This is a genomic window from Streptomyces sp. NPDC048197 (genome assembly GCF_043202395.1).
In the GTDB taxonomy this organism is placed as follows: Bacteria; Actinomycetota; Actinomycetes; order Streptomycetales; family Streptomycetaceae; genus Streptomyces; species Streptomyces siderophoricus.
In genome coordinates this window covers 1-56,740 of record NZ_JBIDAJ010000024.1, presented here as the reverse complement: position 1 = coordinate 56,740, position 56,740 = coordinate 1, and the positions used below count along the sequence as shown (strand labels likewise).

The following is a 56,740-nucleotide window of genomic DNA, read 5'->3' as shown; positions in this document are numbered from 1 at the left end:
ACCTGGATCGCCGTCTATCCCACGATCACGGTCGTCCTCGGTCTGCTCGGCCCGGTCACCGCCCCGCTGCCGCTGGTGCTGCGGACGCTGATACTCACCGCGATCGTCGTCCCCGTCGCCGCCTACGTCCTCATCCCCTTGCTGATGAAGGCCAACGCCGCGCTCACCCGCCGCTGACCCGCCCCACCCCACGGACCGTCACAACATGACGTGCTTGACCTGGGTGTAGTCGAGCAGGCCGGTGAGCGAGAGGTCGCTGCCGTGACCGGAGTGGCGTACGCCGCCGTGCGGCATCTCCGAGACCGTCGTGCCGTGGGTGTTGATCCAGACGATGCCGGTGTGCAGTGCGCGGGTCGCGCGCATGGCACGGTCGTGGTCGCGGGTCCAGACGCTCGCGGCGAGTCCCTGGCGTACGTCGTTCGCCAGGCGGATGGCCTCGGACTCGTCGGTGAAGGGCTGCACGGTGACGACCGGGCCGAACACCTCGCTCTGGACGATCTCGTCCCCTTGCCGGGCGCCCGTGACCACCGTGGGCCGGTGGAAGTAGCCGGGGCGGGGGAGGTTCGCACCGCCGGTGACGACCTCCGTGTGGCGCGGGAGGCGCCGCAACAGACCCTGGACAGAAGCGAGTTGGGCGGCGTTGGCGAGTGGTCCGAAGTCGGCGCGGTCGTCGTCGGGTGGTCCGGGACGCAGCCGTGCGACCCGGTCGGCGAAGGCGGACACGAAGGCGTCGTGGACCCGCTGGTGGACCAGGACCCTGGTGGCGGCCGTGCAGTCCTGCCCCGCGTTGTAGAAGGACAGCGACGACAACTGCCCGACCGCCTCGTCGAGATCGGCGTCGTCGTACACCACCACCGGTGCGTTTCCGCCCAGTTCCAGGTGGAGCCGCTTGAGGTCGGCGGCCGCCGCGGCGGCGATCTCCTGCCCCGCTCGGACGCTGCCGGTGACGGCCACCAGCCGGACCTGCGGGTGGACGACGAGGGAGCGCCCGGTGTCGCGGTCGCCGCACACGACGTTGAGGACGCCGGGCGGGAGGTGTTCGGCGGCCAGCCGGGCGAGGAGGGCGGCCGAGGCCGGCGTGGTGTCGGACGGTTTGAGGACCACGGTATTGCCGGCGGCCAGCGCGGGCGCGATCTTCCACGCGGCCATCATCAGGGGGTAGTTCCACGGTGTGATCTGGGCGCAGACGCCGACCGGTTCGCGGCGCAGGACGGAGGTGCGGCCCGGGGTGTACTCGGCGGCCGCCGCGCCCGGGAGGTTCCGGGCGGCTCCCGCGAAGTAGCGGAACACGTCCACAACCGCGGGAAGTTCGTCCGCCAGGAAGAGGCGGCGCGGCTTGCCCGTGTCGGTCACCTCGGCGCTCGCCAGCGCCTCCGCCTCCCGTTCCAGGGCGTCGGCGATGCGGAGCAGCGCGGTCTGCCGGTGCGCGGGAGTCGTCATCGACCAGCCGCGGAGCGCCTGCTCGGCGGCCCGGCAGGCCGCGTCGACGTCCTCGGGTCCGGAGCGCGCGGCGGTGCCGTGCTTCCGGCCCGTGGCCGGGTCGACCAGCGACAGCGTGGCACCCGAGACGGCCGGCACCTCCTGACCGTCGATGTGGTTGAGGACGGTCGTGCGGCGGTCGGTGTCAGCCACGGCGCAGTGCCTCCTCGGCGGCGGCGCGGCCGGTGCGGACGGCGCCCTCCATGTATCCGGCGACCCACTGGTCCGAGCCACAGACGTAGAACGGCGGTTCATGGGTGCCGTGCAACGGGCCGACCGCCATGACCTCACCGGGCGACCACTGGGTGACATACCCCTGGGTCCACGGATCGCTGCCCCACAGCCGCAGGTGGCAGGCGGTCGGCCGGTGGGCCTGGTCGCCGAACATCGCGGCCATCTCGGCGAGCAGTTCGGGCGCCCGGAGGTGGGGTGGGGTGCCGAGCAGGACGCCGTAGCGCTCGGGCGGTACGAGCGCCGAGAGGATGCCTTCGTTCTGCGGCCAGGTGCTGCCCAGCACCCCCTCGGACTCGGACAGGCCGTTCAGATCGTCGGCGCGCCAGAAGGGGCGGTCGTAGACGGCGGCGAACTTGGCGGCGGTGGCGTGGCGTTGGCGGTGCAGGGAGGCGAGCCGGGCCGCGCTCACACCGGTGACGGCGACGGAACGGAGCGGGCCCACGGGCAGGGCGCTCACCACGGCCCCGGCGGTGAGGACTTCGCCGGTGGCCAGGCGTACGGTGCACCGGCCGGGGAGGACATCGACCGCGGCGACCGGCGAGCCCAGCCGAACGCGCGCCCCCAGCTCGCGGCCCATGACCTCGGCCAGCGTCGCCGAACCCGCCGCCAGCCGCAGTCCCTCCCACTCCGCGTAGTCGTAGTCGCCGGTGCCGGAAGCCGGGATCGCGGCGCTCTTGCGGAGCGCGGCCAGCAGCGAGATCCGCTCGTACGAGCCGCCGGCCAGGGCGAGTTGGCCGATGTCCCACAGGCGGACCACGGCCGGGGTGGCGTGCCGGGAGCGCAGCCAGGCGGCCACGGAGAGCCGGTCCAGGGCCGTGGCGTCCGGATGCGACCAGGGGTCGTCGGGGTCGACGGTGGCGGCCAGGGCGGTGAATTCCGCGCCGAGCCGCTCATGCAGCAGTGCGTCGCCGGGGCCGAACCAGTGCGGTGGGTCGCCGGCCGAGCGGCCCTCCGGTGTGGCCCGGGTGATACGGCCGGGCTCGGCGACATAGCTGGGGACCAGTGCGAGGCCGAGTTCCCCGGCGAGTCGGAGGTAGGCGGTGTGCCCCTGGCCGACCACCTCGCCGCCCAGCTGGACGGTGCGGCCGTCGGGCGTACGGGTCTGCTCGACCCGGCCGCCGACGCGGTCCCGGGCCTCCAGGACGAGTACGTCGGTGCCGGCAGCCGTCAGGTCCCGGGCGGCGGCGAGCCCGGCCAGACCGGCGCCGAGCACGATCACGTCGTGATGCATCGTGGTCACTTTTCTGTGAGCGGGGCTCAGGCCAGGACCAGGCAGTGCTCGGGCCGCCAGCCGAACTCCACCGTCTCGCCGCCGCCCCAGCGGTCCTCCATGCGCGCGCGGTCCGTGTTCTGCTCCAGAACGGACAGCGTGACGCCCGGGGCGAGTTCGATGAGGTAGGTGGTGGTCGGGCCGCTGTAGACGGTCTCGCGGATCACCCCGCGCAGCACCGGCATGTCCGGCTCGAAGTCCGACAGCCAGATCTTCTCGGGGCGCACGGACACACTGACCGCCGTGCCGTCCGCGATACCGGTCCGGGCGCCGACGGGCAGCGCGGGCCCCTGTTCCAGGGCGACCTCGCCACCCCGGTACGTGCCGGTCATCAGGTTGGAGGTGCCCATGAAGGAGGCGACGAAGCGGGTGGCGGGGTGCTCGTAGATGTCCTCGGGCGTGCCGCACTGCTCGATGCGTCCCTGGTTCAGCACGGCGATCCGGTCGGACATGGTCAGTGCCTCGTCCTGGTCGTGGGTGACGAAGACGAAGGTGATGCCGACCTCGCGCTGGATCTGCTTCAGCTCCACCTGCATCTGCCGGCGCAGCTTGAGGTCGAGGGCGGCCAGCGGCTCGTCGAGGAGCAGGACGGCGGGACGGTTGACCAGTGCGCGGGCGAGGGCGATCCGCTGGCGCTGGCCGCCGGAGAGGGTCCGGGGGGTGCGGTCGGCGAGGCCGTCGAGCTGGACCAGCTCCAGCATCTCGCCGACGCGCTGCCGGATCTCGGCCTTGCCGACGCCCTTGCGCTTGAGGCCGAAGGCGACGTTGTCGGCGACGCTGAGGTGGTCGAAGAGCGCATAACTCTGGAAGACGGTGTTGACGTTGCGCTTGTTCGGCGGCAGTGCGGTCACGTCCTCGCCCGCGAGCAGCACCGAGCCCTCGGTGGGGTCGCTGAAGCCGCCGATCATCCGCAGGGTGGTCGTCTTGCCGCAGCCGGAGGGCCCGAGCAGCGAGAAGAAGTGGCCGGCTGCGATGTCGAGGTCGAGGTGGTGCACGGCGTAGGAGTCGGCGAACTGCTTGGAGACGCCGTCGAGCCGGACGGCGGGGGTCGCGTCCATGGAGTCACTCTCCGGAGAGGATGTCGAGGCCGCCGCGGCGGCCGAAGAGGCGCGGGATGAACAGCGCCAGGGCGATCAGGCAGATGGAGCCGACGAGCATCAGGGTGCCGACGGCGTTGATGGTGGGCCGCACGCCGAAGCGGATCGCCGAGTAGATCCGTACCGACAGCGGCTGCGGGTCGACGCCGGTGGTGAAGTAGGCGAGGACGAAGTCGTCGAAGACCAGCGCGAAGATCAGTACGGCGGAGGCGAGCACGGCCGGCAGCAGGGCGGGCAGGGTCACCAGGCGGACCGCCTGCCAGCGGGTGGCGCCGAGGTCCATCGCGGCCTCCTCGACCTCCGGGTTCAGCGCGGCGACCCGGGAGCGCAGGATGACCGTGACGTAGGAGATCGAGAAGGTGATCTCGGCGAGCATCACCGTGCCGGTGGAGAGGGCCACGCCCAGGCCCTTGAACAGCAGCATCGACGCGACGCCGGTGACGATCTCCGGCGTGATCAGCGGCACCAGCATGACCAGGCCGGCCAGCGAGCCGAGCCGGGTCCGGCAGCGCACCAGGCCGAGCGCGAGCGCGACGCCGAGGACGACCGAACCGGCCATCGCCACCAGGGAGATCCGCAGGCTGGTGCCGAGCGACGAGAGGAGGACGTCGTCGTGGACGAACGCGTGGTACCAGCGCAGGCTGAACCCGCCGAAGACGGTCAGGGACTTCTTGGCGTTGAAGGAGAAGAGCGCCACGACGGCGATGGGCAGATAGAGCAGCGCGAAGAACAGCCCGGTGACGGCGAGGAGGATCCGGGGCCTGCGCTCGGTGCGGCCGCGCCGGGCCCGGGCCCGGGCGGCCGGGCGGGCCGGGGTGGTGGCGGAGGGTGCACGCAGCAGGGTCATCGGCGGGCCTCCGCCTCGTCCTTGCGGGTGCGGCGCAGATAGCCGAACATCCCGATCAGCAGGACCAGCATCAGCAGCACGGTGAGCGCGGAGCCCAGCGGCCAGTTCTGGCCCTGGAAGAACTTGTCCTGGATGAGGTTGCCGATCATGATCTGGTCCGGGCCTCCCATGAGCTGTGCGCTGACGAAGTCGCCCATGGCGGGCAGGAAGACCAGCACCAGGCCGGCCGCCGCGCCCTGCCGGGTGGCGGGCAGGGTGACGAAGAAGAACGTGCGGACCGGGCCGCCGTACAGGTCGCGGCCGGCCTCGATGAGCGAGACGTCGAGGCGCTCCAGGGCCGCGTAGAGCGGGATGATCATGAAGACGACGAAGCCGTAGACCAGTCCCGCGACCACGCCGACGCCGGAGTTGAGGATCTTCGTGCTCCCGTCGGCCAGTCCCACCGCGCGCAGGGCGCGCAGTACGGGCCCGTCGTCGGAGAGCACCACCGACCAGCCGTACATCCGCACCAGGTAGTTGGCGAAGAACGGCACCACGATCGCGGCGATCAGCGCGTTCTTGTACCGGCCGCCGTACCGGGCGAGGGTGTACGCCACCGGGTAGGCGATCAGCAGGCAGATGACGCAGGTCAGCAGGGCGTAGCCGAGGGAGCGGGCCAGCACCTCGGTGTAGGCGGGGTCGGCGAGGGCGCGGACGCCGGCGAGGTCGAAGCCGAAGCGCGGGTTGCCGAGTTCGTCGGTGGTGCCGACCGCGAGGACGGCGACGAGCACCAGGGAGGCGATCAGGAATCCGGTCATCCAGAGGGTGCCGGGCAGCATGAACCAGACCCACATCCGGTTCCCGCCGGTGTCCCGGCGGCTGCGCGAGGACTGTCGGAGCAGTGCCATGGATCAGCCCGCCTTCACATGGGTCCAGGCGGTGTCGCGGGCGTCCTCCGCCGCACGGCTGCCGTTGCGGAAGAAGAGGTCCGCCTTCAGGTCGTCCTCGGTGACCAGACACTCGGGGAAGGGTTTGACGAGGTCGGCGTAGGTCTTCTCGGAGCCGGCCACCGGCATCGGATAGCCGATGTACTCGATGTTCTTCTGCACGTTCTCCGGCCGCAGCATGTAGTCGATGAAGAGCATCGCGGTGCCGGGGTGCGGGGCGTTCCAGGGGATGGCGTAGCAGTCGGAGTTGATCGGCGTGCCCTCTTTGGGGGCCTGGAAGCCGAAGACGGACGGGTCCTTGGCCTGCTGGAGCATGGCGGCCATGTCCCCGCTCCATGCCTGGGTCATCAGCGCGTTGCCGTTGAGGAGGTTGTTGTAGCTGTCGCTGGAGAAGCCGCGCAGGCGCGGGCGCAGGGTGCCCAGCAGGGAGGTGATGCGGTCGAGGTCGCCGGTCTCGCCGGTGCTGACACCCAGGCCGAGTTCGAGGGCGCCCATCCCGAGCACCTCGTCACGGTCGTCGAGCAGGAAGACCTTGCCGCGGACCTGGTCGCTCCACAGGTCCTTCCAGGAGCCGCTCAGTTCGCCGATCTTGTCGCGGCGCCAGCCGATGCCGGTCTTGTACGCCGTGAACGGGACGGTGTGCGCGGAACCCGGGTCGTACCAGGGGTCGGCGAAATAGCCGTGCGTCCCGAACACGGCGTCGGCGCGGTCGAGTCGGGAGTGGTCGATGCGGCGCAGCCGGCCGCCGCGGACCAGGCGCTGGGCCCATTTGGCGGTGGGGAAGATGATGTCGTAGCGGTTGCCGGCGTTGAGCTTGGCGACCATGCCTTCCATCGAGTCGAAGTTCGACTGGACGACCTTGACGCCGTACTCCTTCTCGAAGCCCTTGAACACGGACGGGTCGACGAAGTCGGCCCAGTTGAAGTAGACGAGATCGCCGTCGACGCGCGGCCGGACCGGGGCGAGGGCCTTGGCGTCGGGGGTTTTCGCGGGCATGAACCCACAGCCGCCGGCCGCGGCGCCCAGCAGGCCGCAGGCGGCTGCCCGCAGCACGGTGCGTCGGGACGGCGGAGGTACCTCGGGGGACATGGAGCGTCCTCTCGGTCGAGGAACGGCACAAGTCCAGGGCGGGACCGGCTGGTCGGCTCACTTCAGGCCCTGATTCCGCAGTGAAGACCGGTCTGGGGAGGGTGCGCGCGTGCGTGGGTCAGCGGGGAAGGGATAAGCCCGGCGGGAGGAACACCGGCTGTGGTCCGGCCGGCGTCACCGCGCGTCCGCTTCCAGGTCGTCCCGGACCCGGCGGGCGAACCAGCCGACGGCGGCCTCCCGGCCGGAGAGCGGCCCCGGCTCGAAACCGGGCGTGCTCAGACCGGCCTGCACCCGCTCCACGAGCTCGGCGTCCTCGTCGTTGGTGACCCAGCCGATGTGGATGTTCAGCCGCCGGGCCAGCCGGGTGCGCAGGCTCTCGCCGTGCCGGGTGTAGAAGGCGCCGGGGATCGCCGCCCGGTCCTGGGCGGTGGGCAGGGCGGTCCACGCGAGCACGTGGTCAGGGTAGAAGTCGATGAGCGTGTTGGGATAGATCACGGCGTACCGCCACACCCGCTGGTCGTCCTCGGTCAGCCCCGGCATCGGGGTCGCCAGCCGCTGGTAGAGCCGCTCGGTCCAGTTCGAGGAGGGCTTGTCGCGCAGCGGTGACTCGAACAGGACGTAGTTCTCCTGCACGTCCACGGTGTACGCCTGGTAGTCCAGCAGCCGCATCAGCGCCGGGTGGGCCACGGGGACGTGGTAGCCCTCCAGATAGTTGTCGACGATCACCTTCCAGTTGGCGTTCTGCTCCTCGCCGCCCGCCAGGTCGTGGATGCGGTGCTTGCCGACGGGCACGAGTCCGGGCCCGGCGTAGCGGCCGACGGCCTCGGCGAGCCCGGCGCAGCTCTCGGCGAGCGTGACGGCGCCGAGGTCGAGGTTGACGAAGACGAAGCCGAGGAACGACTCCACCTTGACCGGGTGCAGCCCGAGCCGGGACTTGTCCAGGCAGGGGATCCGGCGCGCCTCGGGGGCACCGACGAGCCGCCCGTCCAGCTTGTAGGTCCAGCCGTGGTAGGGGCAGCGGATCGCCTTGCCCGCCGGCTCGGGGGCGCTGACCAGGCGGGTTCCGCGGTGCCGGCAGACGTTGAGGTGGGCCGCGAGCCCGCCGTCCTCGGTACGGACGACCAGTACCTCCCGGCCGGCGGCGGTGGCGGTCAGGCGGGCGCCGGGGCCGGGGAGGTCGGATTCATGGCAGACGAGCTGCCAGGACCTGGCGAAGATGCGCTCGGTCTCGGCCTCGGCGACGGCCGGATCGGTGTAGTAGCGCGCGGACAGTGCCTCCCCGGGGTGCTCGGTCTCGGCGGGCGGTACCGGCGGGGCAGGGGAGTGGGTGGCTGCCCAGGTGGTCGGGGTGTGCGTCGGGGTGTGCATGGGGTCCTCCTCCGCGCCGCGCGGGGGCGGCGATGGGCGGTGAGGCGGCGTGCGGAACGCGTGGCAGACCGCGGCTTCGGTGGCCATCGGGCCGCCGACCTGCTGGAATCCGACTGACTGATTGGTTAGTCAGACTGCGACTGCCGGGGCGGCACGTCAAGTCTTGTGGACTGACTAATTAGTTAGTTAGTCTCGAACCAGGCGGATGGCCCGGGACCGTACGTGGTCGCCCGGGCGCATTCCGTAAAGCCGCCCGCGGACCACTGTCCGCGCCTCGGGCGTCCGGATCCGGACGCCCCCGGTCCGGCAGGCGGAGGGCCGGGTCCGGACCCTCCGCACCGATCCGGACACCTTCCGTCCCCGCCCTTGCCGCGCCACCCCGTCTGCGGACACCCGCAGGCCGTGCGCCCTCGGAGGCACGCATGAGCGCTCGCCGAAATCTGGTCTGGCTCGGCCTGACGCCCGAGCCCGAACGGGAACTGCCCACCGCGGTGGCCGCCCTGCGGGCCACGGCGGGCGGCCGCCCGCCGTCGGCCCTCGTGGCCGCCGAACGGCACCGCGTCGAGCGGCTGGTGCTGCGCGGCACCCAACGCGGCTGGCTGCGCTACCTCGGCGAAGTCACCGCCCTCGTCGTCGAGGCCGCCGCGGGAGCCGCACCCGCCGACCCGCGGCCGGCCCTGGTGGCCGGCGAGGTCGTCCTCGACCACCACCGCATGCTGATCGGCCTGCCCGGGGCCGGCTACGCACGCACGGCGGCCCAACGGCGGGCACTGGAACGGGCCTTGGCGCGACTGAGGTCCCGCCACGGGCCCGCACCCGTCGGCCACTTCGAACCGAGGAGCACCGTATGACCGGCGTGTTCTCCCTCTTGCCTGATGGGCGGCACGGCCTCCTCGGCCCGCCGTTCGGTGGCGGTGCGGACCTCTCCCGCCACCTCGCCGCGGGCGGCTACGCGCCGTTGCCCGCGCCCGGCCGGCTGCTCGACCGGATCGCCGCCGTGGGACTCCGCGGCCGCGGCGGTGCCGGATTCCCCGCCGCGGTCAAGCTGCGCACCGTCCGTGACGCGGCCGGCCCGCCCGTCGTCGTCGCCAACGGAGAGGAGGGGGAGCCGGGTTCCGTGAAGGACCGCTGGCTGCTGCGGCACCGGCCGCACCTGGTCCTCGACGGGCTGCGGCTGGCCGCGGCCCTCACCGGCGCCGGGCGCGGCCATGTGTACCTCTCCGACGCCCCGGCCGCGCAGGCCGTCCGGCAGGCGCTCGCCGAGCGGCCACCGGACCTGCCCGTCGACGTCGTACGGGCGGAGCACTCCTACGTGGCGGGGGAGGAAACCGCGGTCGTACGGCGGATCGACGGCGGGCCGGCGCTGCCCACGGCGAAACCGCCGCGACCGTACGAAAGCGGTGTCGGTGGCGCGCCCACCCTGGTCGCCAACGTGGAGACACTGGCCCGGATCGCCGTACTGCACGCACGCCCGGACGACGCGGCCCTGGTCGCCGGCACCCATCTGGTGACGCTCTCGGGTGCCGGTGGTGCGGCCGTGCTGGTCGAGGTGACCGCCGGTACGCACCTGACGGTCCTCGCCGACCTGACCGGGCACGGCCGGGCCGGGGCGGTCCTGCTGGGCGGACTGTTCGGCGGGCTCCACGGCGCGGGCTGGCGGGACCTGCCGCTCGATCACGACGGCCTGAGCGCGGCCGGCGGAGCGCTCGGCTGCGGGGCGTTGCACTTCCTGCGCCCGGAGGACTGCCCGGTCGCCGTGGCCGCCGAGGCCACCGCATACCTCGCGGCCCAGAGCGCCCGGCAGTGCGGGGTGTGCGTCTCGGGCACCGGGGCACTGGCCACAACCCTCGGTGCCGTCGCACGCGGGGAAGCCGGCGACGACACGGCCGAGACGCTGCGCCGCTGGTCGCGGCAGCTCCCCGGCCGCGGGGCCTGCGGGCTGCTCGATGCCGCCGCCCACCTCGCCGCCACCCTCCTCGCCCACTTCCCCGACCGGGTCGACGCCCACCGCGGTTCCGCCTGCCCGGCGTGCGGGGACCCCGTACCCGGCGACGGACGCCGCTTCACGGTGCCGGTGCCCTGAGCCCCCGCCGCACCTCACCGCACCCCACCGACCGAACCGCCGCACGGAAAGGACCGCCATGAAACTCCTGCTGGACTCCACCCGCTGCCAGGGCTACGGCCTCTGCCAGGAACCCGCGCCCGAACTGATCGACCTCGACGACTGGGGCTATGCACAGCTGCGTGCCGCCGACGTGCCGGCCGACGGCGAGGAAGCCGCCGCTGCCGCCGTCGCCGCCTGCCCCAACTCCGCGCTGCGGCTGGGGAAATGAGATGGGACGCGACCTGTCGGCACTCTTCGACCCCGTCTCCGTCGCCGTCGTCGGAGCCAGCGACGACCCGGCCAAGTACGGCCACGCCATCGCCGCGCAGGCCGTCCGCGCGAACGGCCGCCGCCCCGTCCACCTGGTCAACCGCCGCGGCGGCACGGTGCTGGGCCGTCCCGCCGCCCCCAGCCTGAGCGCGATCGGCGAGTCCGTCGACCTGGCCGTGGTCGCCGTGCCCGCCGCCGGCTTCGAGGAAGCCGTCGACGAGGCCCTGCGGTGCGGGGCCCGGGCGATCGTCGCGATCACCGCCGGCTTCGCGGAGACCGGTGATGCGGGACGGGCCCGCCAGCAGGCCGTCGCCGAACGCGTACGCGCCGCGGGTGCCGTGATGGTCGGGCCCAACTGCCTGGGGATCGCCGACAACACCACCGACCTCTTCCTGGCCTCCGGCACCTTCACCCCCGGCGGCGTGGCGCTCCTCAGCCAGAGCGGCAATCTCGCCCTGGAACTCCAGCTCCGCCTCGCCCCGCACGGCCTCGGCTTCTCCCGCTTCGTCTCACTCGGCAACCAGGCCGACGTCACCCTCGTCGACCTGCTCGCCGACTGCGCCCGCCACGAGGGGACCCGGGCCATCGCGGTCTACGCCGAGGACTTCGGCGACGGACGTGCCTTCGCCGAGGCGGCCGCCGACGCCGGGAAGCCCGTGGTGCTGCTCACCGCCGGCCGCGGCGACGCCGCCGCGCGCAGCGCCCAGTCACACACCGGCGCGCTGACCACCTCGGCCGACGTGGTGACCGCGGCATGCCGCGACGCCGGTGTGGAGCTGGTCGCCACCCCCCGCGAACTCGCCGTCGTACTGGCCGGGTTGAGCGGTGCACGGCGATCGGCCGGCCGCCGGGTCGCGGTGCTCACGGACGGCGGCGGGCACGGCGTCATCGCCGCCGACGCCGTCGAAGCGGCCGGGCTGACCGTGCCCGAACTGGCGGAGCCGACGCGGCAACGGCTGCGGGAGGTCCTGTGGGAACAGTCGGCCGTCGCCAACCCGGTGGACCTCGCCGGAATGGGCGAACAGGACCCCGGCTCGTACGCGGCGACCGTCGCCGCGCTGCTGGCGGCCGAGGAGGTCGACGCCGTCCTGATGACCGGCTACTTCGGCGGCTACGCGGACGCCGGCGGCGGGCTCGGCGGAGGCGGGACGGTCCTCGCGGACGGGGAACAGGAGGCCGCCCGCCTCATCGCCGCCCGCCACCGCGCCACCGCCAAACCCCTCGTCGTACAGTCGATGTACCCCGAGTCCCCCAGCTGCCGCACCCTCGCCGCGGCCGGCATCCCGGTCTTCGCCGCCACCGAGGACGCCGCCCGCGCCCTTGCCACCACGACACCCCGCGCCCTGCGCACCGGTGTCACGCCCCTCCCGCCGCCCGCGTCGCCCCTGCGCGAGAGCGGCTACCTGGAGACCCGCAGGGCCCTCGAAGCGGCCGGACTCGCCTTCCCCGCCGCCCGGGAGATCCACGAAGAGGCCGAACTACGCGCCGTCACCGACGAGTTCGCCGGACCATACGTCCTCAAGGCCCTCCACCTGCTGCACAAGTCCGACGCGGGCGGGGTGGCACTAGGCCTGGCCGGGCCCGGGGAACTGCTCGCCGCCTTCCGCGAGATGCACGCCCGGCTCGGCGCGCCCGCCTACTCCGTCGAGGCGATGGCGGATCTCACCGACGGCATCGAGCTGATCGTCGGCGTCAACCGGGACCCGCGTTTCGGTCCGGTCGCCATGGTGGGCCTCGGCGGAGTACTGGCCGAGGCACTGCACGACGTCGCCTTCACCCTGGCCCCCGTACCCGCCGACCGGGCCCTGGACCTGCTGCGCGGACTGCGCACCGCCGCGCTGCTCGACGGCGTGCGCGGCCGCCCGCCCGTCGATGTCGCCGCCGCCGCGGCAGCCATCGGGACGATCACCGCGTTCGCCGCCGCCCACCCCGAAATCGCCGAGATCGAGGTCAACCCCCTCCTCGTACGCCCCGACGGAGTCCTCGCCCTCGACTCCCGCGCCGTACTCGCCTGACCCCACTGGAAGAGGCCCCCATGGACATGCGCTACACCCCCGAACAGGCCGACCTGAAGCGCCGCGCCGCCGAGTACGCCCGCCTGCTGATGCGGTACGAGGACCAGTCCGAGCAGGCCGGCGGCCCCCTGCCGCAGCAGCTCGTCACCGAACTGAGCCGGGCGGCCATGGACACCGGCGTCTACGCCATCAACATGCCCGCCGAGTGGGGCGGCGCCGGCCTCAGCCTGCTCGACCAGGTCATCGTGGAGGAGGAGTTCGGCAAGGTCACCAACTGCCTGTGGGACATCCCCTGGCGGCCGGCCAATGTCCTGGCCCAGGGGGATGAGCGGCAGCGCGAGAAGTACCTGCTGCCCGTCATCCGCGCGGAGAAGTTCGACGCGTTCGCCGTCACCGAGCCGGGCGCGGGCTCGGATCCGTCCTCCGGCACCTCCACCGCGACGCGTACCGAGGGCGGCTGGCTGCTCAACGGCGAGAAGTGGTTCGTCACCTGCGGCGACATCGCCGACTTCCTGCTGGTGCAGGCGGACGCCGGCGCCGAGCGGCTGCCCACGCTGTTCTTCGTGGACAAGGCCGCGCCCGGGGTCGAGATGACCCGGGTGCCCCGCTTCATGCACTCCGCGGTCAACGGGCACCCCGAATTCACCTTCACCGAGGTCTTCGTGGCCGACGAGGACGTGCTCGGCGGCGTCGGCAACGGCTACGAACTGACCAAGGAATGGTTCACCGACGAACGCCTGATGATCGCGGCCCGTACGGTCGGCGCGGCCGAACGCTGTCTGCAACTCGCCAGGGACTGGGCGGTGGAGCGGGAGCAGTTCGGCGCCCCGATCGCCTCGTACCAGCTGATCCAGGGCATGTTGGCCGACTGTGCGGTGGACATCGCCGTCAACCGTGCCTACACCCACCAGGTCGCCTGGGAGGCCGACCAGCCGCATACCGACCGCAAGACGCTGCACGCCAAGGCCGCCACCGCCAAGCTCGCCGCCAGCGAGGCCGCCGGCCGGGTCGCCGACCGCTGTCTGCAGATCTTCGGCGGCCGCGGCTACGACCGCAGCTACCCCGTCGAGCGCATGTACCGCGAGTTGCGCGTGGACCGGATCTGGGAGGGCACTTCCGAGATCCAGCGGCTGATCATCGCCAATGAGCTGATCAAGCGCGGCACCCGCGCCCTGGCCCTGCCCACCCACTGACCCTCCCTCCGACACCGCACAGCGAGGACTTCCATGGACTTCCGCCTCACCCCGCGCCAGGCACAGCTCAAGGCCGCCGCGCACGACCTCACCGACTTCATCGCCACCTACGAGCTGCAGTGCGAGGAGAACAACGGCCTGCCGGCAAGCGCCCACGCCATGATCCGCGACGCGGTGCTCGACGCCGGACTCCAGGCCGTCAACATGCCGGCCGAATGGGGCGGCGCCGGCCTCACCATCGCCGAACAGGTCACCGTTCAGGAGGAGTTGGGACGCCTCACCGGCGCCCTGTGGGACATGGTGTGGCGCCCCGCCAACGCCCTCCGCTTCTGCACCCCCGAGCAGCGCGAGCGCTTCCTCATCCCGGTCATCAAGGGCGAGCGGCGCGACTGCTACGCCGTCACCGAGCCCGGCGCGGGCTCCGACCCGCAGAACCTCGCCACCACGGCCACGAAGAACGACCACGGCTGGGTGCTCAACGGCGAGAAGTGGTTCGTGACGGTCGGCGACCACGCCGACTTCATGATCGTGCTGGCCGCGGCCGGACCGGACCGGGCCCCGACGCTGTTCCTCGTCGACAAGGACACCCCCGGCATCGAGATGACACGCGTCCCGCGCTTCATGCACACCTTCGTCTACGAGCACCCCGAATTCACCTTCACCGACGTCCAGGTCGGCGCGGACGCCGTGCTCGGCGGCATCGGGGAGGGCTACGACATCACCCGCTCCTGGTTCACGGAGGAGCGGCTGATGATCGCCGCCCGTACGACCGGCGCGGCGGAACGGGCCCTTGAGCTGTCCCGCGACTGGGCCGTGGAACGCGAGCAGTTCGGCGCCCCCATCTCCTCGTACCAGCTGATCCAGGGCATGTTGGCCGACTGCGCCGTGGACATCGCCGTCAACCGCGCCTACACCCACCAGGTCGCCTGGGAGATCGACCAGGCCCCGGCCGAGGACCGCAAGACCCTGCACGCCAAGGCGGCCATCGCCAAGCTCTCGGCGAGCGAGGCCTCGGGCCGGGTGATCGACCGGTGCCTGCAGATCCACGGCGGCCGTGGCTACGACCGGGCGTACGCCGTCGAGCGGCTCTACCGCGAGCTGCGCGTGGACCGGATCTGGGAGGGCACCTCCGAGATCCAGCGGCTGATCATCGCCAACGAGCTCATCCGGCGCGGCTCGGGGGTCCTGGACCTGCCCGTCGCATGACACCCGGCGACACCCGGCGGCCGGGGTCACCACGCGCCCCGGCCGGCCGTAGCCGGCACCGCCCGGAACCGGACGGTTCGCTCCGGATCGGACAGGAAGGAAGACGGATGACCGACATCAAGCGGATAGGGGTCGTCGGCTGCGGCCTGATGGGCGCCGGGATCGCCGAGGTCTGCGCACGCGCCGGCGTGCCGGTGACGGTGGTGGAACGCGACGCGGCGGCGGCCCGCGCGGGCCTGCTCCGCCTCACCCGCTCGCTCGACCGCGCCGCCGCCCACGGCAAACTCAGCGCCGAGCGGCGTGCGGCCGCCGCGGCCCTGATCACCGTGTCCGACCAGCTGGAGGCCCTGCACGACCACGACCTGGTGATCGAGGCGGTGGCGGAGGACCAGCGCCTGAAGACCGAGGTGTTCACCCGCCTCGACGCGCTGATCACCCAGGACCACACCCTCCTCGCCACCAACACCTCGGCCATCCCGGTCATCCGGCTCGCCGCCGCCACCGGCCGCCCCGACCGCGTCATCGGCATGCACTTCTTCAACCCCGTACCGGTCCTGCGGCTCGTCGAACTCGTCCCGTCGCTGCTCACCTCGCCCAGCACCGCGGCACGGGCCGAGGACTTCGTGACCGGGACCCTCGGCAAGGAGGTCGTCCGCACCCGGGACAAGGCCGGGTTCGTCGTCAACGCACTGCTCGTCCCGTACCTGCTGGCCGCCATCCGCATGGTGGAGACGGGCAGCGCGACCGTCGAGGACGTCGACCGCGGCATGGTCCTCGGCTGTGCGCACCCGCTCGGTCCGCTGGCCCTGGCGGACCTGATCGGCCTGGACACCACACGGGCCATCGCCGAGTCGCTGTACGCGGAGTTCCGCGAGCCCCAGTACTCGCCGCCGCCCCTGTTGTCCCGGATGGTGGAGGCCGGCCTGCTGGGGCGGAAGTCCGGGCAGGGCTTCCACACGTACGACAGCCAACCGGAGCGCGAGGGGGCGGCACCGGCGGGTCAGCGGTGAGGGAGACGCGGGAGCGCATCCTGACCGCGGCGTGCGAGGTCATCGCCGACATCGGCTCCGAGAAGATCCGGATGCGGATGGTCGCCGAGCGGGCCGGGGTGTCGACGGCGCTGCTGCACTACCACTTCGACACCCGCGAAAAGCTCTTCACCGAGGCGATGACCCACTCCTTCGCCACCACCGCCGTCGACGTCGAACGCGATGCGGGGACGGCTCCGGCGGCGGTCGTCCTCGCCCGCATCCTGCGCAACCTCCTGCCGACCGACCCACAACTCCACCAGGACTGGCGGCTGTGGCAGGAACTGTGGGTGCGCGCCCTGCGCGACGAGACCACCCGCACCTTCGCCGTGGACCTGTACGCACAAACGCACACCTGGGTCGCCGACGCGATCCGCCGCGGCATCGCCTCCGAGGAGTTCACCCCGACCGACGTGGACGCCCTCAGCACGCTCGTCCTCTCCCTGAGCGACGGCTACGGCATCCGCCTCATGCTGCGCGACCCGACGGTCACCCTGGACACGGCACTCACGTCCATCTGGCGCCAGGTCTCCAAGGCGCTCGGCCTGCCGGACAGTATGCCGACGGACTGAGCAACCGGGCGCGCAGACCGCCCGCGCAAGGGGGAGGAAGCGCTCAACTTCTACAGGGACAACTCCTCGTGCCATGCCCCAGTTCCCGGATGAGCTGTGACATTCCTCCGCCGCGCCGCGCCTTCCCGGCACCCCCGCCACCGGCACATACTCCAGGACCGCCTCGCCCTCAACTGACAGGAGGGTATGGGCGATTGAGCGAAGCGGATGGAGCGGATGGGAAAGATGACGACGGACACGGTCTCCGCGGCGGCCGCCGGCACCTGGCTGCTCGGTGATCGTGAGATCAACCGGCTCGGCCTGGGCGCCATGCGTCTGACCGGCAGCGCCGCCTTCCACGAGGGCGTACCCAGCGACCGAGCCCAGGCGACCGCGGTACTGCGGCGCGCGGTCGAGCTCGGCGTGAACCACATCGACACCGCGGCGTTCTACTTCTCCCGGCTGCGCTCCGCCAACGAACTGATCAACTCGACGTTGGCGCCGTACCCGGAGGACCTCGTCATCGCCACCAAGGTCGGCCCGGCCAGGGACGCTTCCGGTGAGTGGACCGCACCCGCGCGGCCCGACCAGCTGCGCGGCCAGGTCGAGGAGAACCTGCGCCAGCTCGGCCGCGACCACCTCGACGTGGTCAATCTGCGCCTCATGGGCCAGGACTCCCTCAGCGAGCACTTCGGTGCCCTCGCCGAGCTGCGGGCCGCCGGCCTCATCCGCCACCTCGGCATCTCCAACGCCCGCCCGGAGCACCTCGCCGAAGCCCTGACGATCGCCCCGGTGGTGTGCGTCCAGAACCGCTTCGGCCTCGACGCGCCCGATGGCACACGGATGCTGCAGGAATGCGCCGCACGCGGCATCGCGTTCGTGCCCTTCTTCTCCCTCGCCGGGGAGGGACGCGAGGCGGGAGCCGTGCGTGCCGAGCACGACGAGGTCCGCGCCGTCGCCCGCACACACGGTGCCTCACCGGCGCAGGTACGGCTGGCCTGGACCCTGAAGCAGGGCACCCATGTGCTGGCCATCCCCGGGACGGGAAACCCGGATCACCTGGTCGACAATGTCGCGGCGGGCGCACTGCGGCTGACGGAGGAAGACTGCGGGCTCCTCGATGCGATCGGGCGTGCCGCACCCTGAGGCCGGCCGCGGCCACCGTGCCGAACGCCATGGGCGTTCCGCTTCCACCCGGAATGCCGTACTCGTCGTCGTCCGCGCCCCCGTGAACGCCGGGTGAGGTACGCGCCGGTAGCCGAGTCCGGTCTTCAACTGTTCGGTTCCGCTTCACCTTTGAAGTTCTGACAACTTCACGACGGCCCTCCTACCGTTGCCTCGCTTCACACGAGAAACGCCACTCCCCGCACCGTGCACGGCTCTTTCTCGGAGGTCCGCTGTGTCCCTGTCCCTGCTCTCCCGCATCCGACGACCCCGCCGGTACGTCTCGATCTTCGGTGCCACCGGCCTCGTGGCCGCCTCGCTCGGGCTGTGGGGCAGCGCCCCCGGTGTCGCGCAGGCCGCGGCGCTGCCGACGCCCGACCACGTCGTGGTCGTGGTGTTCGAGAACCACGCCTACGAGCAGGTCATCGGCAGTTCGAGCGCTCCGTATCTGAACAACACGCTCAAGGCCGGTGGCGCCAACCTCACCAACTCCTTCGCACTGACCCACCCCAGCCAGCCCAACTACCTGGACCTGTTCTCGGGCGCCACGCAGGGCGTCACCGACGACAGCTGCTACACCCCGCAGTTCTCCGGCGCCGCCAACCTCGGCTCGGAGCTGATGGCTGCCGGCAAGTCCTGGGGCAGCTACAACGAGGGCCTGCCCTCCGAGGGCTCCACCACGTGCACCAACAGCGCCACCAAATACGCCCGCAAGCACAACCCGTGGTTCGCGTTCAGCAACGTGCCGCTGAACACCGCCCACACCTTCAGCCAGTTCCCGACGAACTACAGCACGCTGCCGAAGGTCTCGTACGTCGTGCCGAACCTGTGCAACGACATGCACGACTGCTCGATCACCACCGGCGACAACTGGCTGAAGAACAACCTCGACGCCTACGCCCAGTGGGCCAAGAACAACAACAGCCTGCTCCTGGTCACCTTCGACGAGGACGACCGGGCCCACAACAACCACGTCGCCACGGTGCTGTACGGAGCGCACGTCACCCCGGGCAGCTCGTCCTCCGCGACGTACAACCACTACAACGTCCTGCGGACCGTCGAGGACCTGGCCGGTCTGACCACGCACGCCGGTAACGCCGCCTCCGCCTCCGACATCACCGGCATCTGGAACTGACCACCGTGTACGTAGCAGACAGCCGCACCACCCCTGCTCCGGCCGACCCGGGTACCCGCCCGGGCGGCCGGGGCAGGGCCCTGCCGCACGCCAAGGCCGTGACCGCACTGCGGGCCGTGCCCCGGACCGTGTTCGTGCTCGGCACGGTCAGCCTCATCACCGACGTCTCCTCCGAGATGGTCACCGCCGTCCTCCCGCTGTACCTGGTCACCGCACTGGGCCTGTCCCCGCTGGGCTTCGGCCTGCTGGACGGGGTCTACAACGGCGTCAGTGCCCTGGTCCGGCTGGTCGGCGGCCATCTCGCCGACCGCGGTGGGCGGCACAAGGCCGCTGCCGCCGTCGGGTACGGGCTCTCCGCGCTGTGCAAACCGCTGCTGCTGCTCGCCCACAGCGTGCCGCTGATCAGCCTGGTGCTCGCCGCCGACCGCACGGGCAAGGGGCTGCGTACGGCACCGCGCGACGCGATGATCTCGTTGGCCTCCTCGCCCCGGACACAGGGGCGTTCGTTCGGTGTGCACCGTGCGATGGACACCGCCGGAGCCCTGCTGGGGCCGGTCACCGCCTTCGCCATCCTGCGGGTGGCGGCCGGGGGCTACGACGCCGTGTTCACCGTGAGCTTCTGCGTCGCCGTGACGGGTGTGCTGGTCCTGCTGCTCTTCGTGCCGGGCCGCACCCCGACGGCCGGCACCGCGGCGCCGGCCGCACGGGTCTCCCTGGCCGCGGCGGTCGGCCTGCTGCGCCGGGCCGAGCTGCGACGGCTGACCCTGTGCGCGCTGCTGCTGGGGCTGGCCACGGTCTCCGACTCCTTCCTCTACCTGCTGCTGCAGCGGCGCCTGGACCTGCCCCAGGAGTATTTCCCGCTGCTGCCGATCGTCACGGCCGGCTCCTTCCTGCTGCTGGCCGTCCCCCTGGGGAAGGCCGCCGACCGCTGGGGCCGCCGGCGGACCTTCCTGGCCGGTCACCTGGGCCTCCTCGTCGCGTACGGACTGGTGCTGGCGCCGTTCCACGCACCGGCGTTGCCCCTGGTGGCCGCGGTGCTCGTGCTGCACGGCGGGTTCTACGCCGCGACCGACGGGGTGCTGATGGCGGCGGCGGCCGGCGTGACGCCGCCGGAGCTGCGTTCCAGCGGACTGGCCCTCGTCCAGACCGGACAGGCCGGGGCCCGCTTCGCCTGCTCCGTACTCTTCGGCGCTGTCTGGACGGCCTGGGGCGACCGGACCGCGCTGTCCGCCGCCGCGGTGGCGCTGGCGGCGGGCGCGGCGGTCTGCGCCCTGCTCCAGCCGCTGCGTACGACGCCGGAGGAGGCAGCGACGGAGACGGGGGCGACGGAGACGGCGGCGACGGAGGAAGCCTCTCCGGAACCGTTCACCGCACCCAAGTCCGACGCCGCGCCCACCAAGACCGACCCCGCGCCCACGACGGAGGCCGCCGGATGAACGCCCGTACCCGCATCGTCGTCCTGCTCGTCGCCGTCCTCGTACTCGGCGGCGTCGCCGTGGGCGCCGTGCTGCGGGCCGCCGGCCAGGCGCATCGCAAGGACCAGCAGCAGACCACCGGCCCGCAGGTGACCGCAGGACGGGTGGCACTGGCGGGAGCGGCATCCGCGCGGCAGCCCCGGCTGGTCTTCCGCAGCACGCTGTGGGGGCCGCACCGCGACGAGCTGGTGTCCGTACCGGCCTCCGACCCCGCCGGCCCACGCACCGCATCCGGCCTCCGCTGCCTGCGCTTCTCCACCGCGGCCGGCACCGGCAGTTGTCTGCGTGCGGTGCCCGGCGCGATGGCCGGCCACTACGAAGCCGTGGTGCTGGACTCCCGGCTGCGGGTCCGCAGACACGTCCCCCTGGTCGGGAGCCCCACCCGGACCCGGGTCTCGCCCAGCGGGCAGATGGTGGCGTGGACCGTGTTCGTCAGCGGAGAGTCGTACACCGGGCTCAACTTCTCCACCCGCACCTCGATCCTCGACACCGGCACCGGAACGTTCCAGTCCAACCTGGAGTCCTATCGCGTCATCAAAAACGGGCAGCCCTACCGGAGTCCGGACATCAACTTCTGGGGAGTGACGTTCGCCGACGACGGGCACTTCTACGCCACCATGGCCACGCGGGGGACCGCCTATCTGGTGCGCGGCGACATTGCCCGGCGGACGGTGACCACCCTCCGCGGCAACGTGGAATGCCCGTCGCTGTCGCCGGACGGGACCCGACTGGCGTTCAAGAAGCGGGTGCCGGGCCTTCCGGCGGACGCGCCCTGGCGCCTGTACGTGCTGGACCTGCACAGCATGCACGAGCACCCGCTGGCCGAGCGGCGCAGCGCCGACGACCAGGCCGTCTGGCTGGACGACCACACCGTCGCCTACGCCCTGCCCGGCGACTTCGAGACCGACGCCTGGTCCGTCCCCTCCGACGGCACCGGCCACCCCCATCGCCTGATGCCTGCGGCCCAGGCCCCGTCCGCGGTCCGCTGACCTGCCGTCGCGGCATGGCCAGGCGCTCAACCGGCCTCGACTGGACGGCGGTTGGTCGCCCGGCTAAGGTTTTGGCCATGCGGTCAGAAAATAATTCGGGCGGCCAGACGGGCTCCGTCTCCGTCCCGGCGGGTGGGGGCGGCGACCCGACGTCTCAGGAGCCCGAGCGCTCCTTCATCGAGAGGGCGCGTCGCGCCCAGATCATGGATGCGGCCGTCGAGACCATCGCGGCACGGGGGTTCGCGAAGGCCTCGCTGGCGCAGATCGCCGAGCGGGCGGGAATCAGCAAAGGGGTGATCTCGTATCACTTCGCCGGCAAGGCCGAGTTGATCGAGCGGCTCGTCGAGCAGATCTACGCGGGAATCGGCGCGTTCGTCGAGGCCCGGCTGGAGAAGGAGGCCGGGGCAACGGCCTGGCTGCGGGTCTATGTGGAGTCGGTGGCCGCATACATGCAGGACCACCGGTCCCAACTCACCGCGCTCGGCGAGATCTTCGGCAACTTCCGCACCGAGGACGGGGCCCTGCGCTACGGCGTCGCCTCCAGCGAGCCGCTGTACGCCGGGCTGGAGGGGGTCCTCCTGGAGGGGCAGCGCAGTGGCGAGCTCCGCGACTTCGACGTGCGCGTCATGGCCGTCAGCCTCCAGGCCGGGATCGACCACATGTTCGCGTACTGGAGCGCCCATCCCGAGCACGACCTGGCGGCCCATGCCCGCCAACTCGCCGACCTCTTCGAGCATGCCACCCGGGCGGAAGCGCCAGGGGACACGACCGGCAGCGGCACCGAACCGCACTGAACGACACACCAACAGCGCTGCACCACACACCCACACCACTGCACAGCCATGAACTGCGCAGCCATGAAACTGCACAGCCATGAACTGCATTGCAGGGGAAGGACTTTCATGACGGACGATCTGGCCCGCCCGGCCCTGGCGGTGGGGCCCGAGCCGGCCACCGGGCGGCCGAAGGCTGCCGCCCGGCTGCTTTACATCGACAATCTGCGCATCGTGCTGACGGCACTGGTGGTGCTGCACCACACCGCCGTCACCTACGGCAACATTCCCGCCTGGTACTACACCGAGCCCGCCAAGGACGGCTCCGGGCTGCTCCTGGATGTGTTCGTCATGTTCAACCAGGCGTTCTTCATGGGGTTCTTCTTCATGATCGCCGGTTTCTTCACGCCGGCCTCCTACGAGCGCAAGGGCACCCGGCCGTTCCTCCGGGACCGCCTCAAGCGGCTGGGCATTCCGCTCCTCGCTTTCCTCCTGCTGATACGTCCGCTGGTGGGCTTCGGCGGGTTCGCCGATCTGCGGGCGGAATTCGCCGAGCAGGGCAAGGACCTTCCCTACTGGCTCTACTACGTGCTGAGTTGGGACGCGGGGCCGATGTGGTTCGTCGAGGTGCTGCTGGCGTTCTCGCTGGTCTACGCCCTCGTACGGCACCGGCGGGCGCGCCGCCTCACTGGCGTCGACGGGGAGCTCGGCACGGCCGGGCGCGCGCCCGAGCGGGACCCGCGGCCGCTGCGGCCGCTCGCCATCGTCGTCTTCACCCTCGGGCTGGCCCTCGCGACGTACCTGTGGCGGATCGTCGTTCCGAACGGCAGCTACCTGCCCGTCCTCGGCCTGCCCACCCCCAGCTTCATGCCGCAGTACGCGAGCTTCTTCGTCATCGGCGTGCTGGCCCACCGCCGTGGCTGGCCGCAGACCCTCTCCCGGGTCGCGGGGCGGGTGGGGTTCGTCGTCGCCACCGTGGCCACGCTCGCGTATCTGCCCGTCGTCCTCACCGCCGGGGACGGCGCGCTCGACGGACACGGCAGCTGGCAGTCGCTGGCCGGGGCCGCGTGGGAGTCGACGTTCGCGGTCGGCGTTGTCCTGGGACTGACCGTCCTGTTCCGGGAGCGTTTCCAGCGGCAGGGCCCGTTCGCCACGTTCCTCTCCCGCCATGCCTTCGCCGTCTACCTCACCCATGCGGCCGTGCTGGTCGGCCTCGGCTATGCCTTCCGCTGGCTGCACGCCCCGGCGGCCGTGAAGTTCGCCCTGGTCGCCGCCCTGGCCCTGCCGCTGTGCTGGGCCGTGGCCTACGCCGTTCGCCGCCTGCCCCGCGCGGACCGGGTGCTGTGACGCCGTACCCCACTTCGGTGGCGGAGGTCCCTGTTCCTGGCCCGGGTCAGGAGCGGGGGCCCTTTCGGGTCGACCGCCGCGCTCACCCCAGCGGCTTGTCCAGAACTGCCTTGGTGTGGCTGAACGTCTCCAGTGAGTACTCGCCGTGGTACCGCCCCATGCCGCTCTCGCCGACGCCGCCGAACGGCAGGCCGGGCGCGGTGAGATGGGCGACCGGCAGCCCGAAGGTGAGCGCGCCGGAGGAGGTCTCGGTCAGGAGGCGGTGCTTGGTGGTGTCGGAGTCGGTGAACGCGTACAGCGCCAGCGGCTTGTCGCGGTGGTTGATGAAGGCGATCGCCGCGTCCAGGTCGGGCACCGGCACGATCGGCAGGATCGGGCCGAAGATCTCCTCCTGCATCACCGGGGTGTCGGGGGAGACGTCGGCGAGGACGGTGGGCGCCAGGTAGCGGTCGGTGCGGTCGTGGGTGCCGCCGATGACCGTGCGGCCGCTGCCGAGGAGGGCGGTCAGGCGGTCGAAGTGGCGCTCGTTGACGATCCGTCCGTACTCGGGAGCGGTGGCCGGGTCGGCTCCGTAGATCTCGCGCACGGCTTCGGCGAGGTGCGGTTCGATGTCCCGGGCGGTGTCGCCGATGGCCAGGACGTAGTCCGGGGCGACGCAGGTCTGGCCGGCGTTGAGGAACTTGCCGGTGACCAGCCGCCGGGCCGCCGCGGCCAGATCCGTACCGGGGTCGAGGACGACGGGGCTCTTGCCGCCCAGTTCCAGCGTGACCGGTGTCAGGTGCCGGGCGGCGGCGGTCATCACGATCCGGCCGACGGTGCCGTTGCCGGTGTAGAAGATGTGGTCGAAGCGCTGGGCCAGCAGAGCGGTGGTCTCCGGGACGGCGCCCTCGACGACGGCCACCGCGTCGGCGTCCAGGTGGCGCGGCAGCAGCCGGGCGAGCGCGGCCGAGGTCGCGGGGGCGAGCTCACTGGGCTTGACGACGGCGCAGTTGCCCGCGGCGAGGGCGCCGACGAGCGGGGCGAGCGCGAGCTGCAGCGGGTAGTTCCAGGGCGCGATCACCAGGACGACGCCGAGCGGTTCGCGGACGACCTGCGCGGTCGCCGGGAGCAGCCGGTCGGGCAGGTCGGCGGGCCGGGGCGCCAGCCAGTCGTCGAGCCGGTCGAGGGTGTGATCGATCTCGTGGAGGGTGAAGCCGATCTCGGTGCGGTACGCCTCCTCGGGGCCCTTGCCGAGGTCGGCGGCGAGCGCGGCGAGGAGCTCGTCGCGGTGGTCGGTGAGCAGCGTGCGCAGGGCCGTGAGCTGGCCGCGCCGCCAGTCGGTGGCTGCGGTGCGGCGGGTGGCGAAGGTGGTGCGGAGCCGGTCGACGACGGCGGCCGCGTCGAGGGCGCCCGTGTGCAGGTCAGGGGTGGCGGTGTGGGCTGTCATGGCGCCGAGGCTACAGGAAACGAAAACTTTTCGTTTCGTAATGGTGGGTCGGTAGACTCCCGGTGTGGGCGAACCTACCGAGAGCAACCAGACCGCGGCGGCCGGGCGTGGACCCGCCCGTGGCCGCCCGCGGGACACCGCGCGCGACCGGGCCCTCCTGGAGGCCACCGTCCAGGTCCTCCAGGAGAGCGGCTACGGCGGGCTGACCACGGCCGCCGTGGCCAAACGGGCCGGGGTCTCCACCGCGACCCTCTACCGTCGCTGGCGTTCCAAGGAAGACCTGGTCGTCGGCACGGCCGTGCGCTGGGCGAGCGACCTCGGCCCGCAGCCGGACACCGGCAGCCTCGAAGGCGACCTGACCGCCCTGCTCCGGGACAAGGCCGAGACGCTGGAGGGCCCCGGCGGCCGGCTGCTGCACGTCCTGATCGGCGAGTCCGCCCACAACGAGGCGCTGGCCCGGGTGCTGGACACCGCGATCATCGAGCCGGTCCGCGACCGGGCCGCCACCGTCGTCCGCCGTGCCGTCGACCGCGGCGACATCCCGCCCCTGGAGAACGCCCACGTACTGGCCGATCTGGTCGTCGGCTCGATGGTCAGCCGCCTCTTCCTCACCCCCGACGCGGCGCACCGGGCCACCACGGACGGCCCGTCGTCCGGTGAGGCCGTGATCGCCGAGCTCCTCCCGTTCCTGCTGCGCGCCCTCGGCGCACGGACGGATTTGCCTTCGAGTGGACTCCAACCTCCACACTGACCACGACGGCATCCCGTGCCGTGGACGGAAAGGCGGCAGCTGATGGAGACGACGAACGGGACGGGGCACCCCCTGCCCTACGACACCTACCGGCAGGCGATCGAGCGGGAGACCCTGCGCTTTGCCGAGGTGGTCCACGGCGCAGACCCGGCGACCCCCGTGCCCTCCTGTCCCGACTGGACGCTGGCCGAGCTCGCCCGGCACGTGGGATCGCTGCAGCGCTGGTTCTGCGCGCTGCTGACCCAGCTGGTGCAAGAGCCGCCGCGCAGCCGGGACGTGGAACTGGGGCTGCCGGACCGCGCGGAGGAGTACGCCGGCTGGGTGGCCGCCGGGGCGCCCACCGTGGCTGCCGTACTTCGGGACACCGACCCCGAAGCGGCCATGTGGGCCTGGGGAGAGGACCAACACGCGCGGTTCTGGGCCCGCCGGATGCTCTTCGAAACGCTGGTGCACCGGGTGGACGCGGAGCGTGCCGTCGGCCACGGGCCGGACCTCGACCCCGCACTGGCCGCGGACGGGGTGGACGAATTCCTCGTCAATCTGCCGTACGCGGGCCTCTTCGCCCCGGAGGTGGCGAAGTTGCGGGGCGACGGCGAGGTCATCGCTTTCCGGTGCGCGGAGCCTGCCGATGCAGGCGGCGAGGAGTGGCGGGTGCGGCTGGACCCGGACGGCTTCCGCCTGCTGCCCCGGGCCGGAGCCGACGCCGACCCGCATGACATCGCGTCATCCGCACCGCGGGCGACGGTACGAGGACAGGCGGCGGACCTCCTGCTGCTGCTCTACGGGCGGCGTACGTACCAGGACCCCGCCTTCGACGTCTCGGGCGAGGCCACGGTACTCGACCGCTGGTTCGCCCACACGGCCTTCTGAAACGGCCTTCTGAACCGCCCTGCCTCGCCCCGGACGGGAGGACGGAGGGCGCCTGATGGCCGCAGGCGCCCTCCGTTCCTCCCGGACCCTCGCTCGGCACTCATTCGAGAAAGTCCTCGGTCCTCCACTTCGTGCCGGTGAACGGGGGAGCGGTGCTGGGCGCGAGGCCCACGGTGCCGTCGCCGGTCCGGCCGTCGAGGAAGCGGTTGCCTTCGATGGTGCCGAGGCACTTGTAGAACTTCACACCGCCGTCGAGCCGGGGGGCGAGCCATCTGGTGCCGGTGAACGGAGGATTGGTGTGGGGCGCCAGGCCCACGGTGCCGTCGGCGGTGCGGCCGTCGAGGAAGCGGTTGCCGGGTACCTCCCCGAGGCACTCGAAGACGACCACATCAGGATCGTGAGAGAGGGTCCTGACGTTCCAATGCGTGCCCGAGAGCGGTGGACCGATACGGGGCGCCAGGCCCACGGTACCGTCGCCGATGCGGCCGACCAGGAAGCGGTTGCCCGGTATGTCTCCCAGGCATCTGAGGAAGGTCATCATGGGCCCCCTGGAGCTGGGTTCCCCTTTCCACCATGCGCCCACCCCGGCAAGGCCTGCAACCGGGCGGCGGTCGATCAACTCTGCCCGTGGGGAGCCGACTTCCTTCCCGGCCGCCCGCCGTTCAGGACCGGGCACGGAAGGCGCGCAGCCGCAGTGAGTTGCCCACCACGAAGACCGACGAGAAGGCCATTGCCGCGCCCGCGATCATCGGGTTGAGCAGACCGGCCGCCGCGAGCGGCAGGGCAGCCACGTTGTAGGCGAAGGCCCAGAAGAGGTTGGTACGGATCGTGCCGAGCGTCTTGCGGGCGAGCCGGATCGCATCCGCCGCGGCCCGCAGGTCTCCTCGTACGAGGGTGAGGTCACCGGCTTCGATCGCCGCATCCGTGCCCGTCCCCATGGCCAGTCCCAGATCGGCCTGGGCGAGCGCGGCGGCGTCGTTGATCCCGTCACCCACCATGGCGACGCTGCGGCCCTCCGCCTGGAGGCGCTTGACCACGTTCACCTTGTCCTCGGGCAGTACCTCGGCGATCACCTCGTCGATGCCGACCTCCGCGGCGACCGACCCGGCCACCGCCCGGTTGTCGCCGGTGAGCAGAATCGGGGTCAGGCCGAGTGCCCGCAGTCGGCGGATGGCCTCCGGGCTGCTTTCCTTGACGGCGTCCGCCACTTCCAGGACGGCCCGCGCCGCACCGTCCCAGGCGACCGCGACCGCCGTACGACCCGCCGCCTCCGCCCCGGCCTTGGCACGCTCCAGCGCGGCCGGCAGGTGGATCGCCCACTCGGCGAGCAGCTTCGGCCGGCCGACGAGGACCGCGTGCCCCTCGACGACGCCCTGGACGCCGAGCCCGGCGACATTGCCGAAGCTCTCCGGCGCGGGCAGGACGCCGACCTTCTCCTGGGCCCCCTCGGCCACCGCGCGGGCGATCGGATGCTCGGACGCGTGCTCCAACGCCCCCGCGAGGCGGAGGACTTCACCCTCGTCCTCGCCGGTGTGGACGCCGATGAGGGTCATCCGTCCCGTCGTCACCGTGCCGGTCTTGTCCAGCACGACGGTGTCGACCTTGCGGGTGGTCTCCAGCACCTCGGGCCCCTTGATCAGGATGCCCAGCTGGGCACCGCGCCCGGTCCCGACCATGAGGGCGGTCGGAGTGGCCAGGCCGAGGGCGCACGGGCAGGCGATGATCAGGACGGCGACGGCAGCGGTGAACGCGGCCGTCAGGCCCGCCCCGTTGCCGAGCCAGAAGCCGAAGGTGGCGAGCGCCAGCCCGATCACGATAGGTACGAAGACCGCAGAGATCTTGTCCGCCAGCCGCTGGGCGGCGGCCTTCCCGTTCTGCGCGTCTTCCACGAGCCTGGCCATACGGGCGAGTTGGGTGTCGGCGCCGACCCGGGTGGCCTCGACCACCAGCCGTCCGCCGGCGTTCAGCGTGGCACCGGTGACCGCATCACCGACAACGACCTCGACCGGGACCGACTCGCCGGTGAGCATCGAGGCGTCCACCGCCGCCGAGCCCTCGACCACCGTCCCGTCCGTGGCGATCTTCTCCCCGGGGCGGACCAGGAAACGGTCACCGACCTGCAATGCGGCGGTGGGCAGGGTGACTTCGCGTCCGTCCCGGAGAACGGTGACCTCCTTGGCCCCCAGCTCCAGGAGCGCCTTGAGCGCCGCACCCGCCTTCCGCTTGGAACGGGCCTCGAAGTAGCGCCCGGCCAGAATGAAGGCGGTGACGCCGGCCGCGGCTTCGAGGTAGATGTTGCCCGCGCCGTCGCTGCGGGCGATGGTCAGCTCGAAGGTGTGCGTCATACCGGGTGTGCCGGCAGTCCCGAAGAACAGCGCCCACAGCGACCACAGGAAAGCCGCCGACGTGCCGACCGATATCAAGGTGTCCATGGTTGCCGCGCCGTGTCTGGCGTTCGTCCAGGCGGCGCGGTGGAAGGGCCATGCGGCGTAGGTGACGACGGGCGCGGCGAGGGTGAGCGAGAGCCACTGCCAGTACTCGATCTGCAGTGCCGGGACCATCGCCATCACGACCACCGGCACCGCGAGGACCACGGCGGTGATCAGCCGCTGCCGGAGCGGCCGGAGCTCATCGGGCGCCGCGTCCGCGCCGCCGGTCGCCGGCGTGTGGTCCGTACGGGCCGGGGCGGGCTGCTGCGCGGTGTAGCCGGTCGCCTCGACGGTGGCGATCAGATCGCTGACCGAGACGTCTGCGGCCCGGTAGCTGACCTTCGCCTTCTCCGTCGCGTAGTTGACGGTGGCTTCGACACCGTCCATGCGGTTGAGCTTCTTCTCGATGCGGGCCGCGCACGAGGCGCAGGTCATGCCGCCGATGGCGAGTTCGACCTGGTGGGCTTCGGTGAGGGTCGTCATCACTGCTCCTCGCAGGGATTGATACCCCTGGGGGGTATTGGTGGGCTGCGAAGAAAGATATACCCCCTCCCCGTATCTATGGCAAGGTCATCCGGTCGCTCTTGCGCATACCCCTAGGGGGTATATGCTCCGTGCCGGCAGGCTGGCTGGCCTGCCGGCCCGCACCCTCCGACCCGAGGAGAAGAACCCCATGAACACCCCGGTAAAAATCACGGCGTTCGCGGCCGCACTCGCCGCGTCCTTCGGCGTCGCGTACGGCGTCGGCAGCGTCGTGACCCCCCTCGCCGCGGCCCCGGAGGCCGCGGTGCACGCCGGACACGGAGGCAGTGGTGCAGCGGGCGGGGGAGGGGAGCACGCGGAGGGCGGCCATGGCGCACCCCCCGGCGGGCTGCAGATCTCCCAGGACGGCTACCTGCTCGACCTCGAGACCCCACAGGTCCGCGCGGCCCGGGCGACGGAACTCCGTTTCGCCGTTCGCGACGGCGCCGGCCAACCGGTCACCGCCTACCGGCGCGAGCACGGCAAGGAACTCCATCTCATCGTCGCCTCCCGCGACTTGGGGACCTACCGGCATGTGCACCCCACCCGCGCGGCCGACGGCACCTGGAGCATCAGGACGGAACTCCCGACGGCCGGCAGCTATCGGCTCTTCGCCGACTTCACCCCGGCCACCGGGCCGGCGAAGAACCTCACCCTCGGCGCGGATCTCGCGGCCACCGGCAACTACCGCCCCGCCCCGTTGCCCGCACCGTCCGCGGTCGCCGAGGTCGACGGTTACACCGTCACCCTCGACGGCCGACTCCGCGCGGGGGAAGAGAGTGAACTGACCCTGAAGGTCACCAAGAACGGCCATCCGGTCACCGACCTCCAGACCTACCTCGGCGCCTACGGCCACCTCGTCGCGCTGCGCTCGGGAGACCTGGCCTACCTGCACGTCCACCCCAACGGTGCCCCCGGCGACGGCACGACGAAGCCCGGGCCCGAGGTCTCGTTCACCGCCATGGCGCCGAGCGCCGGCGCCTACCGTCTCTTCCTCGACTTCCGGCACGAGGGGAAGGTCCGGACCGCCGCCTTCACGGTCCACGCGGGGCGCTGACGCCACCACGACGGGCGATGACCGGCGGCCGGTGCCGGGCCCGGCACGGCCACGAGTCGCCGACGGGCCCGGCACGGCCATGATTCGCTAGGCTGAAATGGGCCGCTCAGGCGCAGGGAAAGATCACCCATTCCCAGCGAGGGAGGTCGATCATGGACGGTCGGCTTGCGGAGTCGCGGATGGTCGCGGTCTACCTCAATGATCACCTGGCCGGTGCCACGGCCGGTGTGGAGCTCGCCCGGCGCATGGCCCGGGAGCACCAGGGTTCGGACCTCGGCGGTGAGGTGAAGGACCTCGCCGCGGAGATCTCGCTGGACCGGCAGGCTCTCCTGCGGCTGATGGCCGCCCTGGGCATTCCGGTTCGGCGATACAAGGTCTACGGAGCCTGGGCGGGCGAGAAGATCGGCCGTCTGAAGCCCAACGGCCGTGTGGTCCGCCGCTCCGGCCTCAGCACGCTCATCGAGCTCGAGGGAATGCGCCTCGGCGTGGAAGGCAAGGCGCTCCTGTGGCGCGCGCTCCTCGAATGGGCTCCCCGGGAACCCCGTCTGGACACCCGACGGCTTCAGGAACTCCTGGCCGGAGCGCGGCAGCAGACCGAGGTACTGGATGCCCTGCACCGCAGCGCCGTCCGGAGGTTTCTGACCGAACGGTCCGACCAGCGGCAGTCGGAGGCCGCCCGATGACCCCACCACGGCCGACCGCCGCGCACGGCCCGCCCCCGTCCCCGTCCTGGGCAGCACCACCTCGCACGTGCGGGCCCTCGTGAACCCGATGCTGGTCGCACGTGCCCAAGGCCTGTTCAACGCAGGCGGCGGCGCGTGGGCTCTGCTGTGCCTGCGCGGCTTCGAGCGCCACTTCGGGCCGCGGAGGATGAAAGAGGAGCAGGACTGGCTGGTCAGAACGGTGTCCGGGCTACTGGTCGCCTGCGGCTGGAGCCAGCTGCGGACCTGCCCCGCGCCCGAATGCCTGGCCCAGGCACGCCGGATCGGCCTCGGTACGGCGCTGACCCTGCTCGCCATCGACCTGGTCTACGTGCCGAGGGGCAAGGTGCGCCGCAGTCACGCGCTGGACGCCGTCATCGAGGCCGGCTGGCTCGTCGCCTGGTGGCGGTGCGGTCCCCTGCCGCCCGCACCGGTCACCCGCGGCTCACCTCTTGCGCTGCAGTGATCCCCAGAGACCGGCCTGCCGGTCGACCTCGGCCTTGGCCTGCTTCAGCACGCGGGAGGAGATCCAGGCAATGGGCTCCACGGAGCGGACGAGGGGTTCGTTGTCGGGACCGCGCCCCGCCTCATGGCCGTGCAGCACCCACGGACGCACCGCTGAGCCCTTCTCCCGCGGCAGATGGGAGTAGTCGTGGAGGCGTCGCGCCACCCATACGCGGGTGGGGCGCCCCTGCCACCAGGGAGGGACGTCAAGGGCGTTGGCGGACAGGCCCGGCAGGGACGCGCCGGTGAGGTCGTCCGTGCTGGAGGACCGGCCCACATCGGCTTCCGGTCCGCGTGACCAACGGACGTAGAGGTGCGGACGGCGTTCGACGAGTGCGGCCAATTCGTCCAAGGTGTGCAACGTGGGCAGGCGGCCCGAGTCCGGCATGCGCGCGACCCTCCTTCCCGCTTCCTCCCTCCTCTTTCCACCGTCTCGCAAGGGAACGGCCTCAGCCGGGGGCCAAGGTGACACTCGCACCCCTCTCGCAGCGCACGATCCGGTCGGTCAGACCGCGCTTCCCGGCTTCGGCGAGGAAGTCTTCGAGCGGTGAGCTGAAGACGGTGTAGTCGTCGTAGTGGACGGGCAGGGCCCGGCTCGTCGGCAGGCGGTCGGCGAGCTCGGCGCCCTGGGCCCCGTCCATGGTCACCATGAAGCCACCCGGCAGACGGGTCCCCCCGAGGTGGAGCACGGTCAGGTCCACGTGCGGGTAGCGGCTCGCTATCTCGGTGAGCCCGTCGAACAACAGCGTGTCACCGGTGAGGTACAGCCGGAACCGGACCGGGCCGCCCGCCGGCCCGAACTCCAGCAGGCTGCCCATCACCGGCGGCAGCAGCAGGCCCAGCGCCCCCATGGCGTGCCGGCCCGGCAGGGCGGTGATCCGGACCTGCGTGCCCTGGCGCGTCACGGTGTGGTCCTGCCAGGTACGCAGCCCCACCGCGCGGTGGAAGCGGTGAAGCCCCTGCAGGCGCCGGGAGGCGTGCGGCGTGGTGACGACCGGCACGGAGGTGTCGAGGCCGCGCCGGGCCGTGCGGTCCCAGTGATCACCGTGGAGATGCGACAGCACCACCGCGTCGAGGTCGCCCGGGAGCTCATCGATGGACATGGCCGGCTCGGTGAGGCGTCGGCTGAGGAGCCCGTAGCCCAGGTACGCGTACTGTCCGCGGTGCAGGAAGTTGGGATCGGTCAGCAGTGTCAGGTCGCCGTACGTCAGCACGGTGGTGGCATTGCCGACGAAGCGGAGGGTTACCGAGTCGCCAGAAGGATCCGTCATCATGCTCCTCCCCGGGGTGCGCGCACATGAGGCGCCCGATGACCGGCACTCCTCTCATTGTCGCTGCCGACCCCCGCCCCCGCGCAGGCAAGCGGCCCCCGCTCAAGACGGCCGTCTGCCGCTACCGGCATCGATAGCTCGGCCACCGGCCGTGCTCCTGGTCAGGCCACGTCGCCGAGGTAGGCATCGGGGGCGGGAGGGGTGGGGGACAGGTCGGCGAGCGGCTGCCGGATGGCCCGCGGCAGCAGATCGGTGGCGGGGACCTTCCGCAGCGGGACCCATTCCAGGCCGATCTGGGTGGCGTCCTGGGAGTGACCGCCGAGTTGATGGGGATCGCTGGTGGGGGTGCACAGGAAGATCGCTTCGATGCGGTGGGTCTCGGAGCCGTCGTCCGGCTCACCGTGGTGGGCGCCGATGTATTCGCGCAGCCACAACAGGCGGTCGACCGTCACGGTCAGGCCGGTTTCCTCGTGCACCTCGCGGCGGACCGCGTCCTCGAAACTCTCACCGGGGCGCTGGCCTCCTCCCGGCAGGAAGGAGTACTCCCGGTCTCGCCAGTGGGCGCGGGTCAGCAGCACATGGTCCTCGTGGAGGACGACGGCCTTGGCAGAGGTGCGGATGGTGGGGCTCGGGGGCTGGGGCACGGTGGTGGTCACCTTCCTGTCGTTACGGCATGTCCCGTCGCGCCCGCTCAGGCGGGCACCGACGAGCACCACGATGCCCGGTCCGCCCGAGAACGGGACACCCCATCAGCCCGTATCGCTGCGCGGGGCCGCCCGGGCGCGGCAGCCCACCCATGGCCGGCCGGTGGGCCACCGGTCGTGGGGAGGCTGCCGCAGAGGAAGGCGCTGAGCAGCGGCGAACGAGGCCGGCCGGTCAGCTGCGCAGGGGGCCTTCGCAGTGGAAGGCGCTCGTGCCCGCGCGGCCGTTGGACCAGATGTCGACCTCGCCGAACGAGCAGTTCATGTCGGTGAGGTTGTTGTCGCCGTGGGCGGCCCGGTCCAGTATGAAGAAGTCGACGGTCTCGGACATGTCCTTGAAGACCTGGTCGGCGTTGCCGGCGTCGGCGAGGTTCGCCGTGATGCGGCCGTTGCAGGTGAACCGCGGCCGGTCCTTCGAGCCGGACGCGTGGCACTCGTCGGGGTTGTTGTAGGTGCTCCTGGCGAAGGACGAGCGGACCTGGTCGGGCGTGCTGTCGGTCAGCTCGGCGAGCGGGACGTGCTTGGTGTCGGGGACGAAGAGGTCGTCGACGTGGGCGATGTTGGTGTCGAGGAAGGCGTCGTACTCCCGCTGGAGGCCTTGGTCCCTGCCGAGACGGGCGCGCCAGGCGTCGAAGGCCGCCGGGTCGTCGGCCCGCAGGTTCCGGTACATCTCCTTGAGCAGGGAGGGGTGTTGGGCCCACAGGAACTCGAAGAACGTGCCCGCGTAGTTGTAGAAGCGGAAGCCGTCCCCGTCGTACGTGGCGTGCAGGAGCTGGTCGACGGTCATGCGCGGGCCGCCGTTCGCGGTGTCGGCGATGATGCCCCGCACCAGTGACTTGCGGACCTTGATGCCGTCGTCACGGGTGCCGCCGTCGAAGAACTCGGCGGTGCCCTCGTCCATCGCCGTGGTCCGGTCACCCTCGTACCAAGGACCTTGGCCGAACGTCCCGGGCACCGCCCAGCGGCCGTTGAGGTAGTGCGTGTACTCGTGCCGGAAGAGCTCCTCCAGGGTGAGCGTGGAGTCCTGCGGGACGCGGCGCTGGTAGGTGTAGAAGGTCGCGCCCTGCTCGATGTACATGCCGCCGTTGCTGGTGCTCAGGCCGGTCAGCAGCGGCTGGAAGTTCTCGTAGTCGGCGCGGGAGGCGTACAGGACGATGTGCAGGGTGGAGTTGGTGTCTCCCGCCAGCGGCTCCTCGGTGCCGACCACCCGGTGGAACTGCGTCTTGACCTGCTTGCTGGCGTAGTAGAGCTGGTCGACGGTGCCCCGGTCGAGGGCGGTGCGGACCGTGATGCCGTCCGTCCCGTCCTTGCCGTACGTGTAGGTCTGCGGGAAGAGGCGCTTCTCGATGTCCGCACGGCAGACCTTGTACGGCGCGCAGGCGTCGAATTCGATCAGCCAGGTGGCCACCTTGGCCCAAGGAGCGCTGTACGCACCGAAGTTGCGGGCGGTGGTGCCCAGGAGCGGGCCGAGGCCGGCGACGATCTCGTCGTGCAGCCGGTCGATCTGCCCGGTGCGGCCGTACTCGCCGACCGCGTCGCGCACCACCCAGGCGTTGGCCGTGTTCTTGAGGTGGGTGTAGCCGGCGAAGGCTTTGAAGGCGGCGCGGTAGGAGGGGGCGGCCACGACCGCGTCGCGGAAGGCGGTGTCCTGGTTGCCCGGATAGACGCCGAGGTAGTGCACGGAGAGGGCGGCGAGGGCGGCGCCGCCCCAGGAGGAGTCCTTGGCGGTGTCCGGGCGGTCCGGGCCCATGGTGGCGAGGACCCGCTTGACCAGCGGGAGTTGGTACTGGCGCAGGCCCTTGGCGCTGGCCGCGTTGAGGGCCTCGCGGAGCGTCTCGGCGTTGCTGCGGGTCACGTCGAAGGTGTGGGCGGCCGAGCCGAAGGCGTCGACGGCCCGGCGCATGGCGGCCAGGGTCGCCGGGTCGGTGAGGTCGACCTCCCGGTGGTTGAAGCCCAGGTACGCGACTGCGTGGAGGTAGGTGAACATCTCCAGCAGGTGGGTGCCGTTCCGGCCGTCGTGCGCGGCGGCGAGCTGGCTGATGCGGTTCGCGACGGCCTGGATGTGGGCCTTCGACATGACGGGTGCGAGGCGCTGGTCCCAGTTCCAGATCAGGGTGCGCAGACAGCCGTCGGCGCTGACCTCGGGGGCGGCGAGGAACTCGGTGAACTGTTGTGGGGACAGGCCGGTGACGCCGTCGAGGGTGCACGGAACGGCGGTCTTGCCGATCGTGGCGTGCCGGGTGTGGGCCGTTGCCTTCGCCTTGGCCTTCGCCTTGGACGTGTGGGGCCCGGGGACGCGGCCGTTGCCGAGCCCGCCGGGGCCCGGTGTGCGCAGGGCCGGCGACGTGGGCGCCTTGGCCAGGCGGTCGACCTCGTCGTGCGGGGTGGGCGTGGCGGCCGCCGGGCCGGCGAAGGCGGCCGGGTGCGGGGCCGCGGCGGTTGCGCGCGGGGCGGAGGAGGGGCTGAGGGGATATCCGGTTCCGGCCGCGGTGACGCAGAGCGTCACCGCTGTCGCGGCCGTGAGCAGGGATCTGCGAAGGGTTCTTGAAGGGAACACGAAGCTCTCCTGTGTGGGGGCGGTGAAGCGTGCACGGGGTCCGCGGTGTTCGGGGCCCGGCTGCCGTACAGGTGCCGACTGACCGGCAGGTGCACGCCATGTGATGCGTAACGTAATAATGTGAAATTGCACTGACAAGCCCTTTGTCGGGGTGCATTTCACGGAAATCCCTTGCGCCGCCCCTTGGTTCAGACCAGAGGCCGCGCCGCGTCCGGATACCGTTGCCGCCAGCGGGCGTACGCCGGACTGTCGGCGCAGTCGCGCACATAGCCCTCGCGCACCCGCCGCAGGATCGTCCGGCCGTGCCGGGCGAGCGGGCCGTCGCGGTGCCAGGCCAGCAGATGGCGGTACCACAGGGGGTTGCCGGCCAGCGGGCGCACCGCCACCCCCGGTACCTCGATGAAGGTGGCCTGACAGAGGCTCACCGCCAGGCCGGCCCGGACGATCTCGATCAGCTGCCGCCCCTCCGCCTCGTAGGGCACCCGGGGCCGACGGTCGGTCAGCGCGAAGACCGACGACCAGTACTCGCGGGTGCGGTCGCTGTCCGGACGGGGCGCGGCCCAGTCCTCCCCGGCGAGCTCGGACAGGCTCACCTCCTCCCGGCCCGCCAGGCGGTGGCCGGCGGGCAGCAGGGCGAAGACGGGCTCCGTGACGAGCGGGTGCAGCAGCACGCCGTCACGGGGCGGCGGCTCCTGGCCGGGGTGGTCACCGAGGACGGCGGCCTCCAGACGGCCGGCGCAGAGGTCGTCCAGCAGCGGCCCGGGCGCGTACCGGCAGCGGGCGGTCACCTCCGCGTCCGGCAGCAACTCGCGTACGGCCAGCAGGAGATGACCCAGCAGCGGGGCGCCCACCGAGCCGACGCGGAGGCGGGCGGGCGCCGCGGCCCGCCGCGCCGCCCGGTCGGTGTCGGTGAGGAGCTGGTCGACGCCGGGCAGGATGGCGCGGGCGTGGGCCAGCACCAGATCGCCCAGCGGGGTGGGCGCGGAGCCCGCCCGCCGGCGGTCGAACAGCGCGCCGCCCAGGAGGGTTTCGATGCGCCGCAACTGGGCGCTGAGGCCCGGCTGGGTCATCCCGAGCGACGCGGCGGCCCGGGTGAGGCTGCCGGCCTCGGCGATCGCGCACACCACCCGCAGATGCCGTATCTCCAGATCCATGGCGCGGATGTTATGGACCGGCGGGAGGTTCCCGACAGGGTGTGGCAGCCCTCAGTCTCATGTGACATCTCACACTGCACCCCCCAGGGAAAGGTCCCAGATGACGAAGGCGTTGCACCCCGCCCGCCGCCGACCCGCACCGCTGCTCGCGGCCGCACTCGCCGGCCTCCTCCTCCCCCTCACCGGCGCCCCGCACGCCGAGGCGTCCCATGTGCCCAAGCCGGCGGACCGCGCCACCGACTGTGCGCTGCCGGGCGCCACCGGATGGACGGACGAAGGCCATGACACCGACCGCTCCGTGTTCCAGCGCCCCTCCGGGACCCGCAAGGTCGGCATGATCTTCGTGGACTTCCCGGACGCCCCCGCCACCGAGTCCCCGGCCGACGACGCGGCCCGGATCACGCCCGGCGCCAACTGGCTGTGGCAGGCGTCGTACGGCAAGGCGTGGCTCGCCATCTCCCAGCACCGGCACTGGGTACGGATGCCCCGCAAATCCACCGACTACGGCTTCGCGCGCGGCCTCAGCCACGAGGCGCACGAGGCGTACATCAAGGACGCCGTGGCCGCCGCCGACCCGGACGTGGACTTCTCCGCGTACGACATGCTGTACGTGGTCCCGACGAGGAACGCCTCGGCCATCTCCTTCACCCCCACCTATGTGTACGAGCCGGGCGCGGCCGGCGTCGTCGCCGACGGGAAGCGCATCAAATGGGCCGTCACCTTCGGCCAGGACATGTGGCACTGGGGACCCAAACTGGTCGGCCACGAGACCGCGCACACCTTCGGGCTGCCCGACCTGTACGCCTTCGACCCGGGCAACGACACGCACCGTTTCGTGGGCGGCTGGGACGTCATGGGTCTGATCAGCGGGGCCGGACCGCAGTACTTCGCCTGGGAGTCGTGGAAGCTCGGCTGGACCGCCGACAGCCAGGTCGTCTGCCGGGCCTCGGCGGGCAGCGACACCGTCCGGCTCACCGCCGTCGAGTACGGCAGCGGCACGAAGATGGCCGTCATCCGCACCGGCCCGACGTCGGCCTACGTGGTCGAGTCCCGGCGGGCGGCCCGCGCGGACACCGGCCTGTGCGCGACCGGCGCGCTCGTCTACAAGGTCGACTCGTCCGTCGAGACCGGCAAGGGCCCCGTCCAGGTCATGGACGCCAGGCCCGATGCCACCCCGGCGCAGGGCTGCCGGCCCTTGGACGACGCGCCGTACGGAGCCGGTGAGTCGTTCACCGACGCGGCCGCCGGTGTGCGGATCGACGTGCTGAAGGCCGGCGCCTACGGGGACACGGTGCGCATCACGAAGTCGTAAGTCACCCTGGAACCAAGCGGGTTGACTGTGCCCCGGCGCCGAGGCGGACGCCGGGGCACAGCCGTGTGCGGGGGCGGTCAGACCGTCTCGGGGAAGTGGCAGGCGACCTGGTGCCCGGGCCCGGACTGCTCCGCTCCGCCCAGGACCGGGGCCTCGGTCCGGCAGACGGCCTGGGCCTTGGGGCAGCGAGGGTGGAAGGTGCAGCCGGGCGGGGGAGCCGCGGGGCTCGGCGGATCGCCGAGCAGGGTGATGCGCTCCCGGGCCCGTTCGGCGACCGGATCGGGCAGCGGTACGGCGGACAGCAGCGCCCGGGTGTAGGGGTGTGCGGGAGCCGTGTAGACCCCTTCCTTCGGGCCGATCTCGACGATGCGGCCCAGGTACATCACGGCGACCCGGTCGCAGACCCGTTTGACCACGGACAGGTCGTGCGCGATGAAGAGGTAGGCGAGCCCCAGTTCCCGCTGGAGCCGCTCCATCAGGTTGACGATCTGCGCCTGTACGGAGACGTCGAGCGCCGAGACCGGTTCGTCCGCGACGACCAGGCGCGGGCCGGTGGCCAACGCCCGGGCGATGCCGACCCGTTGTGCCTGGCCGCCGGAGAACTCGTGCGGATACCGGTCGAGGTGCTCGGGGATGAGCCCGACCAGCTGCATCAGATCGGCGGCCCGGCGGCGGGCGTCGACCGCCGAACTGCCCTGCGCCAGAAGGGGTTCGGCGATGATCCTGGCCACGGTCTGACGCGGGTTGAGGGAGGCGTGCGGGTCCTGGAAGACCATCTGGAGGTGGCGGCGCAGCGGATGCAGCTCGCGCTGGCCGAGGTGGCTGATGTCGCGGCCGTCGAAGCAGATCGAACCGCTCGTCGGCTCCAGGAGCCGCACGATCATCCGGCCGGTGGTGGACTTCCCGCAGCCCGACTCCCCGACCAGACCGAGCGTTTCGCCCGCGGCCACCTCGAAGCTGACGCCGTCGACCGCCCGGACCGGCGCCGTACGGCCCCGCTTGCCGGGAAAGGTCCGGGTCACCTCATGGACGGACAGCAGCGGGGCCGGGCCCCGGGACGGGGCGCCGGCGGCGGCCGGGGGCGGGGACGTACGGGGCGTCGTCATGGTGTGACCTTTCGGATCTGGTCCGGGCCCTCGGACCGCGGGTGTCCCGGGGCGCCGGGTGCGGGGGCCGGGCCGAGCGGCAGATGGCAGGCGACCGCGTGCCCGCCGGAGTCGACCAGGCGGGGCCGGTGACGGGTGCACCGCTCCCGATCGGCCCAGTCGGCCGCCGCCGCCCGCGGGCAGCGGGGCGCGAACGCGCAGCCCGGTGTGGGGGTGAGCAGCGAGGGCGGACTGCCGGGGATCGCGCGCAACGGGGCGTCGTCGGCGTCGTCGAGCCGGGGGAGGGAATCGAGCAGGCCGCGTGTGTAGGGGTGGGCCGGGGCGGCGAACAGCGCCTCCACCGGGGCCTGTTCGGCCGCCCGGCCGCCGTACATGACCAGGACCTCGTGGGCGACCCGGGCGACCACCCCGAGGTCATGGGTGATCAGGACGACGGCGAGCGAACGTTCCTCCTGGAGCCGGGCGAGCAGCTCCAGGATCTGGGCCTGGACGGTGACGTCCAGAGCGGTCGTGGGCTCGTCCGCGATGAGCAGGTCGGGTTCGCAGACCAGGGCCATGGCGATCATCACCCGCTGCCGCATGCCACCGGAGAACTGGTGCGGGTACTCGCCCGCCCGGCGCTCCGGCTCCGGGATCCCGACCTCGGCGAGCATCTCCACGGCCCGCCGCCGGGCGGCGGCGCGGCGCGAGCCGAAGTGCACCCGGTGGTGCTCGGCCAGCTGCTCGCCGACCGTGTAGTAGGGGTGGAGGCTGGAGAGCGGGTCCTGGAAGACCATCGCCATCCGGCGGCCGCGGAGCCGGCTCAGCTCGCGCTCGGGAAGCCCGACCAGCTCCCGGCCCTCCAGGGCGATCGAACCGCTGACCTCGGCCGCGGTGTGCAGGCCCAGCACGGCCATCGAGGTGACCGACTTGCCGGAGCCGGACTCGCCGACGATGCCGAGGGTGCGGCCGCGGCGGACCTCGAAGGACAGGGAGTCCACGGCGTGCACGGGGCCGTGCCGGGTGGCGAAGGTCACCGCCAAGTTCCTTACGGCCAGCAGGGGTTCGGTGGTGGTGGCCATCACAGCCTCACTCGGGGGTCGACGACGGCGTACAGGAGGTCGACGGCCAGGTTGGCGACGACGATGAACGTGGCGGCGAGCAGCGTCACCCCGAGGATCACCGGCTGGTCACCGGTGGTCAGGGCGCCGTAGAAGAGCCGCCCGATGCCCGGGAGGCCGAAGAGCGACTCGGTGATCACCGCGCCGGCGAGCAGTCCGCCCAGGTCCATGCCGAAGAGGGTGAGCAGGGGCGTCATCCCGGCCCGCAGGCCGTGCTTGACGACGACGGTGCGGCGCGGCAGGCCCTTGGCGCGGGCCGTGCGGATGTACGGCTCCGCCATCGTCTCGATCATCGAACTGCGGCTCTGGCGTGCGTACATGGCCGCGTACAGGAGGGCGAGCGCCAGCCACGGCAGCAGCAGGTTCGACGCCCAGTGCGCGGGGTCCTCGGCGAAGGAGACGTAACGCGGATAGGGGAGCAGGCCGGCCACCCGGATGAGGCCGTAGATCAGCATCATCGAGGTGAAGTAGACGGGCAGCGAGGCGGCGCCGACCGCCCCCACCATCAGGGCGCGGTCGACGAGCGTGTCCTTGCGGAGGGCCGCGACCACCCCGGCGCTCAGCCCGAGCACCAGCCACAGCACGGCCGCACCGACGGCGAGGGACGCGGACACCGGCAGCCGGTCCACGAGGAGGTCCCAGACGGCCTCGCTGTTCTCGTACGAGTAGCCCAGGCACGGGAAGTCGCAGTGCAGGGTGTAGCGACCACTGCCCATCGTGCGGCCGGTGAAGATCCCGGAGACGAAGTCCCAGAACTGCCGCCACACGGGCTCGTCGAGCCCCATATGTGCCCGGATCGCTTCCAGGCGCTCGGTGCTGCACGACTTGCCGCAGGCCGCGGCGGCCGGGTCGGAGGGCAGGACGTAGAAGATGGTGAAGGTGACCGCGGCGACGGCGATCAGCACTCCGACGACGGCCACCAGGCGCCGCAGCGTGTAGCGGATCATGTGCGGCTTCCCCTCGGATCGAGGACGTCGCGCAGGGCGTCGCCGAGCAGTGTGAACGCGAGGACGGTCAGGAACAGGCAGGCGCTCGGGATGACGAAGTACATGGGGTCCGTGTCGTAGAAGGAGACGCTCTCGGCGATCATCTGGCCCCAGGAGGGGGTGGGCGGCCGCACCCCGACGCCCAGGTAGCTCAGCGCCGCCTCGGTGGCGATCATCCCGGGAATGAGGAGGGTGGTGTACGCGATGACGGGCCCGGCGACGCCCGGGAGGACGTCGCGGGTGAGGATCCGCCAGGGCCCGGAGCCGCCGACGCGGGCGGCGTCGACGTACTCGCGGTGCTTGAGGGAGAGGGTCTGGCCGCGCACCACGCGGGCGATGCCGGGCCAGCCGAAGAGGCCGATGACGGCCGTCATCAGCAGGATCCGGTTGACGTCCTTGGCCACCGACATCATCGCGATCATGAAGATGAGGGAGGGAAAGGACATGGTGAGGTCCATCAGGCGGGAGAGCAGGGCGTCGGTGCGGCCGCCGAAGTAGCCGGCCGCGATCCCGGCCGCGGTCCCGGTGAGGACGACGATGGCGGTGGCGGTGAGGGCGATGAGCAGGGAGACCTGGGCGCCGTGCACGACCCGGGCGAACAGGTCGCGTCCGGTGACCGGTTCGACGCCCAGCCAGTGGTCGGCGGAGATCCCGCCGAGCGGTCCGAGGGGCGTGCCGCCGAGGTACGGATCGACGGCGGACTTGTCGAACGCATCGGGCGACCAGCCGCCGAGCGCGCTCAGCAGGGGGGCCGCGGCCGCCATGAACAGGAACAGCCCGATGACGGCGAGGGAGATCTTCACGGAGGCGCGGCGGAGCAGTGCGCGGCGGACCAGCTGCCCGGGGCGGCCGGACGCGGCGGACAGGACGGCCGCCTCCGGGGCGAGCGGCTCGGGTGCGGGGGAGGACATGATGGGCTCGACCCTCCTCAAGTCAGGCTCTTGGCGGGGTCCTTGAGGCCGACGGACGCGTAGTCCAGCTGGCCGCCGAAGGAGGTCTGGCCGTAGGCGCCCGCGATGTTGCCGCCGAGCACCAGGGGCCAGCGGCGCACCAGGACCGGGACGGCGGGGGCCTTCTTGAGGATCTCCCCGTCGAGTTGCCGCCACGCCTGGTCGGCCCGCCGGGCGTCGGTCATCGCGGCGATCTCGTCCATCCGCCGCATGGTCGGCCGGTCGCGGAAGAGTGAGTGGTTGCCGGAGTTGCCCTTCTCCTTGATGTACCGGCCGTCGAAGACGAACGGCAGGAAGGTCGAGCCGGAGGGATAGTCGGGGCACCATCCGGTGAAGACCAGATCGGTGCGGTTCTTGGTGTCGCCGATGGTGGCGTAGAACGCGGACGGGTCGACGGTGTTGATGGCGACCTTGATGCCGGCCTTGGCCAGGGACTGCTGGATGGCCTCGGCCCGCCCCTTGTCGCCGGAGGACACGGTGATCTCCGTCGAGAAGCCGTCCGGCCTGCCCGCCTCCTTCAGCAGCTGCTTGGCCTTCGCCACGTCTCCGGTGGCCGGGATCTTGAGGGTGTCGGGCTGCTTGCCGCCGAAGAGCGTGGCCGGCATGTAGGCGGTGGACAGGTCGTTGAAGGCCGGGCCGCCGGACGCGGTCAGCACCGAGTCCCTGTCGAGGGCGTACTGCACCGCCCTGCGCACCCGCACATCGGTGAAGGGCTTCCGCCCGGTGTGCATCTGGACCATGTCCGTGCAGTTCGTCGACTCGGCCAGCAGGCGCGCCCGGACGTCGGCGCGCGGCAGCACCTTGGCCGCGCTCTCCGGGCGCAGCGCGTACCAGGGAACGGCGGAGGCGTCCGGGCCCTGGCCGGCGATGAGCCGGTCGTCGATCTGGTTGGCCTTCAGGCCCATCTCCACCACCAGCCGGTCCGGATAGGCCTTGCGCACCGGGTCGGTCTTCGGGTCCCAGTGCGGATTGCGGACCAGCACGAGCCGCTTGCCCCGCCCGTACGACTCGATCTTGTACGGTCCCGAGGAGAACGGCCGGTTGTCGTAGCGCGGTCCGTTGTCGCGGGCCCGGGGGACGGGCGCGAAGGTCGGCATCACGGTGGCGTCGGGGAACTCCGCGAAGGGCTTGCGCAGTTCGAAGACGATGGTGTGGTCGTCCGGGGTCTTGACGGAGGCGAGGTGCCGGCCGTCCGCGGGGCCCTGGTACCCTTCGGCGCCGGCGAGGTAGCGGGCCGCGTAGTCGGCGCCGCCGGGCAGGTCGGGCGAGAAGGACCGCTCCACGTTGTACTTGATGTCCTGCGCGGTGACGGGTGTGCCGTCCTCGTATCTGACGCCCTTCTTGAGATGGAAGGTCCAGGTCCTGGCGCCGTGGGACGGGGTGCCGAGGTCGGTGGCGAGGTCGGGGACGAGGGTCCCGCCCGCGGGGCCGGGCGCCGCCCGGTAGGTCACCAGGGTGCGGTAGAGCAGGCGGGTCCCGAAGTCCATGTCGTTCATGACCCAGTTGCGGGCCGGGTCGAGGTGGGTGAAGTCCTGGTTGGACAGGACGGTGAGGGTGCCGCCCCGCTTCGGGGTGCCGCCGACGACCTTGCCCTGGTTGACCAGGGCGGGGTTCTTGCCGCGGCTCCTGCCGTCCGCGGAGTCCTTGCCGCCGGCACAGCCGGCCGTGCCGAGGGCGAGGGCCGCCGCGAGGGAGACCGCGGCGGTACGGGTGCGCTTGTTCATCAGTGGTCACTCCGAGAACAGTCGGACAGCCGTCAGGCTGGAATGTGACCCGTAACATAGTAATGTGAAATTGCACTGACAAGGTGTCGATCGCCCCGTTACCCAGCTGTGCCCGAGTGAACCACCGCCAGAAGCGGCACATTTGCCCTCAACCCGCTTCCGCAATCCGCTCTGCGACCCGCACCGCACCCCTTCTGCAAGAACCCGCACCGCAACCGAGGAGGAGAACCCATGACGGAAGCTGTTCCCACCGCCCCGCGCACCGTCAGCCACGACCTGCCCGTCACGCCGGAGCTGGAGCGGTTCCTGGCGAGCGGCTGGGCGGCGACGCCGCTGCCGGACGCCATCCGGCTGCCCGCCGCCGACGTCACCCCCGCCCGCCGGCAGCGCCTCTCCGCCCGCTTCCCCGGCGAACGGCTGATCGTCCCTGCCGGCGAACTCACCGTCCGCTCCAACGACTGCGACCACCGCTTCCGGCCGCACAGCGCCTACGCCTGGCTCACCGGCCTGACCGGCGAGGACCAGGCGGGACACGTCCTGGTCCTGGAGCCGGACGGGCCGCACCGGCACGAAGCGGTCCTGTACGTCCGCCCCCGCTCGCCGCGCAACGACAGCGGCTTCTGCCGGGACCGGCGGTACGGCGAGTTCTGGGTCGGCCGCCGCCCCGACCTCGCCGAGGCCGAGCGCATGACCGGCATCCGCTGCGTCCACCTGGACGACCTCGACGCCCTGCCCCCGGGGCGCAACGCCGCCACGGACGCCCAACTGGCTTCCGCCCTCAGCGAGTTGCGGCTCGTCAAGGACATCTGGGAGGTCGAGCAGCTGCAGCTCGCCGTCGACCACACGACCGCCGGGTTCGGGGACGTGGTCCGCAGCCTTCCGCGCGCCCTCGCCCACCCGCGCGGTGAGCGCTGGATCGAGGGCGTCTTCGGGCTGCGGGCCCGCGCCGAGGGCAACGGCACCGGCTACGAGACCATCGCGGCCGCCGGCGCGCACGCCTGCGTCCTGCACTGGATACGCAACGACGGCCCGCTGGACGCCCGCCAGTTGCTCCTCCTGGACGCCGGCGTGGAGACCGACACCCTCTACACCGCCGACATCACCCGCACCCTGCCGCTCTCCGGACGCTTCTCCCCGGTGCAGCGGCAGGTGTACGACCTGGTGCTCGCGGCCCAGGAGGCGGGCATCGCCGCGCTGAGGCCGGGTGCCCGGTTCCGTGACTTCCACCGCGCGGCGATGCGGGTGATCGCGGAGGGGCTCACCGAATGGGGTGTCCTCAAGAGCCCGGAAGGGGACTTCCACCGCCGCTACACCCTCTGCAGCAGCGGGCACATGCTCGGGCTCGACGTGCACGACTGCGCCCAGGCACGGGCCGACGCCTATCTGGACGGGGTGCTGGCGGAAGGTCAGGTACTGACGGTCGAGCCGGGGCTCTACCTCCAGCCGGACGACGAGACGCTCCCGCCCGACCTGCACGGCATCGGTGTACGGATCGAGGACGACCTGGTGATCACGGCGGGCGGGGCGCGGCTGCTCTCGGGCGCGCTGCCGCGGACGCCGGACGCGGTGGAGGCGTGGATGGGTGAGCTGATGGCGGGCTGAGCCGATGGTGGGCTGAACCCATCGGCCACCTGGGGCATTTCCGGTCCGGTTTCCGGGCCGCGGGCAAGGGAATTGGCGTCGGGCCGGGAGATCTCTTGGCAACGCAGGTGCAATGTGAAATATTACTGACGTGCCCACGAGAAACTCTCCGGATCTCCTCGTCATCGGGGCTGGCGTGGTCGGCGCCGCCTGCGCCTACTACGCGGCCCGGCGCGGTCTGCAGGTCACCGTGCTCGACCGCGGCTCCGTCGCCGGCGGCACCACCGGCGCCGGCGAAGGCAACCTCCTGGTCTCCGACAAGGAACCCGGCCCCGAGCTCGAACTTGCCCTGTACTCCACCCAATTGTGGCGCGAACTGGCCGAGGTGCTGCCGTCACGGATCGAGTACGAGGCCAAGGGCGGCCTCGTCGTCGCCTCCGACGAGCAGAGCCTGACCGCGCTGCAGGAATTCGCCGCACGGCAGACGGCGGCCGGGGTCGCCGCGGAAGTGGTGCCCGGCGGGCGGCTCCGCGAGCTTGAACCGCACCTCACCCCCGGCCTCGCGGGCGGCGTCCACTACCCGCAGGACGCCCAGGTGCAGCCCGCCCTCGCCGCCGCCCACCTGTTGCGCGCGGCCGGCGACCGGGTGCGCCTCCGGCTCGGCGAGGAGGTCACCGAGATCCTCACCGGCGCCCACGGCGAGGTGCGGGGCGTGCGGACGCCCTCCGGTGACCTCCACGCTCCCTACGTCGTGAACGCGGCGGGGACCTGGGGCGGCGAGCTGGCCCGGCTCGCCGGCGTGGAGCTACCGGTGCGGCCCCGGCGCGGCTTCGTGCTGGTCACCGAGCCGCTGCCGCGCCTGGTGCGGCGCAAGGTGTACGCCGCGGACTACGTCGCCGACGTCGCCAGTGACTCGGCGGCCCTGCAGACCTCCGCCGTCGTCGAGGGCACCCCGGCGGGCCCGGTCCTGATCGGCGCGAGCCGGGAGCGGGTCGGATTCGACCGTTCGCCGTCCGTGGAGGTGCTGCGCCGCCTCGCCGGACAGGCGGTGGAGCTCTTCCCGGTCCTCGCCACGGTACGGGCCGTGCGGACGTACCCGGGCTTCCGCCCCTACTTGCCCGACCACCTGCCCGCGATCGGGCCCGACCCGCGCAGACCGGGGCTGCTGCACGCCTGCGGCCATGAAGGTGCGGGCATCGGCCTCGCCCCGGCCACCGGACGGATCATCGCGGAGGCCCTGACGGACGGCGAACTCCCGCTGGACATCAGCCCGTTCCGACCCGACCGGTTCGGCGGGGGAGAAGCGGGATGACCGCCTTGTCGACCCCGCACCGACCCCGCACCGACCCCCTGCGAAAGGAGCCGTGTCATGGCGCGTGACCGCAGCCCCGCCGAGCTCGTCGGCGCGGTGCCCGACGCCGCGTTCGAGATCACCTTCGACGGCCGCCCGATCGTCGCGCTGCCCGGCCAGTCCCTGGCCGCCGTGCTGTGGGCCGCCGGCATCCTCGCCTGGCGCACCACCCGCGTCGGCGGCCGGCCGCGCGGCGCCTTCTGCGGCATCGGGCACTGCTTCGACTGCCTCGCCACCGTCAACGGGGAACCCAACCGCCGGGCCTGCCTGGTCCCGGCGCGGCCCGGCGACGCCGTCACGACCCAGGAGGGACACGGCCATGCCGAACTCGGTGACCGGTGACCCGGAGTACGACCTCGCGGTGATCGGGGCCGGCGCCGCTGGCCTCGCCGGTGCCGTCACCGCCTCCGAACTCGGCCTGTCCGTCGCACTGTTGGACACCTCCACACAACCGGGCGGGCAGTTCTACCGGCACCCCGCCCCGGCCCTCGGCGCCACCCGCCCCGAGGCCCTGCACCACGACTGGTCCACCTTCACCGGCCTGTGCCGCCGGCTGGCCGACAGCAGCGTGACCCACCTCGCCGGCCACCACGTCTGGACCGTCGTCCGCGCGGAGCCGAAGGGCTTGTGGGACGTGCACGCCGTCATCGGAGCGGACGGCGACGGGGAGCGCCCGGTCCGGGTGCGAGCCCGCGCGGTGCTGCTCGTGACCGGCGCGTCCGAGCGTCAACTCCCTTTCCCCGGCTGGACGTTGCCTGGTGTGGTGAGTGCCGGGGGAGCGCAGGCGATGCTGAAGTCCGGCCTGGTGCTGCCCGGCATGGGGGCCGGAGCGAAGCCGAGGGCTGGGATTGGGGTCTCCCCTGCTCGAGCGAAGCCGAGAGCTGGGGGAAGGGTGGTGGTGGCGGGCAGCGGTCCGCTGCTGCTGGCCGTCGCCGCCTCGCTCGCCAAGGCGGGGGCCCGCGTCCCGGCGGTGGTCGAGGCATCCGGCTACCTCGGCTACGCCCGCCACCCCCGCACCCTCGCCGCCAACGCCCACAAGATGGCGGAGGCAGCGCTGCACGGCACGGCGCTGCTGCGGTACGGAGTGCGGCTGCGCACGCGCAGCGCGGTGACCCAGGTGCACGGGTCCGACCGGGTGGAGGCCGTCACGGTCTCCCGGCTCGACCGCGACTGGCGGCCCGTACGGGGGTCCGGCCGCCACATTGCCTGCGATGCCCTGGCGGTCGGCTTCGGCCTCGTCCCGCAGCTCGAACTCGCCACCGGCCTGGGCTGCACCACCCGGCGCACCGCGGACGGCAGCCACGCCCTCGCCCTCGACGCACAGCAGGAGACCTCGGTACCCGGCATCTGGGCGGCGGGCGAGGCGGGCGGCATCGGTGGCGCCCAACTAGCCTGGGTGGAAGGCGAGTTGGCGGGACTCGCGATCGCGGCCCGGCTGGGCGGGCGGCCCCCGCTCGCCGGGAGCGGCCGGGTCCGTACGCTGCGCCGGCGGCGCGACCGCATGCGCGCCTTCGCCTCCGTGATGGCCGCGGCACACGCACCCGGTGCCGGGTGGAGCCGGTGGCTCGACGACAGCACGGACGTGTGCCGCTGCGAGGAGGTCAGCGCCGGCCGCATCCGCGAGGCGGTCACCGATTTCGGTGCCCGGGACGCCCGCACCGTCAAACTCCTCACCCGCGCCGGCATGGGCTGGTGCCAGGGCCGGATCTGCGGCGCGGCCGTGGCCTGCCTGGCCGCGGAGGGGGCGGGGGAGAAGCTGCCGCCGTCTCCCGAGCGCCGGCCGCTGGCGGTACCGGTCCGGCTGGAAGTGCTCGCCGCCCTCGCCGAGACGGCCGCGTCGGAATCCGGCAGGCCGGAGGGAGGCGCCGATCCGGAGGAGGGAGCCGGCGCCTGACGGACGCCCGCACCCCGCGGCACCATGCACCACCTCATGCACCACCTCATGCAATGTCACACGCCACAGTAAGCGTCATACGTCACAGAAGGGTTCCTTCATGACCACCGCCTCCACCGCCACGACCTGGAGCGCCGAACGCCCCTGGCGCGGCATCATGGTCGCCACCGCCCTCCCGCTGCGTGCGGACCGGTCCGTCGATCACGACGCCTACGCCGCACACGTCCGCTGGCTCCTCGACAACGGCTGCGACGGCGTCGTACCCAACGGCTCCCTGGGCGAGTACCAGACCCTGACCGACGAGGAACGTGCCCGTGTGGTGCGCACCGCCGTCGAGGCCGCCGGGGACGGTGCCCGCGTGATGCCCGGCGTGTCCGCATACGGCAGCGCCGAGGCGCGCCGCTGGGCCGAGCAGGCCGCCGAAGAGGGCTGCGGCAGCGTGCTGCTGCTGCCGCCCAACGCCTACCGCGCCGACGAGTCCGCCGTACGCGCCCACTACGCCGAGGTCGCCAAGGCCGGCGTGCCGATCGTGGGCTACAACAACCCCATCGACACCAAGGTCGACCTGACCCCGGCGCTCCTCGCCCGCCTCCACAACGAGGGCAGCATCGTGGCGGTCAAGGAGTTCACCGGCGATGTGCGCCGGGCATACGAGCTGGCCGAACTCGCCCCCGGGCTGGACCTGTTGATCGGCGCCGACGACGTGCTCCTGGAGCTCGCACTGGCCGGCGCCGTCGGCTGGATCGCCGGATACCCCAACGCCTTCCCCGCCGCCTGCGCCGAGCTCTACCGTGCCGCCGTGGCCCAGGACCTGGACACCGCCCTGCCGCTGTACCGTTCCCTGCACGGCCTGCTGCGCTGGGATTCCAAGACCGAGTTCGTGCAGGCCATCAAGCTGTCCATGGACATCGTCGGCCGCCCCGGCGGCCCCACCCGGCCGCCGCGGCTGCCGCTGCCCCCCACCGTCGAGGCCGAGGTGCGGGCAGCCACCGAGAAGGCCGTCGCGGCCGGCCACCGCTGACCGGGAGGAGATCATGCGCACCCGCCACGTCTTCCACGCCGTCGACTCACACACCGAAGGCATGCCCACCCGCGTGATCACCGGTGGTGTCGGGGTGATCCCCGGCACCACCATGGCCGAGCGCCGGCTGCACTTCATCGAGCACCTGGACCACCTGCGCACCCTGCTCATGTACGAGCCGCGGGGCCACGCCTCCATGAGCGGCGCCATCCTCCAGCCCCCGACCCGGCCCGACGCCGACTACGGCGTGCTGTTCATCGAGGTCTCCGGCCTCCTGCCGATGTGCGGACACGGCACCATCGGGGTGGCCACCGTCCTCGTCGAGACCGGCATGGTCGAGGTCATCGAGCCCGTGACCACCGTCCGCCTCGACACCCCCGCCGGCCTGATCAGCGTCGATGTGCAAGTCGAGGACGGACGGGCCACGGCCGTCACCCTCACCAACGTGCCCGCCTTCTGCGTCGGCCTCGACCTCACGGCGGAGGTGCCGGGCCACGGCACGGTGACGTACGACCTCGCCTTCGGCGGGAACTTCTACGCCTTCGTCGACCTCGACGCCCTGGGGCTGCCGTTCGACCGCGCCCGCAAGGACGATCTGCTCGCCGCCGGGCTCGCCCTCATGGACGCGATCAACGCCTCGCCCGACCGGCCGGTCCACCCGACCCGGCCGGAGATCGCGGGCGTCAAACACGTCTACCTCGCCGCCCCGGGCGCGGACGCCCACCACTCCCGGCACGCCATGGCCATCCACCCGGGCTGGTTCGACCGCTCGCCGTGCGGCACCGGCACCAGCGCGCGGATGGCCCAGTTGCACGCCCGAGGTGCCCTGCCCCTGCACCGCGACTTCGTCAACGAGTCCTTCATCGGCACCCGGTTCACCGGGCGGCTCGTCGAGGAGACGGAGATCGGCACAGTGCCCGCCGTCGTGCCCCGCATCACCGGGCGGGCCTGGATCACCGGCACCGCCCAGTACTTCCTGGACCCCGACGACCCCTTCCCCGGAGGTTTCCTCCTGTGAGCACCGCCCTGGCCCCGGTTGTCTCCCGCAACCCGGCCGACCCCTCCGACGTGGTCGTGGAGACCGCCGCGCCCGGCGCGTTCGCCGCCGCCGACGCCGTCGAACGCGCCCGCACCGCACAGCCCGGCTGGCTGCTCGGCGGTGCGGCCGCCCGCGCGGCCGCCCTCGGTGCGATCGCCACCGCCGTCGAGGCCGCCGCGGACGAGCTGACCGCGCTCGCCGTACGCGAGGTGGGCAAACCGGTCACCGAAGCCCGCGCCGAGGTGGCCCGCACCGCCGCGATCTGGCGCTACTACGCCCAGGCCCCGCACGACCCCACCGGTGCCGTCCACGAGACGGCCGCCGGCCCGGGGCTGCTGCTGACCCGCCGCCGCCCGCACGGCGTCGCCGGCCTGATCACCCCCTGGAACTTCCCGTTCGCCATCCCCACCTGGAAGGCGGCCCCCGCCCTCGCAGCCGGCAACGCGGTCGTCCTGAAACCCGCACCCGACGCCACCGCCTGCGCGCTGCGCCTGGCCGAGATCGTGCAACGGGCCCTGCCCACCGGGGTGTTCACGGTGCTGCCCGGCGGCGCCACCGAGGGCGACGCCGTTGTCTCGTCCGCCGACGTCCTCTCCTTCACCGGCTCCACCGCGGTCGGCCGGGCCGTCGCAGGGACCGCCACCGCCCGGGGGGTCCCCGTACAGGCGGAGATGGGCGGGCTGAACGCGGCGATCGTCCTGCCGGACGCCGACATGGACACCGCGGCCGCACACCTCGCCGCCGCGATTGCCGGATACGCCGGCCAGAAGTGCACCGCCACCAGCCGCGTGATCGCCGTGGGCGCCGCCCTCGCACCGCTGCGCGAGGCACTCGCGGCCCACCTGCGGGCCCTGTCGGTGGGCGCCCCCACCGACCCCGCCACCGTCTGCGGCCCCCTCATCAACGAGCAGGCCCGCGACCGCGTCGTCGAGGCCCGCCGGGGCCTGCCCGACCTCGTGACCACCCCCGCGCCCACCGGGAGCGACGGCTGGTACGCGGCACCGGCCCTGCTGGAGAACGTCCCCCCGGACCACCGGCTCCTGCACGAAGAGACCTTCGGCCCGGTCGCCGTACTGCTCCACGCCGACGACCTGGACGGGGCGGTGCGGATGACCAACTCCGTTCCGTACGGCCTGGTCACCTCGGTGCACACGGCATCCTTGGACACCGCCCTGCACGGACTCGACCGGCTCGACACCGGCATGATCCGGATCAACGCCCCGTCCACCGGCGTCGACTTCCACCTACCGTTCGGCGGCACCAAGGCATCCAGCCACGGACCGCGCGAACAGGGCCGCGCCGCCCTGGACTTCTACACCTCGACCCGCACCTACACCCTCGCCCCCGCACACCCGTAGCCACCTGCGAAAACAACGTGACATTGTACGCTGGTGATCCGCTCGGCCACGAGGGACAAGGGCACGAAGGGAAACACCACGTCATGGGCCACCTCACGCAGCGCAACCTCAACACCACCAGGGAGCGCCTGCGCGACCAGGTCGCCCACCACCTGCGGGCGGCCCTGATCTCGGGCGAACTCCGCCCCGGCGAGGTCTACTCGGCGCCCGGCCTCGCGGAGGACTTCGGCATCTCCGCGACGCCGGTGCGCGAGGCGATGCTCGACCTGGCCCGCGAAGGTCTGGTCGAGCCCGTCCGCAACAAGGGATTCCGGGTCACCGAGGTCAATGAGCGCGACCTCGACCAGTACACCGAGATCCGCACCCTCATCGAGGTCCCCATGATCGGCCGCATCACGCGCAGCGCCTCCCGCGAGGACCTGGAAGCGCTGCGCCCGGTCGCCGAGGAGATCGTGCGCGCCGCCCGCGACCACGACCTCATCGGTTACCTCGACGCCGACCGCCAGTTCCACCTCTCCCTCCTCGCGCTCGCCGGAAACGACCGGCTCGTGGAGACCGTCGGCGACCTGCGCAAGCGCTCCCGCCTGTACGGCCTGACCGCCCTGGACGAACGCGACCAGCTGCTCCCCTCGGCCGAGGAGCACATCGAACTCCTCGACCTCATGGTGGCCGGGGACGCCAAGGCCGCCGAGAAGTGCATGGCCCGCCACCTGGGCCATGTGCGCTCCCTGTGGGCGCAGAGCGCACAGGACCGCATCCCCGCCCGGCGCGGCCGCAACGTCCGCCTGAGCTCCCGCTGACGACCGGACCACGCCCTGGGCATGCCGGGCAGTGCCGGCCCGTGCCGGCCCGTGCACAACACCGCGTTATGGCCGGGCGGGAGTTCCGGCGGCGCCGGCGGTGACCGCAGACTGTCCCGGACCGGTCGGACCCCACCTCACCCACGCGCCCGGGAAGGGCCCATGAATCCCGCATACGCCACCGTCGACCACACCTTCACGGTCCCCCTGGACCACGCCGCCCCCGGCGGCGACACGATACGGATCTTCGCCCGCGAGATCAGCGACCGCTCCCGCGCCCACGAGAAGCTGCCCTGGCTGCTGTATCTGCAGGGCGGCCCGGGCGGCAAATCCCCCCGCCCGTCGGCCACCTCGCCCGGCTGGCTGGCCCACGCGCTGACCACGCACCGCGTCCTCCTCCTCGACCAGCGGGGCACCGGCCGCTCCACCCCCCTCACCGCACGGGCCGCCGCGCGCTTCCGGGATCCGGCCCAACTCGCCGCATACCTGGGCCACTTCAGGGCGGACGCGATCGTCGCCGACGCCGAGCTGATCCGCCACACGCTGTGCGGCGGGGAACCCTGGGAGACACTCGGCCAGAGCTACGGCGGCTTCCTCACCCTCACCTACCTCTCCCAGGCCCCGGAAGGACTCCGGGCCTGCTACGTCGCCGGCGGCCTGCCCGGCCTCACGGCCACCGCGGACGACGTCTACGCCCGCACCTATCCACGCGTGCGCGACCGGGTCCACGAGTTCTACGCCCGCTATCCCGACGACGCCCGATGCCTGCGTCAGCTGGCCGATCTGCTCACCGCGCAGGACATCCGCCTGCCGGACGGGGACCGGCTCACCGTCCGCCGGCTGCGCACCCTCGGTCTGCTGCTCGGCATGGGCGACGGGTTCGAGCGCCTGCACTGGCTGCTCGACGAAGCTCTGGACGCTGCCGGCGAACCGACCGACACCTTCCTGTACCAGGTGATGAACCTGACGGGCTTCACCGACAACCCGCTCTACGCCGTCCTCCAGGAAACCCTGTACGGCCAGGGCGCCGGCCCCACCGGCTGGGCGGCCTCCCGTGCCCTCGCCGCCTTCCCCGAATTCACCGAGGCCGCGGACCCGCTGCTGCTCACCGGCGAGATGATCTACCCCTTGATGTTCGAGGACATCCGCGGTCTGCGTCCCTTCGCGCAGGCCGCCGACCTGCTCGCCCGGCGCACCGACTGGTCGCCCCTGTACGACCCGGACCGCCTCGTCGCCAACCGGGTCCCGCTCGCCGCGATCGTCTACCACGACGACATGTACGTGGACGCCGGGCTGTCCCTGGACACCGCCCGCAAGATCGGCGCCGCCCGGGTCTGGGTCACCAACGAGTGGGAACACGACGGGCTCACCGCCTCCGGCGACCGCGTCCTCACCCGCCTGATGGACCTGGCCGCGGGCCGCGCCTGACACCACCCCTTGGGACCTCTCCGCGGAGCCGCTGTCTCTCCGGAGCCTCTGTCTTTCGGCAGAGGGCAGGTCGCCCCCAGGGAGTAAGAGGACCCCGCACCGGGCCCCCGATGATCGACCGCATGTCCACCAGCGCTCCGCCCGCCTCCGCACACCCTCCCCCTGCCCGCAGCCTCTTCGCGGGCCCCGGCGAGGACGGGCGGCAGCTGTGGCGGGCGGTGGGCGAGGCGGTGCTGGCCCTGGTGCTGGTGGTGCTCGTCCACCAGGGCGAGTCGGAGATCGGCACCAGACTGAGGGGCGGGGCGGCGGCCCTGGGACTCCGTGGGCGTCCTCGGCCCGTTGGGACGGGACACCGGAACCGGTGCGCTGACGGATGCCACCGGCACGCGCGCGGACATCGAGGCACTCATCGCGGAGTCGCGCAGCGGCGGTATCCCCGTCGAGTTCTCCTGGGAAGGACCCGATCTCGATGCGCGGCCGGCCCGGGTACGCCGGGCGGTCCACCGGGTGGTGCGCGAGTCGCTGACCAACGTCCACCGGTACGCGGCCGGGGCCCAGGTCACCGTGACCGTGCGCCACGGCGACGCGCTGGTCGAGGTGCGGGTGCACAACGACGTGCCGCCCGTCCCGCCCGCCGCCACGACCGGGTTCGGCACCGGGCGCGGGCTGATCGGGCTGCGGGAGCGGGTGACCCTGCTCGGCGGTGACCTGGAGGCGGGCCGCACGCCGGACGGCGGCTTCGCCGTGGCGGCCGACATCCCCGCCGCCCCCCCCGGTTCGGCGCGGAAACGGCGGACGTGCAGCCGTACGAGACCGAACCGGCCGTCGCCGACGGACCCGGCAGCGGGCTCTCCACCTTCCAACGGCGCCTCGCCGGGGCCGCCACCGGGCTGCTCGGCCTCGCGGGGGTGGGCGTGATGATGCTGTTCGGCGTCGCGCTGGTGGTCGGCGCGTACGGTCCGGTGTACCACCGGCCCGAAAGACCCACGTCAGGTCGATCCTGGAGAAGACCGGCTGCGGCAGCCGCGTCCAGGCCGCACTGCTGGCGCACCAGGCAGGACTCATGAACTGACCACCCGGCCGGCGCCGTTGGCTTCCTCTCCCAGCAACGCCTCCGCCAGGCACGCACCTCAAGAGCGTGGCCGTCTCACCCGGCGTGGCCTCGCCATTCCCGTCTGTCCGTATTCCTGCCCGCATTCCCGGAGCGGATGAACAGATGCGGGCCACCGTCTCGACGACCCTCCGTCGACGCTCTGACCACGCTGCGAAGTTCCGCCGCCCCGACGGAACCGCGGCGTTGATCATCTCATCTCACAGGACGTCCCGATAGGGGGCGTCTGGGCAATAAACGGGATTGGTTCAGTTATGCGGGAATTCAGCCGTAGGGGCATGCTCGGCCTCGGCGCAGGAGCGGCGGCGGCGCTGTCGGTTGCCGGGTGCTCCTCCGCCGGTTCGTCGGGCTCGGACAAGGTCGGGACCATGCACGGAAACGAGGTGCAGGGCCGGCCGATCGGGGACGGGTCGACGGCGTTCACGGGTAAGCAGCCTCATCAGCCGTCCAGGCCGGAGCGGTTGGCGCCGGGGCAG

Annotated in this window: 51 protein-coding genes and 1 pseudogene (1 of these 52 cut by a window edge); 32 read left to right on the top strand and 20 right to left on the bottom strand. The window is 72.2% G+C overall.

What is annotated here, in order from left to right:
• On the top strand, window positions 1-177 hold the 3' portion of the coding sequence (locus ACGF4C_RS27375) for a hypothetical protein (protein ID WP_393569450.1). Its footprint begins 48 nt before the window's first position; only the last 177 of its 225 coding nucleotides appear in the window; the start codon falls outside the window, past its left edge; the stop codon is at window positions 175-177.
• 21 nt (window positions 178-198) lie between these two features.
• Here ACGF4C_RS27375 and ACGF4C_RS27370 read toward each other — a convergent pair whose 3' ends face one another.
• The 7 genes from ACGF4C_RS27370 to ACGF4C_RS27340 all read right to left on the bottom strand — a co-directional run bounded on the left by ACGF4C_RS27370 (window position 199) and on the right by ACGF4C_RS27340 (window position 8,310).
• On the bottom strand, window positions 199-1,632 hold the full coding sequence (locus ACGF4C_RS27370; protein ID WP_393569449.1) for an aminobutyraldehyde dehydrogenase: 1,434 nt from the start codon (window positions 1,630-1,632) through the stop codon (window positions 199-201).
• Window positions 1,625-2,944: a flavin monoamine oxidase family protein gene (locus ACGF4C_RS27365; protein ID WP_393569448.1), complete on the bottom strand. Its 1,320-nt coding sequence runs from the start codon at window positions 2,942-2,944 to the stop codon at window positions 1,625-1,627. Before ACGF4C_RS27365 ends, ACGF4C_RS27370 begins: the two co-directional genes overlap by 8 nt.
• 26 nt (window positions 2,945-2,970) lie before the next feature.
• On the bottom strand, window positions 2,971-4,041 hold the full coding sequence (locus ACGF4C_RS27360) for an ABC transporter ATP-binding protein (RefSeq protein WP_393569447.1): 1,071 nt from the start codon (window positions 4,039-4,041) through the stop codon (window positions 2,971-2,973).
• Window positions 4,042-4,045: 4 nt separating this feature from the next.
• Window positions 4,046-4,927: an ABC transporter permease gene (locus ACGF4C_RS27355; RefSeq protein ID WP_393569446.1), complete on the bottom strand. Its 882-nt coding sequence runs from the start codon at window positions 4,925-4,927 to the stop codon at window positions 4,046-4,048.
• Window positions 4,924-5,814: an ABC transporter permease gene (locus tag ACGF4C_RS27350; protein ID WP_393569445.1), complete on the bottom strand. Its 891-nt coding sequence runs from the start codon at window positions 5,812-5,814 to the stop codon at window positions 4,924-4,926. The genes ACGF4C_RS27355 and ACGF4C_RS27350 overlap by 4 nt, the downstream gene beginning before the upstream one ends.
• A 3-nt stretch (window positions 5,815-5,817) precedes the next feature.
• Window positions 5,818-6,942, bottom strand: coding sequence for a spermidine/putrescine ABC transporter substrate-binding protein (locus ACGF4C_RS27345; protein ID WP_393569444.1), 1,125 nt, complete (start codon window positions 6,940-6,942; stop codon window positions 5,818-5,820).
• 174 nt (window positions 6,943-7,116) lie between these two features.
• Window positions 7,117-8,310: an aromatic ring-hydroxylating dioxygenase subunit alpha gene (locus ACGF4C_RS27340; RefSeq protein ID WP_393569443.1), complete on the bottom strand. Its 1,194-nt coding sequence runs from the start codon at window positions 8,308-8,310 to the stop codon at window positions 7,117-7,119.
• A gap of 422 nt (window positions 8,311-8,732) precedes the next feature.
• Here ACGF4C_RS27340 and ACGF4C_RS27335 point away from each other — a divergent pair, with 422 nt between their 5' ends.
• The 14 genes from ACGF4C_RS27335 to ACGF4C_RS27270 all read left to right on the top strand — a co-directional run bounded on the left by ACGF4C_RS27335 (window position 8,733) and on the right by ACGF4C_RS27270 (window position 23,560).
• Window positions 8,733-9,161 (top strand): hypothetical protein, encoded by a 429-nt coding sequence (locus tag ACGF4C_RS27335; protein WP_393569442.1) that lies wholly within the window; start codon window positions 8,733-8,735, stop codon window positions 9,159-9,161.
• Window positions 9,158-10,393 (top strand): NADH-ubiquinone oxidoreductase-F iron-sulfur binding region domain-containing protein, encoded by a 1,236-nt coding sequence (locus tag ACGF4C_RS27330; RefSeq protein WP_393569441.1) that lies wholly within the window; start codon window positions 9,158-9,160, stop codon window positions 10,391-10,393. Before ACGF4C_RS27335 ends, ACGF4C_RS27330 begins: the two co-directional genes overlap by 4 nt.
• 58 nt (window positions 10,394-10,451) lie before the next feature.
• Entirely contained in the window at window positions 10,452-10,643 is a 192-nt protein-coding gene (locus ACGF4C_RS27325) for a ferredoxin (RefSeq protein WP_393569440.1), read from the top strand.
• Between the two features lies 1 nt (window position 10,644).
• Complete coding sequence (locus tag ACGF4C_RS27320) at window positions 10,645-12,699, top strand: acetate--CoA ligase family protein (protein WP_393569439.1); 2,055 nt, start codon at window positions 10,645-10,647, stop codon at window positions 12,697-12,699.
• A gap of 20 nt (window positions 12,700-12,719) precedes the next feature.
• On the top strand, window positions 12,720-13,892 hold the full coding sequence (locus ACGF4C_RS27315; RefSeq protein ID WP_393569438.1) for an acyl-CoA dehydrogenase family protein: 1,173 nt from the start codon (window positions 12,720-12,722) through the stop codon (window positions 13,890-13,892).
• Window positions 13,893-13,925: 33 nt separating this feature from the next.
• Entirely contained in the window at window positions 13,926-15,098 is a 1,173-nt protein-coding gene (locus tag ACGF4C_RS27310; RefSeq protein WP_393569437.1) for an acyl-CoA dehydrogenase family protein, read from the top strand.
• A gap of 107 nt (window positions 15,099-15,205) precedes the next feature.
• Window positions 15,206-16,108, top strand: coding sequence for a 3-hydroxybutyryl-CoA dehydrogenase (locus ACGF4C_RS27305; RefSeq protein WP_393569436.1), 903 nt, complete (start codon window positions 15,206-15,208; stop codon window positions 16,106-16,108).
• On the top strand, window positions 16,105-16,698 hold the full coding sequence (locus ACGF4C_RS27300; RefSeq protein WP_393569435.1) for a TetR/AcrR family transcriptional regulator: 594 nt from the start codon (window positions 16,105-16,107) through the stop codon (window positions 16,696-16,698). The genes ACGF4C_RS27305 and ACGF4C_RS27300 overlap by 4 nt, the downstream gene beginning before the upstream one ends.
• Before the next feature lie 225 nt (window positions 16,699-16,923).
• On the top strand, window positions 16,924-17,823 hold the full coding sequence (locus ACGF4C_RS27295; RefSeq protein ID WP_393569434.1) for an aldo/keto reductase: 900 nt from the start codon (window positions 16,924-16,926) through the stop codon (window positions 17,821-17,823).
• 259 nt (window positions 17,824-18,082) lie between these two features.
• Entirely contained in the window at window positions 18,083-18,976 is an 894-nt protein-coding gene (locus tag ACGF4C_RS27290) for an alkaline phosphatase family protein (RefSeq protein WP_393569488.1), read from the top strand.
• Window positions 18,977-18,981: 5 nt separating this feature from the next.
• Entirely contained in the window at window positions 18,982-20,412 is a 1,431-nt protein-coding gene (locus ACGF4C_RS27285) for an MFS transporter (RefSeq protein ID WP_393569433.1), read from the top strand.
• Complete coding sequence (locus tag ACGF4C_RS27280) at window positions 20,409-21,440, top strand: TolB-like translocation protein (RefSeq protein ID WP_393569432.1); 1,032 nt, start codon at window positions 20,409-20,411, stop codon at window positions 21,438-21,440. The genes ACGF4C_RS27285 and ACGF4C_RS27280 overlap by 4 nt, the downstream gene beginning before the upstream one ends.
• Before the next feature lie 77 nt (window positions 21,441-21,517).
• A complete protein-coding gene (locus ACGF4C_RS27275; RefSeq protein WP_393569431.1) occupies window positions 21,518-22,234 on the top strand; it encodes a TetR/AcrR family transcriptional regulator in 717 nt (238 codons plus the stop codon).
• A gap of 108 nt (window positions 22,235-22,342) precedes the next feature.
• Window positions 22,343-23,560, top strand: coding sequence for an acyltransferase family protein (locus ACGF4C_RS27270; RefSeq protein ID WP_393569430.1), 1,218 nt, complete (start codon window positions 22,343-22,345; stop codon window positions 23,558-23,560).
• Window positions 23,561-23,642: 82 nt separating this feature from the next.
• On the opposite strand, the gene ACGF4C_RS27265 is transcribed toward ACGF4C_RS27270, so the two are convergent.
• Window positions 23,643-24,986 carry an aldehyde dehydrogenase family protein gene (locus ACGF4C_RS27265; RefSeq protein ID WP_393569429.1) on the bottom strand — a complete coding sequence of 448 codons (1,344 nt, stop codon included), beginning with the start codon at window positions 24,984-24,986 and terminating at the stop codon, window positions 23,643-23,645.
• 64 nt (window positions 24,987-25,050) lie between these two features.
• On the opposite strand from ACGF4C_RS27265, the gene ACGF4C_RS27260 reads away from it, so the two are divergent.
• Window positions 25,051-25,737, top strand: a complete 687-nt coding sequence (locus ACGF4C_RS27260; RefSeq protein ID WP_393569428.1) for a TetR/AcrR family transcriptional regulator — start codon at window positions 25,051-25,053, stop codon at window positions 25,735-25,737.
• A gap of 42 nt (window positions 25,738-25,779) precedes the next feature.
• A complete protein-coding gene (locus tag ACGF4C_RS27255; protein WP_393569427.1) occupies window positions 25,780-26,607 on the top strand; it encodes a maleylpyruvate isomerase family mycothiol-dependent enzyme in 828 nt (275 codons plus the stop codon).
• 100 nt (window positions 26,608-26,707) lie between these two features.
• On the opposite strand, the gene ACGF4C_RS27250 is transcribed toward ACGF4C_RS27255, so the two are convergent.
• Both ACGF4C_RS27250 and ACGF4C_RS27245 read right to left on the bottom strand, forming a co-directional pair.
• On the bottom strand, window positions 26,708-27,145 hold the full coding sequence (locus tag ACGF4C_RS27250) for a hypothetical protein (RefSeq protein ID WP_393569426.1): 438 nt from the start codon (window positions 27,143-27,145) through the stop codon (window positions 26,708-26,710).
• A 124-nt stretch (window positions 27,146-27,269) separates the two neighbouring features.
• On the bottom strand, window positions 27,270-29,519 hold the full coding sequence (locus ACGF4C_RS27245; protein ID WP_393569425.1) for a heavy metal translocating P-type ATPase: 2,250 nt from the start codon (window positions 29,517-29,519) through the stop codon (window positions 27,270-27,272).
• Between the two features lie 190 nt (window positions 29,520-29,709).
• Between ACGF4C_RS27245 and ACGF4C_RS27240 the strand changes: the two genes are divergently transcribed.
• The 3 genes from ACGF4C_RS27240 (at window position 29,710) to ACGF4C_RS27230 (ending at window position 31,782) form a co-directional block, all read left to right on the top strand.
• Window positions 29,710-30,615 carry a hypothetical protein gene (locus tag ACGF4C_RS27240; protein ID WP_393569424.1) on the top strand — a complete coding sequence of 302 codons (906 nt, stop codon included), beginning with the start codon at window positions 29,710-29,712 and terminating at the stop codon, window positions 30,613-30,615.
• A gap of 152 nt (window positions 30,616-30,767) precedes the next feature.
• A complete protein-coding gene (locus ACGF4C_RS27235) occupies window positions 30,768-31,298 on the top strand; it encodes a hypothetical protein (protein WP_393569423.1) in 531 nt (176 codons plus the stop codon).
• 67 nt (window positions 31,299-31,365) lie between these two features.
• Window positions 31,366-31,782, top strand: coding sequence for a hypothetical protein (locus tag ACGF4C_RS27230; protein WP_393569422.1), 417 nt, complete (start codon window positions 31,366-31,368; stop codon window positions 31,780-31,782).
• On the opposite strand, the gene ACGF4C_RS27225 is transcribed toward ACGF4C_RS27230, so the two are convergent.
• The 5 genes from ACGF4C_RS27225 to ACGF4C_RS27205 form a co-directional block, all read right to left on the bottom strand.
• Complete coding sequence (locus ACGF4C_RS27225) at window positions 31,762-32,208, bottom strand: DUF6098 family protein (protein ID WP_393569421.1); 447 nt, start codon at window positions 32,206-32,208, stop codon at window positions 31,762-31,764. The genes ACGF4C_RS27230 and ACGF4C_RS27225 overlap by 21 nt on opposite strands.
• A 61-nt stretch (window positions 32,209-32,269) precedes the next feature.
• A complete protein-coding gene (locus tag ACGF4C_RS27220; RefSeq protein ID WP_393569420.1) occupies window positions 32,270-33,091 on the bottom strand; it encodes an MBL fold metallo-hydrolase in 822 nt (273 codons plus the stop codon).
• A 161-nt stretch (window positions 33,092-33,252) separates the two neighbouring features.
• Window positions 33,253-33,747, bottom strand: coding sequence for an NUDIX domain-containing protein (locus ACGF4C_RS27215; RefSeq protein WP_393569419.1), 495 nt, complete (start codon window positions 33,745-33,747; stop codon window positions 33,253-33,255).
• A 220-nt stretch (window positions 33,748-33,967) separates the two neighbouring features.
• Entirely contained in the window at window positions 33,968-36,349 is a 2,382-nt protein-coding gene (locus tag ACGF4C_RS27210) for a collagenase (protein ID WP_393569418.1), read from the bottom strand.
• 188 nt (window positions 36,350-36,537) lie between these two features.
• The gene (locus ACGF4C_RS27205) at window positions 36,538-37,503 is read right to left on the bottom strand and encodes a LysR family transcriptional regulator (protein WP_393569417.1); all 966 of its coding nucleotides are present in this window, start codon (window positions 37,501-37,503) and stop codon (window positions 36,538-36,540) included.
• A 100-nt stretch (window positions 37,504-37,603) separates the two neighbouring features.
• Between ACGF4C_RS27205 and ACGF4C_RS27200 the strand changes: the two genes are divergently transcribed.
• Window positions 37,604-38,815, top strand: coding sequence for a M6 family metalloprotease domain-containing protein (locus tag ACGF4C_RS27200; protein WP_393569416.1), 1,212 nt, complete (start codon window positions 37,604-37,606; stop codon window positions 38,813-38,815).
• Between the two features lie 77 nt (window positions 38,816-38,892).
• Here the strand turns inward: ACGF4C_RS27200 and ACGF4C_RS27195 are convergent, their stop codons facing one another.
• The 5 genes from ACGF4C_RS27195 to ACGF4C_RS27175 form a co-directional block, all read right to left on the bottom strand.
• Window positions 38,893-39,921 (bottom strand): ABC transporter ATP-binding protein, encoded by a 1,029-nt coding sequence (locus ACGF4C_RS27195; protein ID WP_393569415.1) that lies wholly within the window; start codon window positions 39,919-39,921, stop codon window positions 38,893-38,895.
• On the bottom strand, window positions 39,918-40,982 hold the full coding sequence (locus ACGF4C_RS27190; protein ID WP_393569414.1) for an ABC transporter ATP-binding protein: 1,065 nt from the start codon (window positions 40,980-40,982) through the stop codon (window positions 39,918-39,920). Before ACGF4C_RS27190 ends, ACGF4C_RS27195 begins: the two co-directional genes overlap by 4 nt.
• Entirely contained in the window at window positions 40,982-41,968 is a 987-nt protein-coding gene (locus ACGF4C_RS27185) for an ABC transporter permease (RefSeq protein ID WP_393569413.1), read from the bottom strand. The genes ACGF4C_RS27190 and ACGF4C_RS27185 overlap by 1 nt, the downstream gene beginning before the upstream one ends.
• Window positions 41,965-42,771, bottom strand: a complete 807-nt coding sequence (locus ACGF4C_RS27180) for an ABC transporter permease (protein WP_234326595.1) — start codon at window positions 42,769-42,771, stop codon at window positions 41,965-41,967. The genes ACGF4C_RS27185 and ACGF4C_RS27180 overlap by 4 nt, the downstream gene beginning before the upstream one ends.
• 164 nt (window positions 42,772-42,935) lie before the next feature.
• Entirely contained in the window at window positions 42,936-44,681 is a 1,746-nt protein-coding gene (locus tag ACGF4C_RS27175) for an ABC transporter substrate-binding protein (RefSeq protein ID WP_393569412.1), read from the bottom strand.
• A gap of 231 nt (window positions 44,682-44,912) precedes the next feature.
• Here ACGF4C_RS27175 and ACGF4C_RS27170 point away from each other — a divergent pair, with 231 nt between their 5' ends.
• The 11 genes and pseudogenes from ACGF4C_RS27170 to ACGF4C_RS27120 form a co-directional block, all read left to right on the top strand.
• The gene (locus tag ACGF4C_RS27170; protein WP_393569411.1) at window positions 44,913-46,283 is read left to right on the top strand and encodes an aminopeptidase P family protein; all 1,371 of its coding nucleotides are present in this window, start codon (window positions 44,913-44,915) and stop codon (window positions 46,281-46,283) included.
• Window positions 46,284-46,413: 130 nt separating this feature from the next.
• Entirely contained in the window at window positions 46,414-47,574 is a 1,161-nt protein-coding gene (locus ACGF4C_RS27165) for an NAD(P)/FAD-dependent oxidoreductase (RefSeq protein ID WP_393569410.1), read from the top strand.
• A gap of 57 nt (window positions 47,575-47,631) precedes the next feature.
• Window positions 47,632-47,955 carry a (2Fe-2S)-binding protein gene (locus tag ACGF4C_RS27160; RefSeq protein WP_030413894.1) on the top strand — a complete coding sequence of 108 codons (324 nt, stop codon included), beginning with the start codon at window positions 47,632-47,634 and terminating at the stop codon, window positions 47,953-47,955.
• Window positions 47,933-49,507 carry an NAD(P)/FAD-dependent oxidoreductase gene (locus ACGF4C_RS27155; RefSeq protein ID WP_393569409.1) on the top strand — a complete coding sequence of 525 codons (1,575 nt, stop codon included), beginning with the start codon at window positions 47,933-47,935 and terminating at the stop codon, window positions 49,505-49,507. The genes ACGF4C_RS27160 and ACGF4C_RS27155 overlap by 23 nt, the downstream gene beginning before the upstream one ends.
• 100 nt (window positions 49,508-49,607) lie before the next feature.
• Window positions 49,608-50,528: a dihydrodipicolinate synthase family protein gene (locus tag ACGF4C_RS27150; RefSeq protein WP_393569408.1), complete on the top strand. Its 921-nt coding sequence runs from the start codon at window positions 49,608-49,610 to the stop codon at window positions 50,526-50,528.
• Between the two features lie 13 nt (window positions 50,529-50,541).
• The gene (locus tag ACGF4C_RS27145) at window positions 50,542-51,546 is read left to right on the top strand and encodes a proline racemase family protein (protein WP_393569407.1); all 1,005 of its coding nucleotides are present in this window, start codon (window positions 50,542-50,544) and stop codon (window positions 51,544-51,546) included.
• The gene (locus ACGF4C_RS27140; RefSeq protein WP_393569406.1) at window positions 51,543-52,925 is read left to right on the top strand and encodes an aldehyde dehydrogenase family protein; all 1,383 of its coding nucleotides are present in this window, start codon (window positions 51,543-51,545) and stop codon (window positions 52,923-52,925) included. The genes ACGF4C_RS27145 and ACGF4C_RS27140 overlap by 4 nt, the downstream gene beginning before the upstream one ends.
• Window positions 52,926-53,008: 83 nt before the next feature.
• The gene (locus tag ACGF4C_RS27135) at window positions 53,009-53,725 is read left to right on the top strand and encodes a GntR family transcriptional regulator (RefSeq protein ID WP_393569405.1); all 717 of its coding nucleotides are present in this window, start codon (window positions 53,009-53,011) and stop codon (window positions 53,723-53,725) included.
• Window positions 53,726-53,887: 162 nt separating this feature from the next.
• On the top strand, window positions 53,888-55,153 hold the full coding sequence (locus tag ACGF4C_RS27130; protein WP_393569404.1) for an alpha/beta fold hydrolase: 1,266 nt from the start codon (window positions 53,888-53,890) through the stop codon (window positions 55,151-55,153).
• A 339-nt stretch (window positions 55,154-55,492) separates the two neighbouring features.
• Window positions 55,493-56,071: a sensor histidine kinase gene (locus tag ACGF4C_RS27125; protein ID WP_393569403.1), complete on the top strand. Its 579-nt coding sequence runs from the start codon at window positions 55,493-55,495 to the stop codon at window positions 56,069-56,071.
• 447 nt (window positions 56,072-56,518) lie between these two features.
• Window positions 56,519-56,740: pseudogene (locus tag ACGF4C_RS27120) on the top strand (hypothetical protein); the annotation flags it as partial.

Coding starts and splice junctions, on each gene's coding strand:
- ACGF4C_RS27345 (WP_393569444.1), bottom strand. CDS start 6,942: ATGTCCCCCGAGGTACCTCCGCCGTCCCGACGCACCGTGCTGCGGGCA.
- ACGF4C_RS27280 (WP_393569432.1), top strand. CDS start 20,409: ATGAACGCCCGTACCCGCATCGTCGTCCTGCTCGTCGCCGTCCTCGTA.
- ACGF4C_RS27155 (WP_393569409.1), top strand. CDS start 47,933: ATGCCGAACTCGGTGACCGGTGACCCGGAGTACGACCTCGCGGTGATC.
- ACGF4C_RS27250 (WP_393569426.1), bottom strand. CDS start 27,145: ATGACCTTCCTCAGATGCCTGGGAGACATACCGGGCAACCGCTTCCTG.
- ACGF4C_RS27145 (WP_393569407.1), top strand. CDS start 50,542: ATGCGCACCCGCCACGTCTTCCACGCCGTCGACTCACACACCGAAGGC.
- ACGF4C_RS27235 (WP_393569423.1), top strand. CDS start 30,768: ATGGACGGTCGGCTTGCGGAGTCGCGGATGGTCGCGGTCTACCTCAAT.
- ACGF4C_RS27350 (WP_393569445.1), bottom strand. CDS start 5,814: ATGGCACTGCTCCGACAGTCCTCGCGCAGCCGCCGGGACACCGGCGGG.
- ACGF4C_RS27270 (WP_393569430.1), top strand. CDS start 22,343: ATGACGGACGATCTGGCCCGCCCGGCCCTGGCGGTGGGGCCCGAGCCG.
- ACGF4C_RS27310 (WP_393569437.1), top strand. CDS start 13,926: ATGGACTTCCGCCTCACCCCGCGCCAGGCACAGCTCAAGGCCGCCGCG.
- ACGF4C_RS27225 (WP_393569421.1), bottom strand. CDS start 32,208: ATGCCGGACTCGGGCCGCCTGCCCACGTTGCACACCTTGGACGAATTG.
- ACGF4C_RS27340 (WP_393569443.1), bottom strand. CDS start 8,310: ATGCACACCCCGACGCACACCCCGACCACCTGGGCAGCCACCCACTCC.
- ACGF4C_RS27240 (WP_393569424.1), top strand. CDS start 29,710: ATGAACACCCCGGTAAAAATCACGGCGTTCGCGGCCGCACTCGCCGCG.
- ACGF4C_RS27180 (WP_234326595.1), bottom strand. CDS start 42,771: ATGGCGGCCGCGGCCCCCCTGCTGAGCGCGCTCGGCGGCTGGTCGCCC.
- ACGF4C_RS27355 (WP_393569446.1), bottom strand. CDS start 4,927: ATGACCCTGCTGCGTGCACCCTCCGCCACCACCCCGGCCCGCCCGGCC.
- ACGF4C_RS27150 (WP_393569408.1), top strand. CDS start 49,608: ATGACCACCGCCTCCACCGCCACGACCTGGAGCGCCGAACGCCCCTGG.
- ACGF4C_RS27185 (WP_393569413.1), bottom strand. CDS start 41,968: ATGATCCGCTACACGCTGCGGCGCCTGGTGGCCGTCGTCGGAGTGCTG.
- ACGF4C_RS27365 (WP_393569448.1), bottom strand. CDS start 2,944: ATGCATCACGACGTGATCGTGCTCGGCGCCGGTCTGGCCGGGCTCGCC.
- ACGF4C_RS27130 (WP_393569404.1), top strand. CDS start 53,888: ATGAATCCCGCATACGCCACCGTCGACCACACCTTCACGGTCCCCCTG.
- ACGF4C_RS27195 (WP_393569415.1), bottom strand. CDS start 39,921: ATGACGACGCCCCGTACGTCCCCGCCCCCGGCCGCCGCCGGCGCCCCG.
- ACGF4C_RS27255 (WP_393569427.1), top strand. CDS start 25,780: ATGGAGACGACGAACGGGACGGGGCACCCCCTGCCCTACGACACCTAC.
- ACGF4C_RS27160 (WP_030413894.1), top strand. CDS start 47,632: ATGGCGCGTGACCGCAGCCCCGCCGAGCTCGTCGGCGCGGTGCCCGAC.
- ACGF4C_RS27330 (WP_393569441.1), top strand. CDS start 9,158: ATGACCGGCGTGTTCTCCCTCTTGCCTGATGGGCGGCACGGCCTCCTC.
- ACGF4C_RS27245 (WP_393569425.1), bottom strand. CDS start 29,519: ATGACGACCCTCACCGAAGCCCACCAGGTCGAACTCGCCATCGGCGGC.
- ACGF4C_RS27305 (WP_393569436.1), top strand. CDS start 15,206: ATGACCGACATCAAGCGGATAGGGGTCGTCGGCTGCGGCCTGATGGGC.
- ACGF4C_RS27335 (WP_393569442.1), top strand. CDS start 8,733: ATGAGCGCTCGCCGAAATCTGGTCTGGCTCGGCCTGACGCCCGAGCCC.
- ACGF4C_RS27135 (WP_393569405.1), top strand. CDS start 53,009: ATGGGCCACCTCACGCAGCGCAACCTCAACACCACCAGGGAGCGCCTG.
- ACGF4C_RS27320 (WP_393569439.1), top strand. CDS start 10,645: ATGGGACGCGACCTGTCGGCACTCTTCGACCCCGTCTCCGTCGCCGTC.
- ACGF4C_RS27325 (WP_393569440.1), top strand. CDS start 10,452: ATGAAACTCCTGCTGGACTCCACCCGCTGCCAGGGCTACGGCCTCTGC.
- ACGF4C_RS27200 (WP_393569416.1), top strand. CDS start 37,604: ATGACGAAGGCGTTGCACCCCGCCCGCCGCCGACCCGCACCGCTGCTC.
- ACGF4C_RS27275 (WP_393569431.1), top strand. CDS start 21,518: ATGCGGTCAGAAAATAATTCGGGCGGCCAGACGGGCTCCGTCTCCGTC.
- ACGF4C_RS27220 (WP_393569420.1), bottom strand. CDS start 33,091: ATGACGGATCCTTCTGGCGACTCGGTAACCCTCCGCTTCGTCGGCAAT.
- ACGF4C_RS27295 (WP_393569434.1), top strand. CDS start 16,924: ATGACGACGGACACGGTCTCCGCGGCGGCCGCCGGCACCTGGCTGCTC.
- ACGF4C_RS27175 (WP_393569412.1), bottom strand. CDS start 44,681: ATGAACAAGCGCACCCGTACCGCCGCGGTCTCCCTCGCGGCGGCCCTC.
- ACGF4C_RS27315 (WP_393569438.1), top strand. CDS start 12,720: ATGGACATGCGCTACACCCCCGAACAGGCCGACCTGAAGCGCCGCGCC.
- ACGF4C_RS27170 (WP_393569411.1), top strand. CDS start 44,913: ATGACGGAAGCTGTTCCCACCGCCCCGCGCACCGTCAGCCACGACCTG.
- ACGF4C_RS27360 (WP_393569447.1), bottom strand. CDS start 4,041: ATGGACGCGACCCCCGCCGTCCGGCTCGACGGCGTCTCCAAGCAGTTC.
- ACGF4C_RS27265 (WP_393569429.1), bottom strand. CDS start 24,986: ATGACAGCCCACACCGCCACCCCTGACCTGCACACGGGCGCCCTCGAC.
- ACGF4C_RS27205 (WP_393569417.1), bottom strand. CDS start 37,503: ATGGATCTGGAGATACGGCATCTGCGGGTGGTGTGCGCGATCGCCGAG.
- ACGF4C_RS27190 (WP_393569414.1), bottom strand. CDS start 40,982: ATGGCCACCACCACCGAACCCCTGCTGGCCGTAAGGAACTTGGCGGTG.